Below are 57671 nucleotides of genomic sequence, written 5' to 3'. Positions count from 1 at the left end.
GGCGACGCCGAAGTCGGTCAGGAGGGCGGGGTGCGCGCCGCCGGGGCCGAGCGGCCCCTGCATGTCCAGCAGCACGTTCTCCGGCTTCACGTCCCGGTGCACGACCCCGGCCGCGTGCGCCGCGGCGAGCCCGTCCGCCACGTCCGCGACGATCGCCACCGCCGCCTCGGGCGACAGGCGCCGCTCCCGCTCCAGCCGGGTGCGCAGGTCCGTGCCGCGGACCAGGTCCATGACGAGCGCGAGGTCGTTGCCGTCCACGACCAGGTCGCGCACCGACACGATGTGCGGGTGCTCCAGGCCGAGCAGGGCCGTGCGCTCCTGCACGAAGCGTCCGACGAGCTCCTGGTCGGACGCGAGATCCTCGCGCAGCAGCTTGATGGCGACGGGCCCGTCCGGCCCCTCGCCCAGCCACACCGTGCCGGCGCTGCCCCGCCCCAGGATCTGGTTGGCGGTGTACCGGCTGCCGATCTTCCGTGCCAAGACTGCTCCTACCAGACGCGTGTTGCCGCTAAAAGTACGCGTCCGACGAGCCAACCTTCACCACGGAGGCGGAAATCACCCGCCAGATATCGACAAATCAACAGGCCAATCGTCAGTTACTGCCGGTAGCGTTCCCGAGCTCCTTGACCCAGTCGCTCACGGTGCCGGCCCAGTGGGTCAGCTCCTGCCAGTAACTGCGGCCCGTTCCGAGCCAGTGCTGCAGCGGACTGAACTCCCAGATCAGCCATCCCGCCACGAACAGGATGACGATCGTGAACAGACAGCCCTTCAGGCAGCCGAGCCCGGGGATCTTCATCGGGTTGGCGCTGCGCTGCCTCGGCTGCCGGGGCTCGCGCACCGGCCGCTGGGGCTCCGGCGGGGCGGCGGGCGGCGCGTACCGCTGCGGCTGCTGACGCTGCGGGGCGTACTGCTGCGGCTGCTGCTGTTGCGGATAGCCGTAGCCGGGCGGCGGGCCCTGCTGCTGCCGGCGCGGCTGCTGTTGCTGCTGCGGCCGGGCCACCTGCCGCTGCGGGCGGCGGCGCAGCGGGTCCTGGTCGGGGTCGAGGTACTGGATCTGCGTCTGCTCGTTGCGGTCGCGGGCCGCGGCCAGCTGGTTCTGCCAGGGGTGCGGCTGGTCGGGCCGCTGTCCCTGCGGCAGCACGGCGGTGGGGTCCGCCGCGCCGGTGTTCGGCAGGACGGCGGTCGGGTCGGCCGCGCCGGCGGGACCGCCGGTGTGGGGCATGACGCTGGTCGCCGCGTTCGGGTCGTACGCGCCCTGCGGCGAGCCGGTCGGCAGCACCTGGGTGGGATCGGCGGCCCCGGGCACGCCCGGTACGGCGGTCGGCGCCGGGTCGGGGGCCAGCAGGGCGCCGACGCCCTCGGCGGCGGCGATCTGCGCGGAGTTCGCGTGCACGCCGATGCCCTCGGCGACGACACGCAGGCCGCGCGCGAGGTTCTCGGCGCTGGGCCGTTCGTCGGGGTTCTTGCGCAGGCAGCGCTCTATGACCGTCCACAGCGGGTCGGGCACGGTGGAGGGGCGGCGCGGCTCGGCGCTGAGGTGCTGGTGCAGCACCTCGAGGGCGCTGCCGCCGGAGAACGGCGGGCGGCCGGTGACCAGTTCGTACAGCAGGATGCCGGCGCCGTAGATGTCGACGGCGGAGGTCTGCGGGCGGCCCTCGGCCGACTCCGGGGCGATGTACGCGGGCGTGCCCACGAACTCGTGGGTGCGGGTGAGGCCGGGGGAGTCGGCCAGGCGCGCGATGCCGAAGTCGGTGAGCAGCGGGTGCAGCTGGCCGTCGCGCTGCTGGAGCAGGACGTTGGCGGGTTTCAGGTCACGGTGCACGACGCCGTCGACGTGGCTGGCCGCGAGCGCGTCGGCGATCTGCGCCGTCATCAGCGCGGCGGCGACGGGCGTGAAGGGGCCGTTCTCGCGCAGGTAGCGGTGCAGGTCGGGGCCGTCGACGAGGTCCATGACCAGCGCCAGCAGTTCGCCCTCGACCACCAGGTCCCGGACCCGGACGATGTTCGGGTGGGTCAGCCGGAGCAGAACGGACCGTTCCCGCAGGAACCGCATCACGATGTCCGCGTCGCTCGCGAGCTCCTCCTTGAGGACCTTGATCGCGACGGTCTCACCGGGCTGCCCGGGCACGGCCGCCTCGGCGCCCGCGGTCTCACGCTGGCGGGCTCGCCAGACGGTCCCGGTGGCGCCGCGTCCGAGCGGCTCCTCCAGGAAGTACTTGCTGCCTACCGGCCGCACGTCATGTGCTCCCTGCTGCTTGCTGGTGTTCCGACCACTGTAGTGCCGCTCCCCTGGGCACTACGTACGCGTTCCCGAGCATGTTCGAAGGAAAGACGCTCGCCTTGGTCTCGTGGTTGCCGAAGCCGGACGTGACCGATCTCAAGTGATCGTCGACGCGGTACTGGTCAGGCACTTTTAGGGGCAGAGCTGACCAATCAAGATCACTTATTACCGGGTCGCGGGCGCGTTGTCAGTGACAGGTGCGAGGATGCCTGCAGTACTGGCCGACGTGCTCGTGGGGTGGGGGGTAGTCCGCGCCCGCGCAGAAGGGACCGCTGACGCCGATGCAGATCCGGCTGACCGTCGTAGACCCGCTCGGCCCGTCCCCGCAGCGGGGCCGTGCCGCGAGCCGCGACGTGCTGGTCACGGCGCCCGCGGGCACGGACCTGGCCGCGGTGACGTCGGCACTGTCCTCGGCGGTCTCCGGGGACGGGAGCGTGGGCCGGGAGGCCGGCGGCGCCCCGGTCGTCCTGTACGCGGGCGCGGAGCGACTCGACGCCCGCCGCAGCACCCTGGGCGAACCCCCGCTGGTCGACGGCGCCGTGCTGTCCCTGGGCGCGCCCGCCGATCCCGAGCCGCATCCGGAGCTCGACGACGCCCCGACCCAGCTGCACGTGGTCGCGGGCCCCGACGCGGGCGGCGTCCACCTGCTGCACGGCGGCCAGGTCACCATCGGCCGTTCCGCCGACGCCGACGTCCCGCTCGACGACCCCGACGTCTCCCGCCTGCACTGCGCGGTGACGGTCGCCGCGGACGGCCGCGTCTCGCTCGCCGACCTCGACTCCACGAACGGCACCAGCCTGGACGGCACCCGTGTGTCCGCCCGCCCCGTGCGCTTCCCCGAGGGGTCCCTGCTGCGGATCGGCGAATCCGCCCTGCGGCTTGCTCCGTCCGGGGGACCGGGCGCCCGGGTGGAGACGGTGCCGGACGGCGAAGGGTGCGTGCGGGTGGCCCTGGACGAGGCCGCCGCGGACGACGCCGCGGAGCCCCACGCGCGCGCGGCGCACACCGCGAGCGGCGCCACCCCGGCCGGAACCACGCACCACGCGTACGGCTCGGCGGGCTGGGAGGGCCCGGACGCCCAGGAGCACCTGCCGGTGGAGGCGCCCGTGGTCCCCGGTCAGGGCGGCGCACCGCGGATCGAGACCCGGGGCTCCGTGAGCGGCGGCGTGGACACCCATGCCGGCCGCTTCGGAGTCGGTGGCCCGGGCCATTCCTTCGGGGCCACGCCCCCGGGCACGACGGCCCACGGCACGGCACCGGACGACGGCCTCTCCGAATCCGACGCCCGCGCGCGCGAGGAACGCGACGAACACCGGGAAGCCGCCCCCGGCGGCCGCAAGGGCACCCCCCTGCGGGGCACCGACGTCCCCCCGGGCGTGCGCAGGCGCGGGATAGGCAAGTGGGCACGCCGACTGGCCGGCGGGCGCGGCGAACAGCCGGCGGCCGACGCGGAGGCGTACGGCGAGGAGGGCGGCGTCGAGATCGGCGCCCCCGCCGAGGGCCCGCCGCGGCTGCCCGAGACCTGGCCGGACCCGGCGGCGCTGCTGCTGACGGCGCTGGGACCCGGACCGCGGCTGTGGGAGCGCGGACCGGCCCACCCGGAGACCCTCACGGTGCGGCTGGGCACGGCCGACCGGGCGGTGCCGGGCGGCTCGGGCCTGCTGCCCGCCGTGCCGGTGACCGCGGATCTGCGCGAGGCCGGGTCGCTGGGCCTGGCCGGGCCGCGCGCGCGGCTGTCGGGGCTGGCCCGCGCCGTGCTGGCCCAGCTCGCCGCGCTGCACTCCCCCGACTCCCTGGAGCTCGTCCTGCTCAGCGCGGACCGCTCGCGCACCCTGGAGGAGCGCACCGCCGAGTGGTCCTGGCTCGGCTGGCTCCCCCATGTCCGTCCGGGCCACGGCCAGGACTGCCGCCTTCTGCTCGCCTACGACCGCGAACAGGCCGCGGCCCGCACCGAGGAACTCCTGCGCCGGCTCGAGGAGCACCTGGCCGACGGGACGGCGGCGCCGCACCCGTCCCCCGCGGCGCACGGCGATGCCGCCGACGGCGAGCGGCGAGCCGCCCGCCGGCCCTCCTGGGCCCGGGACGAAGCGGGCGGGACGGACGGCTTCGCGGGGCCGTACACGGTGGTCGTCGTGGACGGCGACCCGGGCGGCGCCGGTCTGCGCGAGTCGGTGGCCCGGCTGGCCCTGGAGGGGCCGCGGGCCGGGATACACGTCGTGTGCCTCGCCGAGACGGCACCCGCGTCGCCCACCTCTCCGGTGACCGAGACGTACGAGGCCGCGTGCGCGGTCGCGCCGACGTTCCGCGCCTGCGGGGCCGTGGCGCTGCTCGGCGGTGACGTCGCCACGGCGCTGCACCTGGTGCGCGTCGCGCGCGCGGACGCCCACGGCGCCGCGGGGCACCCCGTCGGCCCCGGCACCGTCGCCGCCGTCGACGCCGTCTCCCCCGCCTGGGCCGAGCGGTTCGCGCGGGCGCTGGCGCCGCTGCGCACGGACGGCCCGGCCGGCGAGCGGCACACGCGCGTGGCCGCACCGCTGCCCCAGTCGGCGCGGCTCCTGGACGAGCTGGGCCTCGCCCGGGCCACCCCGGCGTCGCTGATGGCGCGCTGGGCGGACGCCGCCGACGACACACAGTCGCTCGGCGGGCGGGCCTGGGCCGTGCTGGGCGCCGGCCCGCGCGGCCCGCTCAGCGCCGACCTGGTGGCCGACGGACCGCACCTGCTGATCGAGGGACCGCCCGGCAGCGGCCGTACGGAGTTGCTGCGGGCGGTCGTCGCCTCGCTCACCGCCGCCGAGCGCCCCGACCGGCTGGGCGTGGTCCTGATCGACGGCCGGGACGGCGTCGGCACGGGCGCCGGGCACGGCGAGGGCCTGCGCGTCTGCACGGACATACCGCATGTCACGACCCACCTCACCGCCAACGACCCGGTCCGGATGCGGGAGTTCGCGCAGTCCCTGAGCGCTGAACTGAAGCGGCGGGCCGAACTGCTCGGCCGGTCCGACTTCGCCGACTGGCACGCCCACCGCGAGGTGTCGGGCCGCATGGTCCCGCAGCGGACGGCCACCGCGCGGCCGGCCGCGTCCGGGAACGGGGACATAGAGGCGCCGCCCAGTTCGACGCTGCGGCTGCGGCCCTCGGCGACGGCCCGTCAGCGGACCGAGGCCGCACCGCCGTTGCCCCGGCTCGCGGTGGTCGTGGACGACCTGGACGCGCTGGTCTCCCCCGCGCTCGGTTCGCCCGGCCGGCCCGCCGCGGGGTCCGTCATACGCGCGCTGGAGGCGGTGGCCAAGGAGGGCGAGCGGCTCGGCGTCCACCTGGTGGTGGCGGCCGGCACCGGCGGCCGTACGGCGGAGACGGAACCGGCACGCCGGGCCACCCTGCGGGTGACGCTGGAGGCCCCGACCGCCGGACCGGACGAACCGGCACCGGGGCGCGGGCGTCTGGCGTCGGCGGACGGACGCGTCACCGCCTTCCAGGGGGGCCGCGTGACGGGCCGTATCCCCCGCACCGCGACCCAGCGCCCCACGGTCGTGCCCGTGGAGTGGCACCGCATGGGCGACCCGCCGGCCCGCCGTCCCGTGCGCGAACTGGGCAACGGGCCGACCGACCTGGCGCTCCTGGCGAGCGCGGTGGAGCGGGCGGCGCGGGAGGTGGGCGCGGCGGAGGTTCCCTCGCTGCTGTAAGCCCCTCATCGCCCCGCATACACCCCTGGTCACGAGCCGGTCACGATCACCCGGTTGACAGCGCGGGTGCTCTTGCCGCCTTCGAGGCGCCGGGCGTAGACCGGACCGCACGGGACAGCGCTCGGACGTTCAACGGAGAACGAAGAACGGGGCAGTGATGCGCAGCAGCAGCAACACCATCCGGACAAACAGGGCCGTCACGACACTCGCCACCCTGCTCGCGGGAGCGCTCGCGCTCACCGCTTGCTCAAGCAACGACGACAAGGACGGCACCGAGAGCCACAGCACCACCGCGACCGGTTCCGGCCTCAGCCTTCCCAAGCTGGACGGCACGAGCCTGGAGGTCGCCGCCGTCTGGACCGGTCAGGAGCAGAAGAACTTCAAGCAGGTCCTCGCGGAGTTCGAGAAGCGCACGGGGGCCAAGGTCACCTTCGTGCCCGCCCAGGACCCGATCATCAACTTCCTCGGTTCGAAGATCGCCGGCGGTCAGCCGCCGGACGTCGCCCTGCTTCCGCAGCCGGGCGCCATCAAACAGGCCGTGCAGAAGAAGTGGGCCAAACCCCTCGGCGCCGAGGCGCAGGCCGAGCTCGCCAAGAACTACTCGCAGGGCTGGCAGGACATCGGCAAGGTCGACGGCAAGCAGTACGGCGTCTACTACAAGGCCGCCAACAAGTCGCTGATCTGGTACAACGCCAAGGCCTTCGAGAACGCGGGCGCCAAGGAGCCGAAGACCTGGCCGGAGCTGCTGACGGCGGCGCAGGCGGTCTACGACTCGGGGGTCACCCCGTTCTCCGTCGGCGGGGCCGACGGCTGGACCCTGACCGACTGGTTCGAGAACGTCTACCTCTCGCAGGCGGGCCCGGAGAAGTACGACCAGCTCGCCCAGCACAAGATCAAGTGGACGGACCCCTCCGTGAAGGCGGCGCTCACCACGCTCGCCCAGGTCTGGGGCAAGAAGAACTACGTGGCGGGCGGCGCGGACGGCGCGCTGCAGACGGAGTTCCCGGCCTCGGTCACCCAGACCTTCACCGGCGGCGACCAGCCGAAGGCGGCCATGGTCTACGAGGGCGACTTCGCCCAGGTCAACATCGGTGAGACCAAGGCGAAGGTGGGCACGGACGCGAAGGTGTTCCCGTTCCCGGCGGTGGGCTCCACCGCGCCCGTGGTCTCCGGCGGCGACGCGGCCGTCATCCTGAAGGACTCCAAGGGGGCCCAGGCGCTGGCCACCTTCCTGGCCTCGCCGGAGGCGGCGACGATCCAGGCGAAGCTCGGCGGCTATCTCTCCCCGAACAAGAACGTGCCGGTCTCGGCGTACCCGAACACGGTGCAGCAGACGATCGCCAAGGCCCTGATCGCCTCGGGCGACGACTTCCGCTTCGACATGTCCGACCAGGCCCCGCAGGCCTTCGGCGGCACACCCGGCAAGGGCGAGTGGAAGGACCTCCAGGACTTCCTGAAGAACCCGAAGGACGTCGCCGGCACCCAGGCGAAGCTGGAGAAGGACGCGGCGGCGGCGTACGGCAGCGGGAGCTGATCCGGCAATGACGTCGGCAGCGGCGGCAGGGGTCCCACCGGCCCCTGCCGCACCGAAGCGCCGCAAGAGCGTGACCGGCACCCGCAGGACCGTGGCAGCGCTCTTCCTGCTGCCCGCCCTGGTGTTGCTCGGCGCGCTCGTGGTCTACCCGATCGGGTACTCGATCATCCGCAGCTTCTACAACGCCTCGGGCGACGGTTTCGCCGGGGTCGACAACTACAAGGCGCTGTTCACGGACGACGGCATCCGCACCGCCCTGAAGAACAACATCATCTGGGTGGTGTTCGCGCCCACGGTCTCCACCGCCCTCGGCCTGATCTTCGCGGTACTGACCGAACGGGTCAGCTGGGGAACGGCGTTCAAGCTGGTCGTCTTCATGCCGATGGCGATCTCGATGCTGGCCGCCGGGATCATCTTCCGGCTGGTGTACGACCAGGACCCGGACAAGGGTGTCGCCAACGCCGTGTGGGTCGGCGTCCACGACACCTTCGCCCAGTCGTCCGCGTTCCCCAAGGCCCACCCGGGCCGCGAGTCGCCGCTGGTCGCGCGGGACGGCGGGTTCATCACCAAGGCGCCCGTGCACACCGGCGAGGTCGTCGCCCTCCCCCTCGTCGGCGTGGCCCCCGACCAGATGCCCGACGGCGCGCAGAAGGCCGCGGCGGCGAAGCCGGACCCCGCCGGGATCACCGGCACCACCTGGCAGGACTTCACACGGGGCAAGGGCGTCGGACGGCTGGGCGCCCCCGACCCCACCGAACTCGGCTACTCCGGGATGAAGATCGAGGCGGTCCTGGACGGCAAGGTGGTGGCCACGACGAAGGCGGCCTCCGACGGCACCTTCACCCTGCCGGCCAAGGCCGACGGCGCGCTGCTGCGGCTTCCGGCGGGCAACTTCAAGGAGCCGTACAACGGCGTCGAGTGGCTCGGCCCCTCGCTGGTCACCCCGGCCATCATCGGCTCGTACGTGTGGATGTGGGCGGGCTTCGCGATGGTGCTGATCGCGGCCGGGCTCGCCGGCATCCCCCGGGAGTTGCTGGAGGCGGCGCGCGTCGACGGGGCGAACGAGTGGCAGGTGTTCCGGCGGGTCACGGTCCCGCTGCTCGCGCCGGTCCTCGCGGTGGTCGCCGTCACGCTGATGATCAATGTGCTGAAGGTCTTCGACCTGGTGTTCATCATCGCGCCGGGCTCGTCCCAGGACGACGCGAACGTGCTCGCCCTGGAGCTGTACCGAAAGGGCTTCGCGGAGGACCAGCCGGGCATCGCGAGCGCCATCGCGGTGTTCCTGCTGCTGCTCGTGATCCCGGTGATGGCGTTCAACATCCGCAGGCTCAGGCGGGAGGTCAGGCGATGACGACCCATGCCGGAAGCATCGGCAAGGTGGCTCCCGCGCAGACGGTGAAGGCCCGGCGGTCGCTCGGCTCGCGGATCGCGGAGAGGCTCAGCGGCGGGCTGGTCCGGGTGTTCCTGATCGTCGTCGGCCTGTTCTGGCTGGTGCCGACCATCGGTCTGCTCGTCTCCTCGCTGCGCACGCCCGAGGACATGAGCGCCAGCGGCTGGTGGAAGGTGTTCACCGAGCCCTCCCAGCTCACCTTCGACAGCTACCAGAAGCTGCTGGAGAACAGCGACATCACCGACTCCCTGGTGAACACGCTGCTGATCACCGTCCCGGCGACGATCCTGGTCGTCGTCATCGGCTCGCTCGCGGGCTACGCGTTCGCGTGGATGGAGTTCCCGGGCCGCGACTGGTGGTTCCTGGGCGTGGTCAGTCTGCTGGTCGTCCCGGTGCAGGTGGCGCTGATCCCGATCGCCGAACTCTTCGGCAGGATCGGGCTGTTCGGGACGATCTTCGGGGTGATCCTGTTCCATGTGGGCTACGGCCTGCCCTTCGCGGTGTTCCTGCTGCGGAACTTCTTCGCGGAGATCCCACGGGAGCTCCTGGAGGCGGCCCGTCTGGACGGCGCCGGTGAACTGCGGCTGTTCGCCCGGGTGGTGATGCCGCTGGGCGGGCCCGCCATCGCGAGCCTCGGCATCTTCCAGTTCCTGTGGGTGTGGAACGACCTGCTGGTCGCCCTGGTGTTCACCAAGTCGGGCACCCAGCCGATCACGGTCGCGCTGCAGACGCAGGTACGCCAGTTCGGCAACAACATCGACGTCCTGGCACCCGGCGCCTTCATCTCCATGGTGATCCCGCTGGCCGTGTTCTTCGCGTTCCAGCGGCAGTTCGTCTCGGGCGTCATGGCGGGTGCCGTCAAGTAGCGGGCGGACCAACACAGCAGGGGCACACGAGAAGGGCGAGTCGGCCACCGGCTCGCCCTTCGGAGTTCACCCGGCATCCCCCACATGCCGTACGAACCGTAACCAATTCACTCCATCGGCCGTTCCCGGGCAGAACGCCCGCGCCGACCGACCCATGGATGTCCCTTGCCCAGGTTCAGTGTCATTGTCCCCGCGTACAAGGTCCAGGCGTATCTGTCCGAATGCCTGGACTCGGTGCTCACGCAGTCGTATCCCGATCTCGAACTCATCGCGGTGAACGACTGCTCGCCGGACGCCTGCGGGGCGATCATCGACGAGTACGCGGCGCGCGACGCGCGGGTGCGACCGGTGCATCTGCGCGAGAACCAGGGGCTCGGCCCGGCACGCAACGTCGGCATGGAGCACGCGAGCGGCGATTACCTGCTCTTCCTGGACAGCGACGACACGCTGACCCCGGACGCGCTGCGCGCCATCGCCGACCGGATCAAGGAGACCGACGAACCGGACCTCCTGGTCTACGACTACGCGCGCACCTACTGGTCCGGCGAGGCCGTCCGCAACCAGGTCTCGCTCGCGCTGACCGAGCAGGGCCCGGCCCCGTTCCGGCTGGCGGACCGCCCCGGGCTGCTGCGGGTGCTGATGGTGGCCTGGAACAAGGCGTACCGGCGGGAGTTCGTCGAGCGCGAGGGGTTCGTGTTCCCGCCGGGCTACTACGAGGACACCCCGTGGACCTACCCGGTCCTGATGACGGCGGAGTCGATCGCGACGCTGGACCGGGTCTGCGTGCACTACCGCCAGCGCCGGCAGGGCAACATCCTGTCCACCACCAGCCGCAAGCACTTCGACATCTTCGAGCAGTACGACCGTGTCTTCGCGTTCGTCGAGGAGCGGCCCGAACTCGCCCCGTGGCGGCCGGTGTTGTTCCGCCGCATGATCGACCACTTCTCGACCGTGTTCACCCGGCGCGACCGGCTGCCGCGCGGCACCCGCGCCGAGTTCCTGCGCCGGGCCCGCGCCCACTACCGCCGCCACCACGCCCCCGGCGCCCCGGTCCCGCTGCGCTCCCGGCTGCGCCACACCCTGGTCCGTCTGGGCCTGCACCGCACCTACCGCATGCTCCAGCTGGCCATGTCCGCGCGCCGCCGCGCCCGCAAGCTCGCCGCGAAGCTCGCCCGCGCCACCCGGGCGGCCGCCCTCCAGCTGCACTACCGCGTCCAGCTGCGCCTCCCGCTGCGCCCCGACCGCGCCGTCTTCGCCGCCTCCTGGGGACGCGGTCACTCCTGCAATCCGGGCGCCCTGGAGGCCGCGTTCCGCAGCCACGCCCCGCACATCCGCACTGCGTGGATCGCCCGCCCCGAGCATCACCACACGCTCCCGCCGGGCCCGCGCCGGCTGCGCGCCGGCACGGCCGCCTACTGGACGGCGCTGGCCCGCTCCAAGTACCTCGTCAACAACGTCAACTTCGACCGCCGGCTGGTCAAACGTCCGGGCCAGGTCTTCGTCCAGACCCAGCACGGCACCCCCCTCAAGCACATGGGCCTCGACCTCCAGGAACGCCCGGCGGCCGCCCGGAACACGGACTTCGCGGCCCTGCTGAGGGGCGTCGACAAGTGGGACTACCTGCTGTCCGCCAACCGGCACACCACCCTGACCTGGGAGCGCGTCTACCCGGGCCGCTACACCACGCTGGAGTACGGCTACCCGCGCAACGACGTGTTCCAGAAGGCCACTTCGGCGGACGTGTCCCGGCTGCGCGAGGAACTCGGCGTCCCGGAGGGCTCGGTGGCGCTCCTGTACGCGCCCACCCACCGCGACTACCGCCGCACCCAGTGCGCCGCCCTCGACCTGGAGCGCGTGGCGCGCCGCCTCGGCCCGCGCTTCGTGATCCTCGCCCGCGCCCACCTGTGGCACGCGGGCCCCCTCGCGCAGGGCCAGGGCCCGCGGATCATCGACGTGAGCGACCACCCGAGCGTCGAGTCCCTCTGCCTCGCCTCGGACGCGCTGATCACCGACTACTCGTCGATCATGTTCGACTACGCCAACCTGGACCGGCCGATCGTCATCCACGCCGACGACTGGGAGGCGTACGAGGCCGCCCGTGGCGCCTACTTCGACCTGCGCTCCTTCCCGCCGGGCGCGGTCGCGCGCGGCGAGGACGAGCTGATCGACATCTTCGCGACCGACCACTGGCGCGGCTCGCGCTCCAGCCAGCTGCGGGCCGCGTTCCGGGAGCGGTTCTGCCCGTACGACGACGGGCGCGCCGCCGAACGGGTCGTACGGCACGTCGTGCTGGGCGAGACGGCGGGGCTGCCGGCGTTCATCCCGCTCGCCGAGCGCCACCCCGTGCCGTCGGCGGCCTCGGCCCTCACCCGACCCCCGCTCGCAACCCTGTCGCAACCTTCTGTCCCTCTCCCCGTCACCGAGAGCCACTGAACGCCGTTTGGCCTATCGGGAGTTCCGATGCCCCCCAGCACCTCGCGGCCCACCCCGACCCGGCCCTCCACCTGGCGGCCGGCCGGGCGGCCCGGCCGCCTCCGTACGGCCTGAGCCCCAGGACGACAGGGCCTGGACGTCAGGACAGACACAAGAAAGAGCAGAATGCCCCGCTTCAGCATCATCGTCCCGTCCCATGGGGTCGCCGGGCGGCTGTCCCAGGCGCTGGACTCGGTCCTCGCGCAGTCCTTCGGTGACCTGGAGCTGATCCCGGTCTGCGACGCGCCGGACTCACCGGCCGCGGACGTCGCCGCCGGCCGTGCCGAGCGGGACTCCCGGGTGACCGTCGTGTACTCGCCGCCCTCCGCCGGGCCGGGCGGGGCGCGCAACACCGGGATGCGGGCGGCGACCGGCGCGTATCTGCTGTTCCTCGACGGCGACGACCTGCTGCTGCCAGGGGCGCTCGCGGCCCTGGACACCCGGCTCGCCGGGACCGGTGACGTCGACGTGCTCTACTTCGAGCACGAGCGGACGCCGTGGTGGGAGGGCGAGCCCACCAACCCCGCGGCGCCCCTGCTGGCCGGGGCGCCGAAGGGCGCGTTCCCCCCGGCCCGGGCGCCGCGGCTGACCGGCGTCCCGCTCCCGGCGTGGAGCGCCGCCTACCGCCGCTCCTTCGTCGCCGCACAGCACATCACCTTCCCCGAAGGACACTTCACGGACCTCGGCTGGGGCGGGCTGACCACGATCGCCGCCGAGCGGATCGCCGTCCTCGGCTCGGTGCTCGTCCGGCACCGGCTGCGGCGCGAGGGCAGCCGGCTCAACCTGCCGGGCGCGCACCAGCACCAACTCCTGGACCAGGTGGACCTGGTGCTGACCCGGGCCGCCGAACAGCGGCTCGACGCGGAGCGGTCGCGGCCGCTGTTCGAGCAGCTGTTCGCGGTCGTCCTGAAGACCGCCTCCCGCCCCGAGCGGCTGCCCTCCGGGCACCGGGCCTTCTTCCGCCGCGCCCGCCGTCTCTACCGCCACCACCGCCCGGCCGGCTTCCGGGTGCCGGGCGGGAGCGTGGGCGTACAGCACCGGCTGCTGGCGGCGGGGGCGTACACGGCGTTCCGCGCGCTGCGGGCCGCCAACCAGGTGGCGGCGAAGGCGGTCGAGCGCCTGCCGCGTCCCCGCATGCTGCGGACTCGGCTGCTCTACCGCGGTCAGCTGCGCCGCCCCCTCGACCCGCGGCTCGCCGTGTACTGCGCGTACTGGGGCCGCGGCTACGCCTGCAGTCCGGCCGCGATCCACGCCAAGGCCCGCGAACTCGCCCCGCACATCCGCTCGGTGTTCCTGGTCGAGGCCGACCAGGCGCACACGATGCCGCGGGACGTCGACCACGTGGTGATCGGCAGCCGCCGCTACTGGGAGGTGCTGGCCCGCGCGAAGTACCTGATCAACAACGCCAACTTCGCCGAGGGCGTGGTCAAGCGGCCGGGCAGCGTCCATCTGCAGACCCAGCACGGCACCCCGCTGAAGAAGATGGGCGTGGACCAGTCGACGTACCCGGTGGTGGCCGCCCAGACCGGCAGTTTCGCCAAGCTGCTCGGCCGGGTCGACCGCTGGGACTTCAACCTGTCCTCCAACCCCCACTCGACCCAGATGTGGGAGCGCGCCTTCCCCGGCTCGTACGAGGCGCTGGAGTACGGCTATCCGCGCAACGACGTCTTCTACACGGCGACCGCGGACGACGTCGCCCGGATCCGGCGCGAACTCGGCGTCCCGGAGGGCAGCACCGCCGTCCTGTACGCGCCCACCCACCGCGACCACCACACCGGCTTCGAGACCGGCCTCGACCTGGAGGCCTTCTGCGAGGCGGCCGGCGAGGACGTGGTCGTACTGCTGCGCGCCCACTACTTCTACGACCGGGGTCCGGGCCGCCACAGCGGCCGGATCATCGACGTCACCGGGCACCGCTCCTCCGAGGACGTCTGCCTGGCCGCGGACGCGCTGGTCACCGACTACTCGTCGATCATGTTCGACTACGCCAACCTGGACCGGCCGATCGTCGTGTACGCCGACGACTGGGAGGTCTACCGGGAGACGCGCGGCGTCTACTTCGACCTCATGGCCGAGCCGCCGGGCCCGGTGACCCGCACACCCGGGGAGCTGGCGCGCGTCTTCCACGACGGCTCGTACCGGGGACCGGAGTCCAGGGCGCTGCGGGCCGCGTTCCGGGAGCGGTTCTGCCCGTTCGACGACGGGCGGGCCGCCGAGCGCGTCGTACGGCGGGTGCTGCTCGGCGAGCCGCCGGAGGCGATCCCGCCCGTGATCCCGCTCGCGGAGCGCATCCCCGCCCCCGCCGCCGCGACCCTCGTCAGGAGCTGACCCGCCGTGCCCCGCTTCAGCGTCATCGTCCCCTGTTTCAAGGTGCAGGGCTTCCTGCGCGAGTGCCTCGACTCGGTCCTGGAGCAGTGCTTCCACGACATCGAGCTGATCGCCGTGAACGACTGCTCGCCGGACGGCTGCGCCGCGATCCTCGACGAGTACGCGGCCCGTGACCCGCGCGTGAAGGTGCTGCACCTGCCGGAGAACGTGGGCCTCGGCCGCGCCCGCAACGCCGGACTCCCCGAGGCCACCGGCGACTTCCTCTTCTTCCTGGACAGCGACGACACCCTCACGCCCGGCGCGCTGCGCGCGATCGCCGACCGCCTGGACGAGGCCGGCGACCCGGACGTGCTGGTCTTCGACTACGCGCGCACCTACTGGTGGGGCGGGACGCGCCGCAACGTCCTCGCCCATGTGCTGGCCGAGGCGGGCGACGGCACCTTCACCGCGGCCGACCATCCGGAGATCCTCGATCTGCTGATGGTGGTGTGGAACAAGGTCTACCGGCGCGACTTCGTCGAGGAGAACGGGTTCCGCTTCCCGCCCGGCTACTACGAGGACACGCCCTGGACGTTCCCGGTGCTGCTCAGCGCCGGGCGGATCGCGGCCCTGGACCGGATCTGCCTGAACTACCGGCAGCGCCGCCAGGGCAACATCCTGTCCACCACCAGCCGCAAGCACTTCGACGTGCACGCCCAGTACGAGCGGGTCTTCGCGTTCGTCGACTCCCGTGCCGAGCTGTGGAAGTGGCGGCCCTATCTGCACCGCAAGATGGGCGAGCACTGCCTCGACATCCTCGCCAAACCGGACCGGCTGCCGCCGGGCGACAAGGCCGAGTTCTTCCGGCTGACGGCGGAGCTGTTCCGCCGGCACAAGCCCGAGGACGCCCTGGTCGACGGAGAAGTGGCCCTGCTGGAAGGGCCGTACGCGGTGTACCGGGCGCGGCGGCAGGCCGGGCGGGCCGGCCGGGAGCTCGGGCGGCGGGGGCTCCAGGCCCGCGACGCCTTGGGCGGGCGGCTCGGGCGGGGCTGGTCCGGGCTGCACGGCCTGCGCCCCCTCGACCCCGAACTCGCCGTGTACTCGGCGTTCTCGCACCGGGGCGTGCTCGGCGATCCGGCAGCCGTCTACCGCAAGGCGCGGGAGATCGCGCCGCACATCCGGGGCGTGTGGGTGGTCCGGGACCGGGAACAGGCCGAGCAGCTGCCGCCGGGCGTCGAGCACGTGCTCCTCGGCTCCGCGGCGTACCACCGGCTCACCGCGCGGGCGACGTTCTTCGTCAACAACGTCAACTGGCCCGGCGGCCTGGTCAAGCGGCCGGGCAACGTGCACATCCACACCCACCAGGGCACCCCGGTCAAGTACATGGGCGCCGACCTGCTGGACAAGCCCGGCGCCCGGTACGGCTTCGACGTACCGCAGATGCTGCGCCGCGCCGACCGCTGGGACTACAGCCTGGTCGCCAACCGCCACTCCGAACTGGCCTGGGAGCGGGCCTACCCCTGCCACTTCACCTCGGCGCGCACCGGCAGCCCGCGCAACGACGCGCTGGTCGACCCGCCGCAGGACGCCGGGTGCCAGTTCCGCTTCCGCTACGGCATCCCGGAGGACCACCGGGTCGTGCTGTACGCGCCGACCCGCCGCGACTACCACCGCGGCGGCCATGTGGAGCGCGTGGACCTGGCGCGGTTCGCCGCGGACCTGGGCGCGGGCCACACCCTCGTCGTCCGTCTGCACCCCGCGCTCGCGACGGGTCCCGCGCGCGGGCTGGGCCTCGCCGAACTGCACCGGCGCGGTGTGCTGGTGGACGCGACGGACGAGCCGCACGTCGAGGAGGTGATGCTCGCCTCCGACGTCCTGGTCACCGACTATTCGGCTCTGATGTTCGACTACGCCAACCTCGACCGGCCGATCGTCGTCCACGCCGACGACTGGCCGGCGTACACGGCGAGCCGGGGCGCCTACCTCGACGTCACGGCCGAGGCGCCGGGCCATGTGTCGTGCTCCCACCGGGAGTTGGCGTGGCTGTTCGCCTCAGGGAGCTGGCGGGACGAGGAGTCGGCGCGGCTGCGCGCCGCGTTCCGGGAGCGGTTCTGCGAGTTCGACGACGGACGGGCCGCCGAGCGGGTCGTACGGAACCTGATGCTGGGCGAGTCGATGCCGCGCCCGTCCTCGGCCGCCGCCGAGGTGCCCTCCCCGGTCACCGGCCGCGACGTGCTGACCTCGTCGTGATGCGGGCGCGCACCTGGGTCCTGGTCCTGGCCTCCGTCTTCGCGCTGCTCCAGTTCGCCACGGTCACCGGCCGGGACACCCCCGACTCCAAGAACTACGTCTCGTACGCGCTGAGCCTGAGCGGCGAGGACAAGCGGGCGGCGGCCGCCGCGACCATCGACTGGGTCTGCGCGGGCCAAGCTTCCCTCGCCCGGCGGACCCAGAGCGTGGACGTGGTGCGCTTCCACCGGCCGGACCCCACCCGGCAGGTGGAGAGCGAGTGCCGGGACGACGAGTGGCAGCGGGTGGACCGGCGGCTGCGGGCCGGACAGACCGAGGGGCACATCGTGCCGTTCGTGTCGCCGCGGCTGAAGCGGATCTTCGAGGTGCGGCCCGGCTATCCGGTGTTCCTGGTGCCGTTCGTGACGGTGCTGGGCGTGACCTGGGGCGTGTGGCTGGCGAGTGTCCTCGTCACCGTCGCGGGCGGGGTGCTCGCCTTCCTGATCCTGCGCACCCTGTCCGTGTCGGTGCCGTTCGCGCTGACCGGCCAGGCCCTGTTCTACGTGCTGCCGTGCGGGGCGACCGCCATGCGTCCGATGACGGAGGGCCTGATGCTGGCGCTGACCCTGGCGGCGGTGTGGGGCTGCGCGCTGGCCCTGAACGGCCGTCCCCGGGCCGGTACGGCGCTGGTCGGCACCTCGCTCCTGGCGCTGTTCGCGGTCAAGCACTCGCAGTCGCTGTTCCTCGGGCTGTGCCTGGCCGTGGCAGGGGCGGCGGTCGCCGTCCGGCGCCGGCGGCGAGGGCGGGCCGTGGGACGCGGGGTCCCCGCGATCGCCGCCGTGGCCTGCTGTGCCGCCCTGGGGACGCTGCTGCTGGCGCGGCTGCTGCACTACCCGTCCGAGTCCGAGAGCCTCCAGGACCTGCTGACGAACCACTTCGCCCGGCCCGACCGCGCGCGTCCGTGGCCGGAGCTGCTGCAGCTGGAGGGCAACTTCTGGCGGGAGTGGGCACGGCGGCAGCTGGGGCAGCCACTGTTCCCGGTCGCGCTGGCGGCCGGCGTCTGGGGCGCGGTGCGGCGGCCCGCGCTCGGCTGCTTCCTGGCGGCGGCCGCGTTCACCGGGATCCTGACCCAGGCCGGGCACCCCGACATCGGCATCTGGGGCGACCGGCTGATCGTGCCGGCCTGGCTGCTCCCCGTGGTCGGGCTGCCGCTGCTGCTGGAGCCGTTCGTGCGCCGGCCGCTGCCGCTGCCCGCGCAGGGGCACGGCGAGCGGCACGCTCACTCGTTGAGGTGAGCGGAGGCAAAGCCGCCGGTCAGGGCGGGAAGGATCTGGGGATGTCCCGCCTCGTCCCCTCCTCTCCCATCCCTCCCTTCCCTGCCGTCCCGGCCGTCCGGTGACCTCCGGTGTCCTGACCCGGCGTGCCGTGCGCGGAGCGACCGCCCTGCGCGGCGGCCGCGTCTGGCGGCCCACCCCGTACCAGGTCTTCGGTTTCCTGTTCTGGCTGCTGATGACCCTGGCCTTCTGGAGGGTGCCGCCGTGCTGCGACGCCGGGCAGCACGCGGGAGTGGTGGAGCGGCTGCGGGCGGGCCTGCCGGACACCGGCTTCCACTCGCCGTACGTGCTCGCGCAGTCCGCGTTCGCCCGGCTGACGGGGCTGTCGGGCTGGGAGGCGCTCCGGGTCTTCGGCCCGCTGAACCTGCTGGTGCTGCTGACGGGCCTCGGCCGTTTCGTCCGCGTCCTGACGCCCCGCCCGTGGGCGCCGGTGCTCGCGCTGGCCTTCCTGACCCTGCTGTGGGGCACCGAACCGACGGCGGGCGGCGCCCATCTGGCCCTGCTGCCGATGACCGGCAACCTCGCCTATCCGTCCACCTTCGCGACCGGCCTCGCCCTGCGGGCCTGGGCCCTGACGGGGGCGCGGGCGCGTGACGTACGGCCGGTGCGGTACGTGGGCCCGCGCGGGCTGCGCAGCTTCTCGGGGTTCGCGGCGCTCGGGGTGCTGTACGGGGTCGTCGCCCTGGTCGACCCGGTCGTCGGGCTGGGTGCGGCGCTCGGCGCGGTGGCCCTCGTGGCGGGCCGGCAGCGTGGCCGGTGCGCCGCGGTGGGCGGGCGGTGGGCGCTGACCTGCGCGGTGGCGGCGCTGGTGGCCTGGTACCGCCCGTACTCCGGCACGAGCGCCCTCGCCCGGGGCATCGACAGCGGGCTGCCCGGGCAGTGCTGGCTGGGGCTGCTCGGCGTGCCGGCGCTGTGGCTGCGGGCGCGGCGGGGCGGGTGGCGGGATCCGCTCGTGGTGTTGTTCGCGCTGGAGTGGCCGGTGCTGGTGTACGGCCGGTTCGGCGGGCTGCTCGGGCTCGCGCTGGCGGCGCCGCAGTGCGCGCTCGCGGTGGAGCTGGCGGCGGCACGGCCCTGGCCGGTGTGGCGGCGGGCGCTGGGCTGGGCGGCGGCGGGCGGGACCTGCCTCGGCTTCCTCACCGTGCACGCCGGCGCGGTGGTGCCGCGCTCGCTGGACCCGGTCGGCTTCGCACAGCCGCCGCGCTGGCCGTCGTACGACTGGGCGGCGGTGCACATGAGAGCGGGCGACGTGGTGATCACCGACGATCCCCACGCCGCCCGGAGCCTCCCGGGGTACGGCGCCGTTCTCACCGACCCGGGCGGCTATCTCTCACCGGGTGCGACCCGCGCCGAGCGCTTCGCGTACGTCCGCCGCCACCAGGTGCGCTGGCTGCTGCTCACGCGCCGGCGCAAGGTGCCCGAGGAGGCGGTGGTGGTGTCCTGGAGCCGGCGGACGGGGGAAGTGCTGGCACGGGTCGTTCAGGGGCCCGGTACCGGTCGGTGACCGGGCGTCGCCCGAGGGCGGGTGTTACTCGATGACGAGGTTGACCTCGATGTTGCCGCGCGTGGCGTTGGAGTACGGGCAGACCTGGTGGGCCTGCTCGACCAGCTTGCGGCCGGTCTCCTCGTCCACGGTGTCGGGCAGCTCGACGCGCAGCGTCACCTTCAGGCCGAAGCCCTCGCCCTGCTTGCCGATGCCGACCTCGGCGGTGACGGCGGCGTCGCTGACGTTCACCTTGGCGGCGCGGCCGACGAGGCCCAGGGCGCTGCCGAAGCACGCGGCGTAACCGGCGGCGAAGAGCTGCTCCGGGTTGGTGCCCTGGCCGTTGCCGCCCATCTCCACCGGCAGGCCGAGGGCGAGGTCGATCTTGCCGTCGGAGGAGACGGCGCGGCCCTCACGGCCGTGGGTGGCAGTGGCGACAGCGGTGTAGAGCGCGTCCATGGAAATCCATCCCTCTCAAGACTGAGGTTCACGTTCCGGCGGCCCGGTCCGGCCGCCCTCACGACCACAAGTAGAGCACACAATTCAATTGCACACAACTAACTGCCTCGCGGGGCTACTCTTGGAGCCATGACCGCCACGCCGACTCCCACCACGCCGACTCCGGCCGTCCCCGCTCCCGCCGCCACCGCTCCGGCCGCCCCCGCTCCGGCCGCCGAAGAGGACTGGCTCCGTCTGGACCACCAGATCTGCTTCTCCCTGCACGCCGCGTCCCGTGCCTTCAACGGCGTCTACCGCGTGGTCCTCAAGGACCTCGGGCTCACCTACCCGCAGTACCTGGTGATGCTGGTGCTCTGGGAACACGGCGACCAGCCCGTCAAGAAGCTCGGCGAGCATCTGCGTCTGGACTCCGGGACGCTGTCGCCGCTGGTCAAGCGGCTGGAGGCGGCCGGTCTGGTGCGGCGGGAGCGCAGCACCCGCGACGAGCGGTCGGTCGACGTCCGACTGACCGAGGAGGGTGCGGCGCTGCGCGGGCGGGCGGTTCAGGTGCCGCGGCGGATCGTCGCCTCGACCGGGTTCGCACTCGACGAGATCGACGCGCTGCGCCAGCGGCTCGACGAACTCACCACCGCTCTGGACGCGGCCGCGCTGCGGGAGACACCGGGCTGCGCATAGCGAGCGGGCCGTGGGCGGCGAGCGGGTTGTCGGCGGCGAGCGTGCGGCGGACGTAGAGCCGTACCGTCGACCGGTTGCGCACGGTCTCCTCGGCGAGCGCGAACTCCTGGTTCAGCACGGTCAGTTTGAGCCGCTCGGTGGGGCTGCGCGGCGGGTCGGCCCCGTTCACCATGTACCGCTCGGCGATCACCCACACCCGGTCCAGCCTGGCGAGCCTGCGCCGCAGGGCGTCCGGGCCGACCTCGGTGCCGTACAGGGTCCCCGACGCCGACGCCCCCACCGCCAGCGCCACGTCCCGCGTCCCGCGGAACCCCGCCGGATAGGTCAGCGCGGTGTTGCGCGCGTGCGAGGGCAGGAACAACACCGGGTCACCGGGCCGTAGTTGCCGCCCGGCGACCGCGGCGACGGCGCCCAGGTCGTCGGGCCGGTGGCCGGCGAGGCGGTCCTGGCGCAGGAGGGGCAGCTGGTGGCCGAGCGCGAGGGCGATCGCGACGACTCCGGCGAGGGTGAGGTGCGGGGACGGCAGCAGACGGCGCAGCGCCTCCGCCACCCGATCCGCCCCGACGGCCACCAACAGCGGTGCTCCGGCGAGCGCGTACAGCACGTACCGGTCGACGTACAGCGGCGAGAGCTGCGAGACGAGCATCAGCACCACCGGCGGCAGCACCGCCAACGGCAGTGCCACCCCCGCGCACGTCACCTCTCCGCGCCGCCCCACCAGGCGGGTCGTCCCCACCACGGCGAACGCCAGGCACGTCCAGTACACCCCGGGCGTCGGCCCCAGGAACGCCCGCAGCAGTCCCTCCGCGCGCTCCGGCGTCGGCGCCCTGAGCCAGGCGACCTGTGCCGACTGGGCGTGCGAGACGGCCACCATCGGCAGCAGCGTCAACACCACGACGACCGCCGCGCGCCCCCACCCCCGCCACACACTCCCGCTCACCCGCGCGAGCGCCAGCGTGGCCGCGTGGGCGACGAGGAGCAGCACCGCGAGTTCGTGCAGCCAGCAGGTGACGCCGAGGACCGTGCCGTACGTCCACCAGAGCCGGCCGCCGGCCGCGACGGCCCGGACGAGCAGCAGGGTCGCCCCCGTCGCGCCGGCCGCGACCAGGGCGTACGAGCGGCCCTCCTGCGCGTAGTGACCGGCCATCGGCGTGACCGCGTACAGCAGCCCGGCCCACAGTCCGACGCGCGGCCGCACGAGCCGGGCGCCGAGCGCGCCGATCAGGCCCGCGGTCACCGCCGCCGCGCACACCGAGGGGAGCCGGAGCAGGACCTCGCCGGGGTGGGGGACGAGGAGGACGTGCATGAGCAGGTAGTACAGGCCGTGCACCGCGTCCACGCCGTGCAGCAGCCGCCAGATCTCCGGCACCGTGCGCCGCGCCACCTGGAAGGTGACGGCCTCGTCGCGCCACATACCGCCGCGGTCCAGCCCCCACAGCCCGAGGACGAACAGCACGGCTGCCGGGACGGCGATTGCGGCGGCTGTCGCACGACGACGGACAGGGCTCGTCGACGGTCTCAGCGGCGCCCGCGCAGGCGGCCTCGACGGCGCTCTCAGCGGCGGTTTCAGCATGGGCCCGATGTTCACCACGGCCTGATCTTTTGTGATTAGCCAACCTTTGCCGGGTATTGACGGCGTATCAGCACGTATACACCATCCGGGCGGCTTACGCTCCTGAATGATGAATCGCCGTCAGTTCCCCCTCGTACCCCTCGTGTCCCTCGCCTTCCTCTGGTTCACCTCCCGCGCCCTGATGCTGTGGCTCCTCGCCCACAACAACGAGCCGTCCCTCGGCAAGGGAGCGGTCGCGCGTGAAGTGTGGCGGTTGTACTACCACTGGTACGGCGTCCTGTCGCACGGCACCTTTCCGGCGCACGACACGCTGTGGCAGTACCCGCCGGGCGCGGGCGCGGTGCTGCTCGCGCCGGGGCTGCTGCCGGGGCTCACGTACTTTCAGGCGTTCGTGGCCCTGACGCTCGCCACCGACGCGCTGATCACGGCCGTGCTCGTCCGCGCGGGCACGCGGCCGGGCCGCAGCCTGCTCGGCGCGACGCTGTGGACCGGCTGTCTGCCGCTGCTGCTGCACATCCCGCTCGCCCGGTACGACGTGGAGGTCACCGCGCTCGCCGTCATCTCCCTGTTGACGATGACGCGCTCCACGCGCGCGTGCGGCGCGTTCGCGGCCCTGGGCGCCCTGGTGAAGGTGTGGCCGGCGCTGGCGCTGCTCGGGACGCCGAAGGGGCGGGAGACCCGGTCGGCGTGGACATGGGCGACCGCGGCCGGGGCCGCGGCCCTGGGGATCTTCGCGGCATCGTTCAACAATCCTCTGGCCTTCCTGCGGCAGCAGGGCGGCCGGGGCGTGCAGATCGAATCCCTGGGCGGTACGGCGCTGAGCCTGGCGCGGCACGCCGGCTGGCGGGGAAGCGTGCGCTACCAGTACGGCGCGATGGAACTCGTCGGCCCGTACGTCTCCGCCGTCGCGACCGCCTCCCTCGCGCTCACGGCGGCCGCCTGCGCGCTCCTGCTGCTGTGGCGGGTGCGGGCGCGGCGCTGGAGCGAGGCGACGCCCTACGACGCCGCGTTCTGCGCGGTGCTGCTGTTCACCGTCACCAGCCGGGTCATCAGCCCCCAGTACATGATCTGGCTGCTCGGCCTCGCCGCCGTGTGCCTGACCTCACGGCGCACCACCCAACGCACGGTCGCCGCGCTGGTGGTGGCGGCCACGGCGATCAGCGCGGTCGCCTACCCCGGGCTGTACGGCGAGGTCGTGGGCTGCACCTGGACGGGCTGCCTGCTGATGCTCACCCGCAACGGCCTGCTGGCGACCGCCGCTGTCCTGTCCTTCACCCGGCTGTGGCGCTCGACGCGGCCCGTGGCCACGCGGCCCGTACCGCTCACGGAACCGCGCCCCGGCGCAGCCGCCCGCTCCCGCGCCCCGCAGGTGGCCGCCCCGCAGGTGGGCGCCGCCCTCCCCCGCTGATCGCCGCCTGCTCGACCGGAAGCCGCCTGCTTCACTGGAAGTGGACCGAACGTACTGAGGGGACGGCCGCACATGACCTGGCTGATCACCGGCGGTGCCGGTTACATCGGGGCGCACGTCGTACGGGCGATGACCGAGGCCGGCGAGCAGGCCGTGGTGTACGACGACCTGTCCAGCGGCCTCGGCGATCGCGTACCGGACGGGGTACCCCTGGTGATGGGCTCGACGCTGGACGGCGAGCTGCTCGCCCGCACCCTCGCCGAGCACGCCGTGACCGGCGTCGTGCACCTGGCGGCGAAGAAGCAGGTGGGCGAGTCGGTGGACCGTCCGCTGCTCTACTACCGCGAGAACGTGGAGGGCCTGCGCGTCCTGCTGGCGGCGGTGACGGCGGCGGGGGTGCCCTCCTTCGTCTTCTCCTCGTCCGCCGCCGTGTACGGCATGCCGGACGTCGAACTGGTGACGGAGGAGACGCCGTGCGCGCCGATGTCGCCGTACGGCGAGACGAAGCTGGCGGGCGAGTGGCTGGTCCGGGCCACCGGCCGGGCGACGGGCCTGGCCACGGCCTCGCTGCGCTACTTCAACGTGGCGGGCGCGGCGCGTCCGGACCTGGCGGACGTGGGCGTCCACAACCTCGTCCCCATGGTCTTCGAGAAGCTCACGGAGAACGCGCCCCCGCGCATCTTCGGCGACGACTACGCGACCCCGGACGGCACCTGTGTGCGCGACTACATCCACGTGGTGGACCTGGCCGACGCGCACGTGGCCACGGCCCGCGCCCTCCAGTCCTCGCCCGGCCTCGCACTGACGCTCAACATCGGCCGGGGCGAGGGCGTCTCGGTGCGCGAGATGATCAACCTCATCAACGCCGTCACCGGCTACGACCGTCCCCCGACCGTCACCCCACGGCGCCCCGGCGACCCCGCCCGCGTCGTCGCCTCCGCCGACCGCATCGCCATCGAACTCGGCTGGAAGGCCAAGCACGACGTCCAGGACATGATCACGTCGGCCTGGGAGGGCTGGGTGCACCTCCACCCGGAGGCGGCCCGCTCCTGAGGAACGCTGCTCCCGGCGGCGACACCGGCATCGGCGGCGGGACCGGGGGGAAACCGCGGGACCGAACGGGGAACCGGCGGGGGCACCACTCGTCCTCGTAGGCTGCCCGGATGACCGGTCCCCACCGCCCTTCCCGCATGGAGCGCGCCCTCGGCGCCGTCATCGGCTCCGCCGTCGGTGACGCCCTCGGCGCGCCCTTCGAGTTCGGGCCCGAGGGTGCCTTCTCCGCGCGCTTCCCGGAGCCCGGCCAGGGCGGGGAGATGTGCGGGGGCGGCGGCTGGGATCCGGGCGAGGCGACCGACGACACGCAGCTGGCCGTGCTGGTCGCCCAGTCGCTGCTGGAGCGCGGCGGGCTGGACCTGCCGGACGTGTTCCGGCGCTTCCAGCGGTGGGCGGCGGCCGACCCGAAGGACATCGGTCTGCAGACCGAGGAGGTGCTGGGCAGCGGAGCCCCCTGGGACCTGGCCGCCGCGCTGCATTTCCAGGCCAGTCAGCGGGGCGCGGGGAACGGGGCGCTGATGCGGGCCGCGCCCTCGGCCGTGCGGTTCGCGGACCTGGGCCGGGAGGGCACCATGGACGCCGCCCGCCGCATCGCCGCGCTCACTCACGGGGACCGGGCGGCGTGGGAGGGGACGGCGGTGTTCCACGAACTGGTCCGGGTCGCCCTGGACGGCGCCGACCCGCTCGCCGCCGTACCGGACGCCCTGGAGGCGGTGCACGCCGACCACCGGGAGCGGTACGCCGTCGTCCTGGCCCCCGACTGGCATCCGGACCTGGCCACCGAGTTCAACGGCGCCGTCTGGCCCTGCCTCGGCTCCGCCGTCTGGGCGCTGCGGACCACCTCCACCTACGAGGGGGCCGTCCGCGCGGCCGTCGACCTGGGCGGCGACACCGACACCGTGGCGGCCGTCACCGGCGGGCTCGCGGGTGCCGTGTACGGCGTCGACGCCGTGCCGGAGCGCTGGGTGGACGCGCTGCACGTGCCGCTGCCGGGGTTCGGTGACCGGGCGCTGCGGGCGGAGGAACTGGCGGGGCTGGCGCTGCGGCTGGCCGGGGGCTCCTCCCCGGGTGGGCTCTCAGGCGTCCGGGGATCCGGGTAGCGCCTTCAGGGCCTCGGCGGTGGCCCGGGTCAGTGCCTCCAGGTAGCCCTTGGGGAGCTTGGGGCTGCGGATGACGACCGAGCGCCAGTAGAGGGGGCCGGAGATCAGGTCGAGGGCGAGTTCGTCGTCGACGCCGTGGCGGAGTTCGCCGCGCCGCTCGGCCGCAGCGATGATCTTGATGGCGACGCCCTCCTGGCCGTCGCGCAGGGCCTTCTGCATGGCCTCGGCGATCTCGGGATTGCGGGCCGCCTCGGCCTGGAGGTCCGGGATGATCTGCGAGGCGACGGGGTGGCGCAGGGCGCGGGACGTCACCTCGTACAACAGGCGGAGGTCGCTCTCCAGGGAGCCCGTGTCCGGGACGGGCAGGCCCAGGACCGCGAGGGCCGAGACGACGTCGAGGACCAGGTGCAGCTTGGACTTCCACCGGCGGTAGACGGCCGTCTTGCCGACCCCCGCGCGGCGCGCGATGCCCTCGATGGACATCCGCGCATACCCGACGGACGCGAGCTCCTCGAAGACGGCGGCCCGGATGGCCTCGGTCACGTCCTCCCGGAGCACGGCGGCCCCGGCGGGAGCCCGTCGGCGCGGGCGCGTCTGGGGCTCGTCGGCGTTGGTCGTCATGCGGACAGCATAGGGGCGTTACGACGAAACGGTTGCGTTCCGACGTCAGATAGCTCTACGCTCCCGTTGCGACGATACGGTCCCGTCCCGACGTAAGAAAACGTGAAGAGAAGCGTAAGGAAACGCCGGGCGTCGGACCCGACAGCCGCCGGACGCACGAACCCCTCCCCCCGAGCGAAAGCAGCGGATGTGAGCCAGGTCCTCCACACACCGCCCCCGACACCGGCCCCCGCCCCGGCCGACGACGACCTCGCGGCGCTCGCCGCACGCCACGGTCTCTCGGTCAGCGGTGCGCGCCCCACCCTGGGCGAGTACATCGGCCAGCTGTGGGCGCGCCGGCACTTCATCACCGCCTTCGCCACCGCCAAGCTGACCGCGCAGTACAGCCAGGCGAAGCTCGGCCAGGTCTGGCAGGTCATGACCCCGCTGCTGAACGCGGCGGTCTACTACTTCATCTTCGGCGTCCTGCTGGGCACCAAGCAGCACGTGCCGGACTACATCCCGTTCCTGGTCACGGGCGTGTTCATCTGGACCTTCACGCAGAGCTCGATCATGGCCGGCACCCGGGCGATCTCCGGCAACCTCGGCCTCGTCCGGGCGCTGCACTTCCCGCGGGCCGCGCTGCCGATCTCGTTCGCGATCCAGCAGCTCCAGCAGCTGCTGTTCTCGATGGCCGCCCTGGTCGTCATCCTGCTCTGCTTCGGTGTCCCGCTCGCCCCGTCCTGGCTGCTGGCGATCCCGGTCCTGGTGCTGCAGTTCACGTTCAACGCCGGCGTCTCGATGGTCATGGCCCGGCTGGGCGCCAAGACCCCGGACATCGCCCAGCTGATGCCGTTCGTGCTGCGCACTTGGATGTACGTCTCCGGCGTCATGTGGAGCATCGACAAGCTGACCAAGAAGGACCACCTGCCGCACCTGGTGACGATCGCGCTGGAGACCAACCCGGCCGCCGTCTACATCGACCTCATGCGGTACGCGCTGATCGACAGCTTCCACGCGAGCCAGCTCCCCCCGCACGTGTGGGCGGCGGCGGCCGGCTGGGCGCTGATCACCGGTGTCGGCGGCTTCATCTACTTCTGGAAGGCTGAGGAGACGTACGGCCGTGGCTGAGAACCTGAACGACAAGTCCCCCGCCGGGATCCCCACCGTCATCGCCGACAGCGTCGACATCGTCTACCGGGTCAACGGCACCGGCGCCGGACGCGGCACCGCGACGGCCGCCCTCAACCGCATGCTGCGCGGCAAGAAGGTCGAGAAGGCGGCGGGCGTGCGCAAGGTGCACGCGGTCAAGAAGGTCTCCTTCGTCGCCTACAAGGGCGAGGCGATCGGGCTCATCGGCACCAACGGCTCGGGCAAGTCGACGCTGCTGAAGGCGGTCGCCGGCCTGCTCCCGGTGGAGAACGGCCACATCTACACCGACGGCCAGCCCTCCCTCCTCGGCGTCAACGCGGCCCTGATGGGCGACCTCACCGGCGAGCGCAACGTCTACCTGGGCGGCCTGGCCATGGGCATGTCCCGGGAGGAGATCAAGGAGCGCTACGAGGACATCGTCGACTTCTCCGGCATCAACGAGAAGGGCGACTTCATCACCCTCCCCATGCGCACGTACTCCTCCGGCATGGGCGCCCGGCTGCGCTTCTCCATCGCCGCCGCCAAGGACCACGACGTCCTGCTGATCGACGAGGCGCTGGCGACCGGCGACCGTTCCTTCCAGAGGCGGTCCGAGGAGCGCATCCGCGAGCTGCGCAAGCACGCGGGCACGGTGTTCCTGGTCAGCCACAACAACAAGTCGATCCGCGACACCTGCGACCGGGTGCTGTGGCTGGAGCGCGGCGAGCTGCGCATGGACGGGCCGACGGAGGACGTCCTCAAGGAGTACGAGGCGTTCACCGGCGACAAGAAGCCGAAGCCCGCGGCCAAGCCCCCGGCGCCGGCCCGGACGGCCGAGCAGCCGAAGGCCGCCGTTTCCTCTTGACCCCGGACTCCCCCGAGCCCCGGCCCGGGACGCGCTCCGCCTACGTGGTGCGGTGCGCGTCCCGCTGGAAGACCCAGGTGCGGTAGACGAGGAAACGGAACGCCGAGGCGAGGACGATCGACAGCGCCTTCACGGCATTCGATTCGAGCGGACTGTTCATACCGAGGACGCGATATCCGACGTAGAACAGTCCGCTTTCCATGACCACGCCCAGACCGCTGAAAACGAAAAACAGTACGATCTGGCGTCGGGTGCGCGAGGCCCGGTCCCGATAGGCGAAATAGCGGAAGCCCAGGTAATTCGTGGCCATGGCGATACAGCTGGCCAGCACCGTGGCGACCATGGCCGACCAGGCCAGGCCGTGCAGCAGCACGTTGAACACCAGGAAATTGACGAGGACTCCGCTTCCGCCGACGACCCCGAATTTCACGACTTCGAGGACGACGCGCCCGACCGGCCTGGCCGGTGCGGCGGTGGCGGCGGCGGTCACCACCGGGCGGGTCTCGGATACGTTCGCTGTCACGCGGCGACCCTATCCGAAACATCCGGATTAGCAGGAAACGGTAAATTCGCCGCCGGATTTTCCCTAAGCGACGGCAAGAACAGCGTTCGACCACGTACAGAAACACGCAAAGAAAACGGGGGCGCCCCGGACCGTCACGGCCCGGGGCGCCCCCGTCTGTGTACCGCTTACACGTGCGTCCGCAGCAGCGTCCGCATCGTGCGCATCGCCACCGACAGGTTGGCGAGGTCGAAGGAGTCCGAGTTGCGGATCTCCTCCAGGGTGGCGCGGGCCCGGCTCAGGATCGGCGCGTTCTTCTGCTCCCAGGCCGCGAAGCGCTGCTCGGGAGTCGAGGTGCCGTTGCCGACGGCGAGCACGTCCGCGGTGACGGCCGCGTGCGCCGCGTACAGGTCCTCACGGATGGCCGCGCGGGCCATGGACTGCCAGCGGTCGGAGCGGGGCAGCTCGATGATGCGGTCCATGAGCTGGGTGAAGCTGAGGCGGTCGGCGAGGTCGTAGTAGACCTCGGCGACGTCCAGCGGCTCCTTGCCCATGCGGTCGGCCACCGAGACGATGTCCAGCGCCGGGAAGGCCGAGGAGAACCCGGCCACACGCGTCGCCAGCTCGTCCGGCACGCCCGCGCCGGACAGCTCGTCGTACACGTGCTCGTACCACTCCACGTCCGCGCCGCGCAGCAGCTTCGGCAGCTGCTGCCAGACCTGCTCGACCCGCTCCGCGAAGAAGTCGACGGTCTCGGCGAGCTGCAGCGGCTGCGGCCGGTTGTTGAGCAGCCAGCGCGTGCCGCGCTCGACCAGCCGGCGCGAGTGCAGCCGGATCCGGGTCTGGACGGCGGCCTCGACCTTGTTGTCCAGCTCCTCGACGGCGTCCCACACCGGGGCCGAGCGGAAGATCGCCCGGGCCGCGGTCTGCGCCCGCACGATCTCCTCCAGCGAGGCACCGGTCTCCTCGCGCAGACGGTGCAGGTAGGTCGTACCGCCCGTGTTGACCGTGTCGTTGACCAGGACGGTCGTGGTGATCTCGCGGCGCAGCGGGTGGTTGTCGATGCCCTCGGGGAACCGCTCGCGCAGCGCCGTCGGGAAGTAGGTGTCCAGCAGGCTGCGCAGGTACGGGTCGTCCGGCAGCGAGGTCTGCAGCAGCTCGTCGGCGACCGTGATCTTCGTGTACGCCAGCAGGACGGCCGTCTCCGGGCTGGTCAGACCCTGACCCTGGTTGAGCCGCTCGCGGATCTGGCGGTCCGCGGGCAGGAACTCCAGGGCCCGGTCGAGGTGACCCTCACGGACCAGGTGGCGGATGAACCGCTGTTGGGCGTGGAGCATGTCCTTGGACTGGGCCAGCGCGTTGGCGAGCGCGGTGTTCTGCGCGTAGTTGTTGCGCAGCACCAGGGCGCCGACCTCGTCGGTCATCTCGGCGAGCAGCTTGTTGCGCTGCTTGACGGTCATGTCGCCGTCCGTGACCAGGCCGTTCAGCAGGATCTTGATGTTCACCTCGTGGTCGGAGGTGTCCACGCCGGCGCTGTTGTCGATCGCGTCGCTGTTGATCCCGCCGCCGTGCAGCGCGAACTCGATGCGGCCGAGCTGGGTCAGACCCAGGTTGCCGCCCTCGCCGACGACCTTGACCCTCAGGTCGCCGCCGTCGACGCGGATGGCGTCGTTGGCCTTGTCGCCGACGTCGGCGTTGGACTCGGCCGACGACTTCACGTACGTACCGATGCCGCCGTTCCACAGCAGGTCCACCGGCGCCTTGAGGATCGCCTTCATCAGGTCGGCCGGGGTCACCTTGGCGACGCCCGACTCGATGCCGAGGGCCTCGCGGATGTGCGAGTTGACCGGGATCGCCTTGGCGCTGCGGGGGAAGATCCCGCCGCCCGCCGAGAGGAGCTCGGTGTTGTAGTCGGCCCAGCTGGAGCGGGGCAGTTCGAACAGGCGGCGGCGCTCGGCGTAGGAGGTGGCCGCGTCCGGGTTCGGGTCGATGAAGATGTGCCGGTGGTCGAAGGCGGCGACCAGGCGGATGTGCTCGGAGAGCAGCATGCCGTTGCCGAACACGTCACCGGACATGTCGCCGATGCCGACGACGGTGAAGTCCTCGGTCTGCGTGTCGACGTCGAGCTCACGGAAGTGCCGCTTCACGGACTCCCAGGCGCCGCGGGCCGTGATGCCCATGCCCTTGTGGTCGTAGCCCGCCGAGCCGCCGGAGGCGAAGGCGTCGCCGAGCCAGAAGTTGTACGACATCGCGACGTCGTTGGCGATGTCCGAGAACGTCGCCGTGCCCTTGTCGGCCGCGACCACCAGGTAGGTGTCGTCCTCGTCGTGCCGCACGACGTCCTGCGGCGGCACGACCTCGCCGGCCACCATGTTGTCGGTGATGTCGAGCAGCGCCGAGATGAACGTCTTGTAGCTGGCGATGCCCTCGGCCAGCCACGCGTCCCGGTCCACGCTCGGGTCCGGCAGCTGCTTGGCGACGAAGCCGCCCTTGGCGCCGACCGGCACGATGACGGTGTTCTTCACCATCTGCGCCTTGACCAGGCCGAGGATCTCGGTGCGGAAGTCCTCACGCCGGTCGGACCAGCGCAGACCGCCGCGCGCGACCTTGCCGAAGCGCAGGTGCACGCCCTCGACACGCGGCGAGTACACCCAGATCTCGTACGCCGGGCGGGGCGCCGGCAGGTCGGGGATCGCCTGCGGGTCGAACTTCATCGAGACGTACTCGTGCGGCTGGCCGCCGAGCGTCTCCTGGAAGAAGTTCGTGCGCAGCGTCGCCTTGATGACGGTGAGGAAGGAGCGCAGGATGCGGTCCTCGTCCAGGCTCGCCACCTGGTCGAGGGCGGCGTCGAGCTCTTCGAGGAGGGCGTCGACGATCTCCAGCCCGGCACGCTGGCGCTCCGGCGACTGCCGCGCCTCGAAGAGGGAGACCAGCAGCCGCGTGGTGTGGACGTTCGTGCGGAGGGTGTCCTCCATGTAGTCCTGGCTGAAGGTGGAGCCGGCCTGCCGCAGGTACTTGGCGTACGCGCGCAGCACCATGGCCTGCCGCCAGCTCAGCCCGGCACCCAGCACGAGGGCGTTGAAGCCGTCGTTCTCGGCCTTGCCGGTCCAGGTCGCGGCGAAGGCGTCCTGGAAGCGGTCGCGGGCGTCGTCGGCCAGGATGTGGTCGCCGTTGCCGCCGCCCAGGGAGCGCGGGATGCGCATGCCGAAGTCGTAGATCCAGGCGGTCGTCCGGTCCGCGCAGCGCAGCTCGTACGGCCGCTCGTCGATCACCTCGACGCCGAGCCGGTTGAGGACCGGCAGCACGGCGGACAGGGAGATCGCGGCGCCCTTGCGGTAGATCTTGAAGCGGCGCTCGTCGGGGGCGGCGCCCACCGGCTCGTACAGGCTGAGGGCGAAGTCGTGGCCCTCCTCCTCGCTGAGCCGCTCCAGGTGCACCAGGTCGGCGACCGCGGCACGCGGGGTGTGGTCGGCCTTGTAGCCCTCGGGGAAGGCGTTGGTGTAGCGGCGCAGCAGCTCGGCGGCGCGCTCCTCGCCCAGCTCGGCGTTGAGCGCCTCGGCGAACCCGTCGACCCAGGAGCGGGCCGCCTCGACGAGCCGCGCCTCGATGCGCTCCTTGTCCGAGTCGGACAGCTCGGGCAGCTCGGTGCCCTGCGGGACACGGATGACGAAGTGCAGCCGGGAGAGGATCGACTCGGTGTTCCAGGCGGTGAAGTCGACGCTGATGCCGCCGAGCTCCTCCTTCAGGATGTCGATGATCCGCAGCCGGACGCCGGTGGTGTAGCGGTCGCGGGGCAGGTAGACCAGCGCGGAGTAGTAGCGGCCGTACTCGTCCTGGCGCAGGTAGAGGCGCAGTCGGCGCCGCTCCTGCAGGTACAGGACGGAGGTGGCGATCGAGCGCAGCTCGTCGGGGGGCGTCTGGAAGAGCTCGTCGCGCGGGTAGGTCTCCAGGATCTGCAGCAGGTCGCGCCCGTCGTGGCTGTTGGGCGAGAACCCGGCGCCCTTGAGCACCTCGTCCACCTTGCGCCGGATGACGGGCACGCGGCGCACGGACTCGGTGTAGGCGGCGGAGGAGAACAGACCGAGGAAGCGGCGCTCGCCGACGACGTTGCCCTGCTCGTCGAACTTCTTCACGCCCACGTAGTCGAGGTACGACGGGCGGTGCACGGTGGCGCGGCTGTTGGCCTTGGTCAGCACGAGCAGCTTGTGCTCGCGGGCCTTGGCGCGGGCGTCGGCCGGGAGCCGCTCGAAGGAGGGGCTGACCGGGTGGCTCTCGTCGGTGGCGTGGTGCGGGTCCGAGCGCAGTATGCCGAGCCCGGTGCCGGGGACGGCGGCGAGGGAGTCGTCCTCGCGCAGCTGGTACTCGCGGTAGCCGAGGAAGGTGAAGTGGTCGGTGGACAGCCAGCGCAGCAGTTCGCGGGCCTCCTCGACCTCGGGGCCGGTGAGGTCTGCGGGGCGGGGCTCGGCTGCGAGATCCTCGGCCATGCGCAGGGCCGTGTCCCGCATCTTCTCCCAGTCCTCGACGGCCTCGCGGACGTCGGACAGGACGCGCAGCAGGTCGGCGGTGATCTGCTTCAGGTCCGCGCGGTCGGTCTCACGGTCGATCTCGACGTGGATCCAGGACTCGATGTGCGCGTCGTGCGGGAGGTCGGCGGCGTTGGGCGGCGTGGGCAGGACCTCGATGAGCTTGCCGGTGAGGTCGCGCCGGACGACGAACTGCGGGTGGATGACCACGTGGATGCCGCGGCCCTGGCGGGTCAGCTCATTGGTGACGGAGTCGACCAGGAACGGCATGTCGTCGGTGACGACCTCGACGACGGTGTGGCTGCAGGTCCACCCGTTCTCCTCGACGGTCGGGGTGTGCACCCGCACGTTGGCCGTGCCCTGCGGCCGGGTCTCGGCCAGCCGGTAGTGCGACACTGCGGCTCCGAAGACGTCGACCGGGTCGCGGTCGCCGAGGTCCTCCGGGGCGGTGTGCAGGTAGTAGCGCTGGAGGAACGCGAGCACGGATTCCTGGTCCGGGGTGCCCGGAGTGCCCTCGCCCGTCGTCCCAGTCGGTAGGTGCCCCCCGACCGGGCTGTTCTCAGCTACCCGAGCGGCCCTCTCCAGCAGCTCGGCCTTTGCTTCGTCCAGCTTGGTCTGCATTGTCCTCTGGCTCCTGTCGCGCGCCGTTGCGTGACGTAGAAAGAAGTACGGTCTCTTCCCCTTCGACGTAACGCCACGGCCCGGGGTGTCCGGTCCGTTCCGACGCTATGCCGCAAGGCGAGATGAGCGGGGGGTATTCAGCCATTCTCGACGCGCCCGACGGGTGTGACGCTGCTCTCCGCGACGCCGGTACCCGGGGGATGCGCGGCGCCTCGGGGGCCCATGCGCCCCCGTCCCGCCCGCGAAGACCAGCGACCGCCGCCCGGTCACGGATGTGGTCCGTGCTCACCGGGCGCAGGGCAGGGGCGACATTGCCCCCGCGACATATCGCGCTGATCACGCCACCAAGGCTATCGCTCTCCACCCGGGGCCCGTCATGAGCCGTATGTGTACAAAACCGGGGGTGGAAGTTTGACGTTCTGCACAGGGGCGGTGGAGGCGCTGAGGGCGTATCCGGGGGCGCGACCGCCCGCCGCCCCGGCGTGCACCCGTAAACCGGCGGGTCCTCTTGGCAACCGGACCTGATCGGAGGCACGTTTGCCCAGACAGGTCATGTCCTCCCGAGAGGAGCCGCACGAGATGACCGCCAAGATCCTCATCGTCACCGGCGACGCAGCCGAGTCGCTGGAGGTCCTCTACCCCTACCAGCGCCTTCGCGAGGAGGGGTACGAGGTCCACATCGCCGCCCCCACCCGCAAGAAGCTCCAGTTCGTCGTCCACGACTTCGAACCCGGCTTCGACACGTACACCGAGAAGCCCGGCTACACCTGGCCTGCCGACCTCGCCTTCTCCGAGGTGGATCCCGGACAGTACGTCGCCGTCGTGATCCCCGGGGGCCGCGCCCCCGAGTATCTGCGCAACGACCCCGAACTCCGCAAGATCCTCAAGGCGTTCTTCGACACCGACAAGCCGGTCGCCCAGATCTGCCACGGTCCCCTGTTGACGGCCGCGACCGACAGCCTGCGCGGCCGCCGGGTGACCGCCTACCCCGCCCTCGAACTCGACATGCAGGCCGCAGGCGCCACCTTCCAGGACGCCGAGGCGGTCGTGGACGGCACCCTCGTCTCCTCGCGGGCCTGGCCGGACCACCCCGGCTGGATGCGCGAGTTCCTGACCGTCCTGCGCGCGAAGGCGCCGGTGACCTGATCCCCGCCGGCAGGCGGACGGCTCCCTCGGGCCGGGCAGCCGGGCGGCCTCCTCAGGCCGCCAGGCGCTCCGCCTCCGCCACGGCCTCCGCCAGCGTGTCCACCACCGGCACGCCGGTGGACTCCAGGCTGGCCCGGCTGTGCGAGCCCCCGGTGTACAGCACGGCCCGCGCCCCCACGTACTGTGCCGCCACCGCGTCGTCGGCGGCGTCGCCGATCACCACCGTGCGCGCGGGCTCCACACCGGTCAGCGCCCGCAGGTGGCGCACCATGTGCTCGGCCTTGCTGCCCCCGGACGGTCCGACCCGTCCCTCGACCCGTATGAAGTGCGTCTCGATCCCGAACCCCCGCACCAGCGGCACGAGTTCGTCGTGCACGTACATGCTGAGCAGTGACTGGCTGTGCCCCGCCGAGAGCCAGCCCCGCAGCAGCTCGGCCGCGCCGTCGGTGAGCGAGCACCGGACTCGGTGCTCCGCGTAGTACCGGTGGAAGATCTCGTCCATGATCTCCCACTCGGTCTGCGTGGGCAGCCGCCCCATCAGCCGCTCGTAGAACTTCGGCACCGGCACGCAGTACAGCGCCCGGTACTGGTCCAGCGTGATCGGTTCAAGACCCAGCTCGGCCGACGCCGCGTTCGTCGCCCCGATGATCGCGTCGTTGTCGTGGAACAGCGTCCCGTTCCAGTCCCAGACGATGTGCGCGCCTTTGTGCATCCCCATGCTCCACAACGTACCCGCCGCCACTGACAGTCATGGATGACAGCGGGTCGAGAAGGATCACCGCGGCCGTCCGGCCGTTTTGCCAGCCCAGGACTACTCCAGCCCGACCAGGTTGGGGATCTCCTGCGTGGCGTACCAGAGCAGTTCGTGGTCGTCGGCCCCGTCCACGACGAACTGCGCGTCATCGTCCCCGCCGTCCGCCGCCTCCAGCGCCTGCGCCGCCGCGGACACGTCCGCCTCCGCGTCGTCCGCGTCGACGTGCACCGCGGCCGCCTTGGCCAGCCGGACCGCTCCGGCCACCCGCACCTCGCCGAGCGCCACCGGGTCGAGCCCGCGGTCCGGGTCGGCGGTCGCCGCGCCGTCGGCCACGTCGACGGCGACCACGACCCGGCGGCGCGCCGCGCCGGGGTCGGCCGCGAGGAGCCGCAGCGAGGCCAGTCCGGCCCGGCTCAGCGCCGCGTATTCCAGTTCCTCGATGTCGTCGGAGAGGTACCACTCGCGCAGCGCGGGCGTGACGGCGTAGGCGACGAAGGGTCCGGCCCCCAGCTCACCCGTCTTGTACGCCTCGGCGAGACCGGAGAGGGTCAGGGGGACGTAGACGCGCATGGCTCGCCGCTCTTTCGTGGTCGAAGGCTCCGCTGGGGCTCCGGGAAGGGCGGTGCCGCGTCTCCCGGAGGGCCTTCAGGATACGTGCGGGCGTCCCCTTTCGGGTCCCCGACCGCACCCCCGGAGGCGTCCACCCGACGCCCCGCGACTCACCCGGTGCCGCCCCTTCCCCTCGGGCTTTCCGACCCTCCGGGCCACTCGGATAGGTGAACTTTCCCGGCCCCGCGACGCGCGCCGAGCTTCCTTGCCGCCGCCGTCCGCACCCCCGTACAAGATCCCCAACCGCAAGTTACCGCCCGGTACCCGCCGGGCCCGCCGAACGGGGATTCCCATGAACAAGGTCATGAACAGGACATCCCAGCGCCGCCCGGGCACCCGCCCGCCGGGCCGACGCGACACTCGCCGCCCCGGCGGCGCCGCGCCCCGGACGCCCACGACGAGCGGGGCGGTCACCGCACCCCGCCCCACCGACCTCTTCGCCGACCGTCTGCTCGCCGTGCTGAGCGGCCAGCGCCCCGTCCACTGGATGCTGCGGCACACCGCCGGCCGCGCCTACGACGAACTGGCCCACCTCGCCGAACGCGGCCCCCTGCGCGCCCGCGGCACCCGTCCCGTCGTGCGCGACATCGGCTACTACGTCCCGCGCGAGGGCGCCATCGAGGCCTTCGCCCGCATCGGCGCCGGCGACCAGTTGCGCGCCATGGCGTTCCGCCTGGAACAGGGCCCCGACCTCCGCTGGCGCTGCACGGCAGTGGAACTGGGCGGCCCGCGTGAGCCACGGACGGCGGACGAGGACTGACGCGGCGGGCCGCGGATCGACGGCGAGGGAGCGTTGTGCTCGTCGGGGTGGGTGCGCGGAGGAGTGGTCGGGCTCGGGGCCGGTGACGAGGGCCTGCGCACGTCGGGCGCGGGGGCACGGAGCAGTGATCGGCCTCGGGGCCGGTGACGGGGGCCTGCCACGTCGGGCGCGGGGGCACGGAGGACTGATCGGCCTCAGGACCAATGACGAGGGCCCGTGCACGTCGGGCGCGGGGGCACGGAGCAGTGGTCCGCCTCGGGACCGGTGACGAGAGCCTGCGCGGCTCCTCCGCGTCGCCCCGGCCCCGACGCCCCCGCTCCTCCGCGGCCTCCTCCTCGACGCTCCGGCGCGGCTCCGCCCGCCTCGGTGCCGCGCCCTCAGTGTTGCCGTCGCGGTCCGCGTACGGGCCGCGCACCGCGCCACGCACGCCGAAGGGCCGGGCACACCTCGGTGGCCCGGCCCTTCGTTCCGCTACGGCGCCTCAGGCGCCGGCACGGTCACTTCTTGCGGCGACGGCCGCCCTTGGCCTGCTTGCGGCGCTCCGCGCGCGTGAGGCCGTCGGACTCGGAGCGCACGGGCTCGTCGTCGTCATAGGTGAAGTCGCCCTCGACGATGCCGCCCTCACCGTCCACGGTGGCCGCGGAGAAGTGCAGGCCCCGCCGCTGCGGCGCGTCGAGCCCCTTGGCACGGATCTCGGGACGGGGGCCCGCCTGAGCCGGCACCGCGTCCTGGACGCCCTCGGCCACCGGCGCGATGTCCTCGACCGGAACCTCCTCGACCTGCTGCTCGACCTGAACCTCCAGGTTGAACAGGTAGCCGACGGACTCCTCCTTGATGCCGTCCATCATGGCGGTGAACATGTCGAAGCCCTCGCGCTGGTACTCGACCAGCGGGTCCTTCTGGGCCATCGCGCGCAGGCCGATGCCCTCCTGGAGGTAGTCCATCTCGTAGAGGTGCTCGCGCCACTTGCGGTCCAGGACCGACAGCACGACCCGGCGCTCCAGTTCACGCATGATCTCGGAGCCGAGCTGGGCCTCGCGGGACTCGTACTGCTCGTGGATGTCGTCCTTGATGGACTCGGAGATGAACTCGGCGGTCAGACCGGCCCGGTCACCCGCCGCGTCCTCCAGCTCGTCGACGGTGATCTTCACCGGGTAGAGCTGCTTGAACGCGCCCCACAGCCGGTCCAGGTCCCAGTCCTCGGGGAAGCCGTCGGCGGTCTCCGCGGCGACGTAGGCGTCGATCGTGTCGTCCATGAAGTGCACGACCTGCTCCTGCAGGTCCTCGCCCTCCAGGACGCGGCGGCGCTCGCCGTAGATGACCTCGCGCTGGCGGTTGAGGACCTCGTCGTACTTCAGGACGTTCTTACGGGTCTCGAAGTTCTGCTGCTCGACCTGCGACTGCGCGGACGCGATCGCGCGCGTGACCATCTTGTTCTCGATCGGCACGTCGTCCGGCACGTTCGCCATGGACATCACGCGCTCGACCATCTGGGCCTTGAACAGGCGCATCAAGTCGTCACCGAGCGAGAGGTAGAAGCGGGACTCGCCGGGGTCGCCCTGACGGCCGGAACGACCGCGCAGCTGGTTGTCGATCCGGCGCGACTCGTGCCGCTCGGTGCCCAGCACGTAGAGGCCGCCGCTCTCCTCGACCTCGTCCTTCTCGGCCTTGACCGCGAGCTCCGCACGCTCCAGGGCGGCGGGCAGGGCATGGGCCCACTCCTCGATGTGCTCCTCGGGGTCGAGGCCGCGCTGGCGCAGCTCCGCCTCGGCGAGGTCCTCGGGATTGCCGCCGAGCTTGATGTCCGTACCACGGCCGGCCATGTTGGTGGCCACCGTGACGGCGCCCTTGCGGCCGGCCTGGGCGACGATCTGCGCCTCGCGCTCGTGGTGCTTGGCGTTGAGCACCTCGTGCTGGATGCCGCGCTTGCTGAGCTGCTGCGAGAGGTACTCGGACTTCTCGACCGAGGTGGTGCCGACCAGGATCGGCTGGCCCTTCTCGTGCTTCTCGGCGATGTCGTCGACGACCGCCTCGAACTTGGCGACCTCGGTGCGGTAGATCAGGTCCGACTGGTCCTTGCGGACCATCGGCTTGTTGGTCGGGATCGGGACCACGCCGAGCTTGTAGATCTGGTGGAACTCGGCGGCCTCGGTCATCGCCGTACCGGTCATGCCGGAGAGCTTCTTGTAGAGGCGGAAGAAGTTCTGCAGGGTGATCGTCGCGAGCGTCTGGTTCTCGTCCTTGATGTCCACCCCTTCCTTCGCCTCGATCGCCTGGTGCATGCCCTCGTTGTAGCGGCGGCCGGCGAGGATACGGCCGGTGTGCTCGTCGACGATCATGACTTCGCCGTCGATGACGACGTAGTCCTTGTCCTTCTTGAAGAGCTCCTTGGCCTTGATGGCGTTGTTCAGGTAGCCCACCAGCGGGGTGTTCACCGACTCGTAGAGGTTGTCGATGCCCAGCCAGTCCTCGACCTTGGCCACGCCGTTCTCGTGGATGGCGACGGTGCGCTTCTTCTCGTCGACGTCGTAGTCGCCGGTCTCCTCGAGGCCCTTGAGCGGATTGCCCGCCTCGCCCTTCTTCAGGCGGGTGACCAGCTTGGCGAAGTCGCCGTACCACTTGGTGGCCTGGTCGGCCGGGCCGGAGATGATCAGCGGCGTACGGGCCTCGTCGACCAGGATGGAGTCGACCTCGTCGACGATGGCGAAGTTGTGGCCGCGCTGGACGAGCTCGTCCTTGGACCAGGCCATGTTGTCGCGGAGGTAGTCGAAGCCGAACTCGTTGTTCGTGCCGTACGTGATGTCGCACTCGTACTGCTCGCGGCGCTGGGCCGGCGTCATGTTGGCCAGGATGCAGCCGACGCTCAGGCCCAGGAACTTGTGGACGCGGCCCATCATCTCGGAGTCGCGCTCGGCCAGGTAGTCGTTGACCGTGATGAGGTGGACGCCGTCGCCGGAGAGGGCGTTCAGATAAGCAGGCAGGGTGCCGACGAGGGTCTTGCCCTCACCGGTCTTCATCTCGGCCACGTAGCCGAGATGGAGGGCGGCGCCGCCCATCATCTGGACGTCGTAGTGCCGCTGCCCGAGGGCGCGCTTGGCGGCCTCGCGGACGGTGGCGAACGCCTCGGGGAGCAGGTCGTCGAGGGACTCGCCGTCGGCGTAACGCTGCTTGTACTCATCGGTGAGGGCCCGCAGCTCGGCGTCGGAGAGGTCGACGAAGTCCTCTTCGATGGAGTTGACCTGGTCCGCGATGCGGTGCAGCTTGCGCAGGATTTTGCCTTCGCCTGCACGCATGATCTTCGAGAGGACGGACACGGGGGTTGGTCTCCTTGCCGGTCGGGCCTGGGACGGTCGGTTTCCATTGACGTACTGAGCAACGGCCATCGTATGCGAGGACCCGGCCACGCCGGGAGGGCTGGGCTGGCCGACGGCCTTCCTGCGCTCTTTTACCACTCGCTTCAATGGGGACAACGGACGGGAAGCGCGGATAGTGCCGCCCCGTTCCGAGGAATTGCGCGAATTGTGATCACGCGCTCACGCTCGGCGCCGAGCCGCGTCCCGCACCGATCGGAGGACGTACTCGGCGCATGCTTGGCGACCGCTGTGCCACCCGAGCAGAATCGGGCCGATGGAACCCGTCACTCTCACCACCGCCCGTCTCCTCCTGCGCGCACCCGGCCCGCAGGACACCGACGCCGTGCACGCGGCCGCCCAGGATCCGGATCTGCAGCGCTGGATCTCCCAGTTCCCCTCCCCTTACCTGTACGAGCACGCCCAGAGCTTCACCGAGCAGATGGTGCCCGACGGCTGGGCCGCCGACTCGATGTTCACCTTCGGCCTCTTCCTTCCCGAGGGGGAGCTGGCGGGCATGCTCGGCATCACGATGCGCGCCCTCGGCGTCGGCGAGATCGGCTTCTGGGCCACCAAGGAGCACCGCGGCCACGGCTACGTCACCGAGGCCACCCTGGCCGTCGCCCGCTGGGCCTTCACCAGCCTGTCCATGGACCGCGTGGAATGGCGCGCCGAGGTGGGCAACCGGGCGTCCCGCGCGGTCGCGGAACGCGCGGGTTTCACCATCGAGGGCACGCTGCGCTCCGCGACGAACAACAAGGGGGTCCGCCGCGACTGCTGGGTGGGTTCCCTGCTCCCGTCCGACCTGGGCCTGCCGTCGGCGGCGCCCTACCTGCCGGCCCCGGACCGCAAGGCACCCTAGCTCCGACCGGCGCCCCACCGACCCCACGAGCCCCACGAACCCCACGAGCTCCGGCCGCAGCTCATCGACCCTGCCGTAAATCCCCAGCTCATCCCCCACTGTCAGTCCGACCGCCTACCCTCCGAACCCATGACGACCCTTCCGCGTCCGAGCACCACCCTCTCGGCAGACGACGCCCGCCGCATCGCCCTGCGCGCCCAGGGCTTCCTCGGCGCCCCCGACCGCCGGGCCGGTGTCCGCGGCGTCCTCCGCCACCTCGGCGCGGTCCAGCTCGACACGATCTCGGTGCTCGCCCGCTCCCACGAACTCATCCCGTACGCCCGCCTCGGCGCGGTCGGCCGCAAGACGGTCGACAACGCGTACTGGACCGACACGCACGCCTTCGAGTACTGGTCCCACGCCGCCTGCATCCTCCCCGTCGAGGAGTGGCCCCATTTCGCGTTCCGCCGCCGCGCCTACCGCGACCGCCCGCACTGGTCCCATGAACTCCCCGACGGCGCCTACGACCAGGTCATCAAGCAGCTGCGCGCCGAAGGCCCGCTCACCGCGACGGAGTTGGGCGGCGCGAAGCGCACCAGCGAGTGGTGGGACTGGTCCGGCACGAAGGTCGCGGTCGAACGCGCGCTGATGTACGGGGAGGTGGTGTGCGTGGAGCGCCGCGGCTGGAAGCGGGTGTACGACCTCGCCGAGCGCGCCGTCCCGGACGCGCTGTTGCACGACGACCTGGACGACGCCGAGTGCCTGCGCCGCCTGGTCCGCCTGGCGGGCCAGTCCCTGGGCGTCGGCACGCGCGCGGACATCGCCGACTACCACAGGCTCAAGGGCGAGCAGGTAGACGCGGTGATCGCGGACTCAGGTCTGGTCCCGGTCACCGTGGAGGGCTGGGGCAAGCCGGCCTGGGCCGACCCCGCGGCCCTGGAGACGCCGCCGCGCGGTCGTCATCGCACGACGCTGCTGTCCCCGTTCGACTCGCTGATCTGGGAACGCGCCCGTACGGAACGGATCTTCGGCTTCACCCACCGCCTGGAGGCCTACGTCCCCAAGCCGAAGCGGGTGTACGGCTACTTCGCGATGCCCGTCCTGTCCGGCGGCCACCTCGTCGGCCGCGTCGACCCGGCGCGCGAGGGCCGCACCCTGGTGGCCAAGCAGGTCACCCTGGACGGCGCGAAGGCGGTCCCGGCCGTGGCCCAGGCCCTCGTCGAGGCGGCGAGCTGGGTCGACTGCACGGACGTACGCGTGGAACGTGTCGACGCGCCCGAGCTGCGCGAGCCCCTTACCAGGGAACTCGCCCGCGCTCTCGCGTGACCCGACCCCGACCCGCTACCGGATCTCCAGGATCTTCTCGCGCATCGCGTAGACCACCGCCTCCATCCTGGAGTGCAGCTGCAGCTTCTCCAGGATGTTGCGGACGTGGTTCTTCACGGTGTTCTCGGAGATGAACAACTCCTTCGCGATATCGCGGTTGTTCATGCCCGTGGCCACGAGTTTGAGCACTTCGAGCTCGCGGTCGGTGAGCCGCGGCGCCGGCACCAGCCGACGTTCGTCGGTCCGCTGGATCATCGACTTGAACTCGGTGAGCAGTTTCGACGCCATGGACGGGCTGATCTGCGACTGCCCGTCGGCGACCGCGCGAATGGCGGTGGCCACCTCGTCCGTGGAGATCTCCTTGAGGAGATAGCCGGTCGCGCCCGCCTTGATCGCGTCGTAGAGATCGGCCTCTTCGTCGCTGATCGTCAGCATGATGATCTTGGCGCTGGGGGCCACTTCCTTGATGGAGGTGCAGGCCTCGATCCCGCCGCGCTTGGGCATCCGCACGTCCATCAGCACGATGTCGGGCAGGAGATCCGCGGCCTTGTCCACGGCCTCGGCGCCGTCCCCCGCCTCGCCGACGACCTGGATGTCCTCCTCGGCCGCGAGCACGATCTCCAGGCCGCGGCGGAAAAGGGCATGGTCGTCCACGACAAGGACTCTGATCGGCTCCTTGCGTGGTGAGCCCGCGTCCGGGCCCATGCCGACGACGCCGTCGTCGACGTCACCCTCCTGCATCGGTCCGAAGCTGTCCGCCATCGTTCCTCCCCCTGAAGGCTGCGGCTGGTCCTGTGCCATCGCCAACCCAAGGCAGCGGCCCACCGGTTGGGCCGGTGCGGCCATGATTTCATGCCCGGCCGACACTGGGGTGACGGAGAGGGGCGCGAAGTGGTCGCACGTAGGTGCCCCTGGGGGCGCACACGCGCGCTCCAGGGGCACCTGCTCAGTCGTCAGCCGGGCGAGTCAGCCGCCCAGCGTGCCGCCTGCCGCGGGGGAATGCGCCTGGGCAACCATCGGGTCCGTGCTGAGGTGGATGACACCGTAGTCGTAGGCGTGCCGGCGGTAGACGACGCTCGGTTCCTTGGTCTCGGAGTCGACGAACAGATAGAAGTCGTGTCCGACCAGTTCCATCTCGTAGAGAGCCTGGTCGAGGGTCATCGGGGAGGCGACGTGGGTCTTCTCGCGGACGATGAGGGGGCCTTCGCCCTGCACTTCCAGCGAGCCCATCTTCTTTGTGGGTACCGAACCCGCGTCTTCGTCGTGAACGGGGATGCCGTTCCCGTTGAGCGTCGCCGCGCCCGGAACGTGGTCGGGGACCTCGGCCGCCGAGATCCGGCGCGCACCACGGCGCGAGAACCGCTTGTCGTGCTGCTTGCGCAGCCGGGCGTCCAGCTTCTCCGCGGCCAGGTCGAGTGCCGCGTACGGGTCGCTGGCCGCTGCCTCCGCCCTGATCACCGGACCGCGGGAGCGGAGCGTGATCTCCACTCGGTCGCAACGGTCGGCCTGTCGGGGGTTGGGCTCCTTGGACACCTCGACGTCGAGGCTGATCACCTTGCCATCGAGCTTCTGGATCTTCTCCAGCTTCAGCTTCTCGGCCACGTGCTTGCGGAACCGCTCGGGCACCTCGGTCTTGCGGCCTTTGACGACGATGTCCACGCAGAACTCCGTTCCCGGATCGCTCCGCTCCAGCGGCGGAGCATCTCCCTTTTGCACCAGGTTCCGGGGAGCCCCGGAACCTCGGACTCGGTGACTTCCACCTCCTCCTCCCCCATGGGCAAGATCTGCACCCCAGCGCCGCGGGTGATTGCGGAAAACCAGCGGCACGGCATTCGGATATGAGAGGGATGGCCTGCGCCTTTCCCTCACACCGAACATATCTCGCCCGGACGGATGTCGTCACCCTCTACTGCGGCGTACCTCCATTCAGGCGAATAGGCCCTCTCACTACCTGCAACGATGCAAGTTCGCAGTCAGTTCCGGTTTATTTCGAAGGAATCCGGCGGTGCCGCGACCACGGCCGCACACCGCACCCCGTTGTCCCTCTCTCCCGTTGATCCGGCTGTCGGTTCCTCTCTTCCTTCCCGAGTTGCGCGCGCGTACACGGCCGTTGTCCCGCCATCCGGCCCGGCCGCCTCCCGCAAGGCCCGCGCCGCCTCCGTCAGGGAGGCGCCGGTGGTCATCAGGTCGTCGACCAGCACGACGCTCCCGCCGCACAGCAGCCGGACACCACCGGACACCACCTCCAGCGCACCCGTGAGGTTGGCCAGCCGCTGCCGGGAGTCGAGTCCCGACTGGTCGGCCACGACACGCCGCTGGCGCAGTACGGCAACCACCCGGGCGGGCGTACCGGTCCGCCGCAACTCACCGGCGGCCGCCAGCGCGATGCGCCGCACCGGGTCGTGCCCACGGGCCCGCACGGCCCGTCGCGCGGAGGGCACCGGAACGAGCAGCACGGGCGCGTCCCCGATGCCACCCCGCACGCCGTCGTCCCGCGACGACACGCACCGCGCGCGCCGGTCGCCGAGCGCGACCACACGAGCCCCGGCCACCACTGCTGCCCCGACGACCCCGGCAGCCCCGGCAGACGCGATCGGCGCCGCGATTCCCTGCACGTACCGACCGGCCGGTCCCGTCGCCGTACCGTGCTCGCGCCGACCGACTCCTCCACCACATCCACCAGGATCCTGGAGCCCCGCCCGCACCGCCCCCGCCAGAGCCGTGCCCAAGGGCCCGGCGAGTGCCAGCGCCCCGCGTTCCTTGTGGGCGAGGAGGATCGCCCGTACCTCGTCCACGTACGGAGCCGCCGCCTGGACCATCGGCAGTCCGGGCGGCTCCGGCACCGGTCGCACCCGGCCCGGTGCGGCCCCGCTCAGGGCGGCACGGCACTCCGGACAGAGCACCGTGCGAGGCCTCCCACAGCCTCCGCACTCGGCCGGCAGCACCAGGTCGGTGAGGTCCTGCCACCACCCCCGCATGCCCACCACTGTGCCCATGTCCGAGCGGACCGGCCACCCCTGTGGACAACTGCCTGTGGACAACTCCGCGCGACGGGCAAACCCGTTCACCCACTTGAGTGAACGGGCAGGTCGGCGGCCTCGGAGGATGTCCTCCGGATCCGCCACGTCACCCCGGATAGACCGGTGCGGATCCTTCCTTGGCGATCTTCTGCCACTGCGCGCCGGAGGGCAGCCGCACGATGCCGTCGTCCTCCGAGTAGGCCGCGAGCGGGACCCGGTCGTTCTCGGACGCCGCGACGGCCTTGACACCCGTGAGCGCCGCGGGCGCCGGGCCCTCCGGAGTGGAGCCGTCGACCTGGACGAACCGCATCTGCTGCACGCCGTCCTGCTCGCGCCCGACCACCACGAGCCGGCTGTCCCCGGACCACGACATGGCGGTGACCTGTTCCAACCCGGGCGTGGCGGAACGCAGTTCGAGGACGGAGACCACCGGCTGCTCGCCGGACTTCTCCTCGCGTTCGATCCGCCCGACGAGCAGCGACTGCTTGTCGCCCTGCTCCACGATGAGCGCTATCCGCACGCCGTCGGCAGCCACCCGCACGTCCTTGATGCGGCCGGACAGCGCCGGGGTCCGCACCTCGACCGGCCGGCCCCCGCCCTGTTCCAGCAGGAGCAGCCGCGGGTCGCGCCGGTCGCGGTCTGCCACCCACAGGTCGCCGCGGGCGTCCCAGCTGGGCGTCGTCAGCCGGTCGTCCGAAGTGGCGCCCTGGCTGTGCACGACGGGATCCCCGAGCGAACCGCCCGACGCGAGCGAGGTGACGTACAAGGACTTGCCGTCGTAGCTGACCCCGGCCGCGTCGTGCTCGTCGCGTGAGACCGCCACCGAGCGCAGCGGCTTGTCACCCTCGCCCAGCGCACCCGGCACCGGAACGACGCTGGTACTCGAACTGGCGTCGGCCATCCGCACCAGGCGGTGCTTGTCGTCCAGGAAGTAGAGGTATTCGGGGCCCTTCGCGGAGCCCCGTTCGCGGGTGAAGTCGCACAACCTCTTGCCGTTGGCGCCCTGGAGCTCGACCGCGTCCAGCGTGGGCGTCAGATCCTGCAGTGTGAGCAGCATCTGGGTCGCCATCTCGGTGCACTTGGCCGTCCCGACGCGGGAGGCGCGGGCGTTCAACGGCACCGTCAGCTTGTTCTGGTCGTCGGGCGCCAGCGAGTCGACGCCCTTCTTCAGCTCCGTACCGGTCGGGAAGCTGGACCTGACCACGGGCCCGAGCCAGCTCGTCGGCCCCTTGAGCAGCGAGCGCACCAGCTGGGTCATCGGGTCCACGCGTTCACGCACGAAGACCGGATCGGCGACGGTCACCGGCTGCCCGGTCGTCCCGGCCGAGGTGTCCGAGGCGAGGTAGTACTTGTTGACGGACGTGTAGTTGCGCTGGAAGTCCGACTTGCCCATGACGACACCCTCGGGCGGCGCGTCGATGCGCCACTGCCCGCTCTTGGGGTCCCTGGTCAGATGCACATTCCTGTTGTACGGCCCGTGGTCGGGCGAGTACGCCTGCTGTACGTCGACCGTGGCGACCCTGCTGCCGACCAGCGTGTAGGTGAGGTTGCCCGAGTCCTCCCGGCCGCCCGCCTTGGGGTCGGGCTGGGTGCTCGGACCGTCGGCGAGCACGGTGGTGGACCGCTCGGGTCTCCACTTCTGCGCGGCAGCGGCCGTCAGATACTTGCGCGCCGTGTCGTAGTTCGGATCGTCGCTGGTCAGGGCCTCCAGGAAGCCCTGCACGATCTCCCCGGGCGCGGCGTCGTCCCGGGGCGGCATCGCGAAGACCCGCACCTGGGTGTCCTGCCTCGGGGTGGACTCGACGTCCCGCAGGTCGCCGCTGTCCGGCATCGACGCACACCCCGCCAGCAGTACGACACCGCAGGCGCCGTATGCCACCGCGCGCCCCGGCCTGCGCCGGACGCCCCCCTCGCGGTCAACGCCCACGAAATGCCTCCCCTGGCTTGTTCGAGTCCCCCTCGCCGGAGGCCGCCCCGCCCGGCCCGTCTCCGGTCTCGTCGCGCGCCGCGTCGGCGGCGGGCGCGTCGTCCTGGCGTCGTGCGCTTCCGGTGGGCCGGGGCACCACGCGCGCGCCGTTGCCCGGCAGCGCCGTCGGGTCGGCGGCGGGAACGGCGGCCGTCAGCCGCTGTGCGATCGGGGCACGGGGCGGCAGCGGCGCATGACCGCCCGTCTGCTGCACCGGCACGGTGGCGCGCTTGTCCTCGCCTCCGCGCGGCAGACCGGCGTCGGTCAGCCCACGGTTGCGACGCGAGTCCTTCGGCTCCAGCGGTATCGGCGAGCCCCGCAGCGGCTCGTCGGCCGTGCGCGGCAGCGTGAGCCGGAACTGCGAGCCGCCGCCCGGCTCACCCCACGCCTGCAGCCAGCCGCCGTGCAGCCGGGCGTCCTCCAGGGCGATGGACAGCCCCAGGCCCGTACCGCCGGTGGTACGCGCGCGTGCCGGGTCGGCCCGCCAGAAGCGGCTGAAGACCCGGGTCGCCTCGCCGGGCTTGAGCCCGACGCCGTAGTCGCGCACCGCGACGGCGACCGCGCCGCCCGCGGAGGCGAGCTTGACGACGACGTCCTTGCCCTCGCCGTGCTCGACGGCGTTGACGACGAGATTGCGCAGCACCCGCTCCACGCGCCGGGCGTCCGCCTCGGCCACGACCGGCTGCTGGTCACCGACCACGCGTATGTGCGTGCCCTTGCGCTCCGCGAGCGGCTCGGCGCCGCTGACGACCCGCCGCACGACGTCCCTGAGGTCGATCGGCTCGGCCTCCAGCGCCGCCGCGCCCGCGTCGAACCGGCTGATCTCCAGCAGGTCCGCGAGCAGCGACTCGAACCGGTCCAGCTGGTCGGCGAGCAGCTCGGCCGACCGCGCGGTCACCGGGTCGAAGTCCTCCCGGGCCTCGTGGATGACGTCGGCGGCCATACGTACGGTCGTCAGCGGGGTGCGCAGCTCGTGCGACACGTCCGACACGAACCGCCGCTGCATTCGCGACAGGTCCTCCAGCTGCTGGATCTTCAGCTGAAGGTTCTGCGCCATCTTGTTGAAGGCCTCGCCGAGCCGCGCGATGTCGTCCTCGCCGGTGACCTTCATCCGCTCCTGCAGGCGTCCGGCGGACAACCGCTCGGCGATCCCGGCCGCCATCCGCACGGGCGTGACGACCTGGCGCACCACGAGCCACGCGATGGCCCCGAGGAGTACGACGACGAAGAGCCCTGCGGTCGCGAGCGTGCCCTTGACCAGGCTCAGCGACTTCTCCTCCTGCGTGAGCGGGAAGAGGTAGTACAGCTCGTACGGGTCACCGTTCGGGTCGTTGACCTGCTTGCCGATGACCAGCGCGGGCTGGGAGTCCTTGCCGTTCTTGTAGAGGATGCGGGTGTAGCTCTGGGCCGCCGTCGGGCTGCTGTTGACCCGGTCCCGCAGGGCCTCGGGCACGCTGGCGGACGGGTCGACGTCCCCGGAACCGCGCGGGCTGCGCCCGCCACCGCTGTCGTCGCCGGCCGGGAGGGTGACCACGTCGAAGGCGCCCTGGCCACCGCTGGAGAGCGACTCGACCAGGTCGCTCATCCACTGGATGACGTTCTGGGACTGCCGTCCGTCCACCGCCGACGCGTCGTCACCGCCGCCGCTCGCCGCCTCGTCGGCCTGCTGCTTGGCCACCGCGAATCCACCGGTGGCCTGGCTCTGCGAGGCCTTCACCTTGGCGTCGAGCAGGCCGTTGCGCACCTGCCCGATCACGACGAAGCCCAGCAGCAGAACGACGCCCAGCGACATCAGCAGCGTCGTGGCGACGACCTTGAGCTGGATGTTGCGCCGCCACAGCCGCATGACGGGCAGCAGCGGCCGACGCACCAAGCGCATGAACAACCGGAGGACCGGGCTGCCCTGGACTCCGCCCTGCAGCAGCCCGCCCTCGAAGAACCGTCCCCAGCGCGAACCCGCCGCCTTCCGGCCGACAGGCCGCTCCGGACGGGCCCCGGACCGTCCGGGAACCGAAGCGGCACTGTCCCCGGACATATCAGCTCGGTCCGGCCTTGTAACCGACACCACGGACGGTCACCACGATCTCCGGCCGCTCCGGGTCCTTCTCGACCTTGGAGCGCAGCCGCTGCACATGCACGTTGACCAGACGGGTGTCGGCCGCGTGCCGGTAGCCCCACACCTGCTCCAGGAGCACCTCGCGCGTGAACACCTGCCACGGCTTACGGGCCAGCGCGACCAGCAGGTCGAACTCCAGCGGCGTCAGCGCGATCGACTGACCGTCCCGCTTCACGGAGTGGCCGGCCACGTCGATGACGAGGTCACCTATGGCGAGCTGTTCGGGCGCCGGCTCCTCGGACCTCCGCAGCCGCGCCCGGATCCGGGCGACGAGCTCCTTCGGCTTGAACGGCTTCACGATGTAGTCGTCCGCGCCCGACTCCAGGCCCACGACGACATCCACGGTGTCGCTCTTGGCCGTGAGCATCACGATCGGCACCCCGGACTCCGCCCTGATCAGGCGGCACACCTCGATGCCGTCCCGGCCGGGCAGCATCAGGTCGAGGAGCACCAGATCCGGTTTGGTCTCACGAAATGCGGCCAGCGCCTTGTCGCCGTCGGCTACGAAAGACGGCTCAAAACCTTCACCACGCAGCACGATGCCGAGCATCTCGGCCAGTGCGGTGTCGTCGTCGACGACAAGGACTCGTCCCTTCATAAACGACATCATCCCATTCTCGTAACAGTGACAGGCGTGCTGGTGAGGAGGGTCACTGGCCCGTGACGATAGTCGTACCCGGCCGTCACTGTCTGCCCTCGTCCGCCGCGCGGCTGTCAGCCCCGGGACTCGCGCACCGGCGCGCGGTCCAGCATCCCCGCAAGAGCCTGTGCCGTCACGGGCGAGGCGACGCCCTCCTCGGTGACGATCGCCGTCACCAGCTCGGGCGGCGTCACGTCGAACGCCGGGTTGTACGCCTGTGTCCCCAGGGGAGCCACCGGTATACCGCCTCCCGCGCCCGCGGCGGCCGCCTGCGGGGCTGTGACCTCGGTCACCTCGTACCCGGGGCGCTGCTCGACCTCGATGGCCGCCCCGTCCGCCGTGCCCGCGTCCACCGTCGTCACCGGCGCCACCACGATGAACGGCACATGGTGGTAGCGGGCCAACACCGCGAGCGGGTAGCTCCCCACCTTGTTCGCCACCGAACCGTCCGCGGCGATGCGGTCCGCCCCTATCAGCACCGCGTCCACCTCTCCCGCCGCGAACAGCGAGCCGGCGGCGTTGTCGGTGAGCAGCGTGTACGCCATCCCGCTGCGGGCCGCCTCGTACCCCGTCAGGCGGGCCCCCTGCAGCAGCGGACGCGTCTCGTCCACCCACAGGCGCCGAAGCCGCCCGGCCCGGTGCGCCGCGAGGGCCACCGCGAACGCCGTGCCCTCACCGCCCGACACCAGCGATCCGGTGTTGCAGTGGGTGAGGATGCGGTGCCCGCCGCCGGGCAGCAGCTCGTCGAGCAGCGCCAGACCGTGCCCGGCCATCCGTGCGCTGGCCTCGGCGTCCTCCCGGTGCAGCACACGCGCCGCGGCCAGCGCCGCCGCGGCCGCCTGCCGGGACTCCCCGGACTGGGCGAGCGCGGCGCGGTAGGCGGACCGCGCCCTGTCCACGCCGACGGAGAGGTTCACCGCCGTGGGCCGGGCGCTCTCCAGCGCCTGCGCGGCCTCGTCCACGTCGAAGCCCCGCGCGGCGGCGAGCGCGACACCGTACGCCCCGGCGATGCCGAGCAGCGGCGCCCCGCGCACGGCGAGCGTACGGATCGCCTCGACCAGGGCCGGGGCGTCCGTGCACACCAACTCGACCTCCTCGGCCGGCAACCGCGTCTGGTCCAGAAGGACCAGGACGGGACCTTCGGGCGGCTCCTCCCATCGGATCACCGGTATCTCAGTCGGCCTCTTGCCCTCGCCGGTTTGCGCGTACTGATCAGCCATGCGGTCAGTCTGCCCGCTATCCGGCGGACAATTGAAGGTGTGCAGCCCATACCGCGGCCGGTCGCTCGATGACCACCCCATGGCACGATGGCTGCCAACCTGCCACCGCGACCGCGGACGGGCACCGTGAAGGAGCTTCGATGAACGACACTCCGGGCTGGGCCTCGCCCGGATCCGCCCTGTCCAACGGGCAGGAACCCGGTGCGTCCGGACCTGCCGAGCCCGCCGACCGCCCCGGCCCCGCACAGCCCGCCGAACAGCCGGGCACGGGCCCGCAGGACGGCGATTCGAAGTGGTCGAAGGAGCAGCCGCCACCCGCCCAGTGGTCCGCGCCCACCGGCGCCCCGGCCCCCGGCCAGGCACCGCCGCCACCACCGCCCGGCCCGGGCTGGGGCGGCGGACATCCCGGCGGTGGTTACGGAGGTCCGGGCGGATACGGCGGCCCCGATGGTTACGGGGGTCCAGGTGGCTACGGCGGTCCCGGCGGATACGGGGCCTGGGGCGGCGGTTGGGGCGGACCTCCGCCCGCCGCCAAGCCCGGCGTGATCCCGCTGCGCCCGCTCGGCGTCGGTGAGATCCTCGACGGTGCCGTCTCCACCATGCGCACCTACTGGCGCACGGTCCTCGGTATCTCGCTGACCGTCGCCGTCCTCACGGAGGTCTTCGTCATCCTCCTGCAGGGGCTCGTCCTGAACGACAGCGCCAGCACGAAGACCCTCAGCGACCCGCACGCCTCGCTCGACGAGGTCACCCACGCCCTGGGTGAGGTCATGCTCAGCACCGGCGCGGTCGTCCTGATCTCCATGATCGGCACCATCATCGCGACCGCCCTGCTGACGACGGTCACCAGCCGAGCCGTACTCGGCAAACCGGTGAGCATCGGCGAGGCCTGGCGCGACGCCCGCCCCCAGGTCCTCAAGCTGTTCGGCCTGATCTTCCTGCTGCTGCTCATCGCCATCGGCATCCTGCTCTGCGGCGCGCTGCCCGGCATCCTCGTGGCGGTTGGCGGCGGAAGCGGCGGCGGCGCTGCGGCACTTGCCATCTTCGGACTCCTCGGAGCCGGCATCGTCACCCTGTGGCTCATGATCCGCTTCTCCCTGGCCTCGCCGGCGCTGATGCTGGAGAAGCAGGGCATCCTCAAGTCCATGAGCCGCTCCGCGAAGCTGGTGCGCGGCTCCTGGTGGCGGGTCTTCGGCATCCAGCTGCTCGCCACGATCATCGCGAACATCGTCGCGTCGATCGTCGTCATCCCCTTCGCCGCGATCGCGGCCGCCGTCAGCGGCGACGGCGTCTCCAACCTCTTCAGCGGCAACGCCGGCGACCTCGGCTGGACGTACCTCGTCATCAGCGGGATCGGGTCGGTGATCGGCTCCATGATCACGTTCCCGATCACGGCGGGCGTGACCGTGCTCCTCTACATCGACCAGCGCATCCGGCGCGAGGCCCTCGACCTCGAACTGGCCCGCGCCGCCGGTGTCCAGGGCTACGGCGCCACCCCCGGGAGCTGACACGGTGACTCTGGCGGGGGGAGTTCTCACCACGGCGTCGGCCGTGCTGTCACTGGCGCGCTCGGGCGACGAGCCACCGGTGACCATCCCGCGCGATCCCGCGCGGGAGGCGGCCCGGCGTGAGCTGGCCAAGCGGATGTACCACGAAAACGATCCCGGCCTGCTCCAGCGGGCCCTGGACGCCTTCTGGAACTGGCTCGACAGGCTGCTCAACACGGCCGCGGCCGCGACACCCGGAGGAACGATCGGCCTCCTCGTCGTGATCCTGGCCGTGATCGCGGTACTGGCCGCCCTCTGGTGGCGCCTGGGCACCCCGCACCGCCAAGCCGCCTCCGCCCCCGCGCTGTTCGACGACCGCCCCCGCAGCGCCGCCGAACACCGCGCGGCCGCCGAGGCACACGCGGCCCAGGGCCACTGGAACCAGGCCCTCCAAGAACGCATGCGGGCCATCGTCCGCTCCCTCGAAGAGCGCGCCCTGCTCGACGTCCGCCCCGGCCGCACCGCCGACGAGGCGGCGGCGGAGGCCGGTCGCGCACTGCCCTCGCACACCGACCGGCTGCGCACCGCCGCCCGGGAGTTCGACGACGTGACGTACGGCGGACGCCGGTCGAGCGAGCAGTCGTACCACCGCATCGCCGAACTCGACCGCGACCTGGAGCGCAGCAAGCCGGTCCTGGCGAGCAGCACGAACAGCGCGGCCCACACCACCCACAAGGGGGCCGCCGAATGACCACCGGGGCCACCACGCTCCCGTCCACCTCGGCCTCGCCCACCGCCCGCCAGGTGTGGACCCGTTCGCGCGGCGTCGTACTCGCCCTCGTACTGCTCCTGGTCGGTGCCGTCGCCATCGCCGTCGTCCGCTCCGACGTCCACCACGGCAGCCTCGACCCGCGCTCCGTCGACCCCTACGGCAGCCGTGCCGTGTCCGCACTCCTCGCCGAGCGCGGCGTGTCCACCCGCGTGGTCACTACCCTCGACGAGGCCCGCGCCGCGGCCGGCCCGGACACCACCCTCCTGGTGGCCGTCCCCGACCTGCTGACCCACCGTCAGCAGAGCCAACTGCACTACGCGACCGCCCACTCCGGAGGGCGCACCGTCCTGGTCGCGCCCGGCAGCTGGTCCGTCGAACGGCTCGCCCCCGGAGTCACCGCGGACCCGGCCACCAGCCTCGACTCCACGCTGTCCCCCGACTGCGCCCTGCCGGCCGCCCGGCGCGCGGGCAGCGCCGACACCGGCGGTATCCGCTACACCACGAGCCATCTCGACGCCGACTCGTGCTACCCGAGCGAGCGCCTGGCCACCCTGGTACGCGTCCCCGCGGCATCGGGAGGCGGCGACACCGTCGTCCTCGGCGCGCCCGACATCCTCTACAACGACCGCCTCGACGAGCAGGGCAACGCCTCGCTCGCCCTTCAACTCCTCGGCTCCCGCCCCCATCTGGTCTGGTACCTCCCCTCGCTCTCCGACGCCACGGCCACCGGCACGGGCGAGCAGAAGGGCTTCTTCGACCTGCTCCCGTCCGGATGGCTGTGGGCCACGCTGCAGCTGTTCTTCGCCGCGGCCCTCGCCGCTCTCTGGAGGGCACGCCGACTCGGCCCTCTGGTGCCCGAAAGACTCCCCGTGGCGATCCGCGCCTCCGAAACCGTCGAAGGCCGCGCCCGCCTCTACCGCAAGGCCAACGCCCGCGACCGCGCGGCCGCCGCCCTACGCTCCGCCACCCGCACCCGACTGGCTCCCCTCGTCGGCGTCCCCGCGGCCCAGGCGCACACCACCGAGGCCCTGCTCCCCGCTCTGTCCGCCCACCTCCACGGCAACGGACAAGCCCTGCATTCCCTCCTGTTCGGCCCGCCGCCAGGCGACGACACCGCCCTTATCGCACTGTCCGACCAACTCGACGCCCTCGAAAGAGAGGTACGCCGTTCATGATGGCCCCGACCACTGACAACGCCGGGTACTCCGGGGATCCGGGCAGCGCCCGCGCCTCCCTGGAAGCCCTGCGCGCCGAGATCGCCAAAGCCGTGGTCGGCCAGGACCCTGCCGTGACCGGCCTTGTCGTCGCCCTCCTCTGCCGCGGACACGTTCTCCTTGAAGGAGTCCCCGGAGTCGCCAAAACGTTGCTCGTCCGCGCGCTCGCGTCCGCACTCGAACTCGACACCAAGCGCGTCCAGTTCACCCCGGACCTCATGCCGAGCGACGTGACCGGCTCGCTGGTCTACGACACCCGCACCGCCGAGTTCTCCTTCCAGCAGGGCCCGGTCTTCACCAACCTCCTCCTCGCCGACGAGATCAACCGCACCCCGCCCAAGACCCAGTCCTCCCTCCTGGAGGCCATGGAGGAGCGTCAGGTCACGGTCGACGGCACGCCCCGCCTGCTCCCCGAGCCGTTCCTGGTCGCCGCGACCCAGAACCCGGTCGAGTACGAAGGCACCTACCCCCTCCCGGAAGCCCAACTGGACCGCTTCCTGCTCAAACTGACGATCCCTCTCCCCTCCCGCCAGGACGAGATCGACGTCCTCACCCGCCACGCCGAGGGCTTCAACCCACGCGATCTGCGCGCCGCCGGCGTGCGCCCCGTCGCCGGGCCCGCCGACCTGGAGGCCGCCCGCGCCGCGGTCGCCAAGACCGCCGTGTCCCCCGAGATCACCGCCTACGTCGTCGACATCTGCCGGGCCACCCGCGAGTCGCCCTCCCTCACGCTCGGTGTGTCACCGCGTGGAGCCACCGCCCTGCTCGCGACCTCCCGCGCCTGGGCCTGGCTGACCGGCCGCGACTACGTGATCCCCGACGACGTGAAGGCCCTGGCCCTGCCCACCCTCCGCCACCGTGTACAGCTGCGGCCCGAGGCCGAGATGGAGGGCGTGACGGCCGACGCGGTCATCAACGCGATCCTCTCCCACGTCCCGGTCCCCCGCTGATGGCCCTCACCGGTCGCGCCGCCCTCCTGGCGGCCCTCGGCTCGATCCCTGTCGGCATCTGGGAGCCCAGCCTGACGGGCTTCCTCGCTGTCAACGGTCCGCTGGCGCTGGCTTGCGCCTGCGACTTCGCCCTCGCGGCGCCTGTACGACGCCTGGTGCTGACCCGCTCGGGCGACACCTCCGTGCGCCTGGGCGAGGCAGCCGACGTGACGCTCACCGTCACCAACCCGTCCCGCCGTCCGCTCCGGGCTCGGATGCGGGATGCCTGGCCACCCAGCAGCTGGCAGCCCGGCACGGAGGTCGCCGCCTCGCGCCACCGTCTCACGGTGCCCGCCGGCGAACGCCGCCGCGTGACGACCCATCTGCGACCCACCCGCCGCGGCGACCGCCAGGCCGACCGTGTGACCATCCGCTCCTACGGCCCACTCGGCCTGTTCTCCAGGCAGGGCGCCCACCGAGTCCCCTGGACTGTACGGGTTCTGCCCCCGTTCACCAGCCGCAAGCACCTGCCGTCGAAACTCGCCCGTTTGCGTGAACTCGACGGCCGCACCAGCGTGCTGACCCGCGGCGAAGGCACGGAATTCGACAGCCTGCGCGAGTACGTTCCCGGCGACGACACCCGCTCCATCGACTGGCGTGCCACGGCCCGCCAGACCACGGTCGCCGTACGCACCTGGCGTCCCGAACGCGACCGGCACATCCTCGTCGTCCTCGACACCGGCCGTACCTCGGCGGGCCGTGTGGGTGACGCCCCGCGCCTGGACGCCTCCATGGACGCGGCTCTGCTGCTCGCGGCGCTCGCGTCCCGGGCCGGCGACCGGGTCGACCTGCTCGCGTACGACCGCCGGGTCCGCGCCCTGGTACAGGGCCGTGCGGCCGGCGATGTCCTCCCGGCCCTGGTCAACGCCATGGCGACGCTCGAACCGGAACTCGTCGAGACCGACGCCCGCGGACTCACCGCAACCGCGCTGCGTACGGCTCCGCGCCGCTCCCTGATCGTCCTGCTCACGACCCTCGACGCGGCCCCGGTCGAGGTAGGTCTGCTGCCGGTGCTCACGCAACTCACCCACCGGCACACGGTTCTGCTTGCCTCAGTGGCCGATCCACACATCAGCCAAATGGCCGCAGCTCGTGGGAACGTCGACGCAGTGTACGAAGCAGCGGCAGCCGCACAGGCTCAGGCGGAACGGCATCGCACGGCCGAACAGCTCCGTCGGCACGGTGTGACGGTTGTCGATGCGACGCCGGATGATCTGGCGCCGGCCTTGGCGGACGCGTATCTGGCGTTGAAGGCGGCCGGCCGCCTCTGATACCGAGACCGAAATCCGATGCTCAGAGGAAGCCAAAGGGGAAAGGAGCATCGGAATACCCCCGGAACACAGAAAACCCCCGCATCTTTCGATGCGGGGGTTTT

41 protein-coding genes (1 of these 41 running past the window's edge) are annotated in these 57671 nt (G+C 72.0%); 24 read left to right on the top strand and 17 right to left on the bottom strand.

The window, feature by feature from the left end:
• A protein-coding gene (locus IPZ69_RS05235) for a serine/threonine-protein kinase (protein ID WP_235452631.1) crosses the window boundary here: on the bottom strand, nucleotides 1–480 show its 5' end (the start). The gene continues 759 nt to the left of window position 1, outside the view; the window shows 480 of its 1239 coding nt (coding positions 1–480); its start codon is at nucleotides 478–480; its stop codon lies beyond the left edge, outside the window.
• Between the two features lie 112 nt (nucleotides 481–592).
• Nucleotides 593–2236, bottom strand: a complete 1644-nt coding sequence (locus IPZ69_RS05230; protein ID WP_235452630.1) for a serine/threonine-protein kinase — start codon at nucleotides 2234–2236, stop codon at nucleotides 593–595.
• Between the two features lie 326 nt (nucleotides 2237–2562).
• Between IPZ69_RS05230 and IPZ69_RS05225 the strand changes: the two genes are divergently transcribed.
• The 9 genes from IPZ69_RS05225 (at nucleotide 2563) to IPZ69_RS05185 (ending at nucleotide 19597) form a co-directional block, all read left to right on the top strand.
• Nucleotides 2563–5964: an FHA domain-containing protein gene (locus IPZ69_RS05225; protein ID WP_235452628.1), complete on the top strand. Its 3402-nt coding sequence runs from the start codon at nucleotides 2563–2565 to the stop codon at nucleotides 5962–5964.
• A gap of 157 nt (nucleotides 5965–6121) precedes the next feature.
• Nucleotides 6122–7498, top strand: a complete 1377-nt coding sequence (locus IPZ69_RS05220; RefSeq protein WP_235452627.1) for an ABC transporter substrate-binding protein — start codon at nucleotides 6122–6124, stop codon at nucleotides 7496–7498.
• Between the two features lie 70 nt (nucleotides 7499–7568).
• Entirely contained in the window at nucleotides 7569–8849 is a 1281-nt protein-coding gene (locus IPZ69_RS05215) for a carbohydrate ABC transporter permease (RefSeq protein ID WP_235452825.1), read from the top strand.
• Nucleotides 8846–9754, top strand: coding sequence for a carbohydrate ABC transporter permease (locus IPZ69_RS05210; protein ID WP_235452625.1), 909 nt, complete (start codon nucleotides 8846–8848; stop codon nucleotides 9752–9754). Before IPZ69_RS05215 ends, IPZ69_RS05210 begins: the two co-directional genes overlap by 4 nt.
• Nucleotides 9755–9919: 165 nt before the next feature.
• Nucleotides 9920–12187 (top strand): bifunctional glycosyltransferase/CDP-glycerol:glycerophosphate glycerophosphotransferase, encoded by a 2268-nt coding sequence (locus IPZ69_RS05205; protein WP_235452623.1) that lies wholly within the window; start codon nucleotides 9920–9922, stop codon nucleotides 12185–12187.
• 165 nt (nucleotides 12188–12352) lie between these two features.
• A complete protein-coding gene (locus IPZ69_RS05200; RefSeq protein ID WP_235452621.1) occupies nucleotides 12353–14554 on the top strand; it encodes a bifunctional glycosyltransferase/CDP-glycerol:glycerophosphate glycerophosphotransferase in 2202 nt (733 codons plus the stop codon).
• Nucleotides 14555–14560: 6 nt separating this feature from the next.
• On the top strand, nucleotides 14561–16783 hold the full coding sequence (locus IPZ69_RS05195) for a bifunctional glycosyltransferase/CDP-glycerol:glycerophosphate glycerophosphotransferase (protein ID WP_235452619.1): 2223 nt from the start codon (nucleotides 14561–14563) through the stop codon (nucleotides 16781–16783).
• A complete protein-coding gene (locus IPZ69_RS05190) occupies nucleotides 16783–18057 on the top strand; it encodes a hypothetical protein (RefSeq protein ID WP_235452617.1) in 1275 nt (424 codons plus the stop codon). The genes IPZ69_RS05195 and IPZ69_RS05190 overlap by 1 nt, the downstream gene beginning before the upstream one ends.
• A gap of 100 nt (nucleotides 18058–18157) precedes the next feature.
• Complete coding sequence (locus IPZ69_RS05185) at nucleotides 18158–19597, top strand: hypothetical protein (RefSeq protein ID WP_235452614.1); 1440 nt, start codon at nucleotides 18158–18160, stop codon at nucleotides 19595–19597.
• 24 nt (nucleotides 19598–19621) lie between these two features.
• On the opposite strand, the gene IPZ69_RS05180 is transcribed toward IPZ69_RS05185, so the two are convergent.
• Nucleotides 19622–20035 carry an organic hydroperoxide resistance protein gene (locus tag IPZ69_RS05180; protein WP_235452611.1) on the bottom strand — a complete coding sequence of 138 codons (414 nt, stop codon included), beginning with the start codon at nucleotides 20033–20035 and terminating at the stop codon, nucleotides 19622–19624.
• A 129-nt stretch (nucleotides 20036–20164) separates the two neighbouring features.
• On the opposite strand from IPZ69_RS05180, the gene IPZ69_RS05175 reads away from it, so the two are divergent.
• Complete coding sequence (locus IPZ69_RS05175; RefSeq protein ID WP_235452609.1) at nucleotides 20165–20710, top strand: MarR family winged helix-turn-helix transcriptional regulator; 546 nt, start codon at nucleotides 20165–20167, stop codon at nucleotides 20708–20710.
• On the opposite strand, the gene IPZ69_RS05170 is transcribed toward IPZ69_RS05175, so the two are convergent.
• Nucleotides 20658–22166 (bottom strand): glycosyltransferase family 39 protein, encoded by a 1509-nt coding sequence (locus IPZ69_RS05170; RefSeq protein ID WP_308407425.1) that lies wholly within the window; start codon nucleotides 22164–22166, stop codon nucleotides 20658–20660. The two genes, IPZ69_RS05175 and IPZ69_RS05170, sit on opposite strands and share 53 nt — an antisense overlap.
• 223 nt (nucleotides 22167–22389) lie before the next feature.
• Between IPZ69_RS05170 and IPZ69_RS05165 the strand changes: the two genes are divergently transcribed.
• The 3 genes from IPZ69_RS05165 to IPZ69_RS05155 all read left to right on the top strand — a co-directional run bounded on the left by IPZ69_RS05165 (nucleotide 22390) and on the right by IPZ69_RS05155 (nucleotide 25844).
• Nucleotides 22390–23691, top strand: coding sequence for a glycosyltransferase 87 family protein (locus tag IPZ69_RS05165; RefSeq protein WP_235452608.1), 1302 nt, complete (start codon nucleotides 22390–22392; stop codon nucleotides 23689–23691).
• Nucleotides 23692–23763: 72 nt separating this feature from the next.
• Nucleotides 23764–24744, top strand: a complete 981-nt coding sequence (galE, locus tag IPZ69_RS05160; protein ID WP_235452607.1) for a UDP-glucose 4-epimerase GalE — start codon at nucleotides 23764–23766, stop codon at nucleotides 24742–24744.
• Nucleotides 24745–24854: 110 nt separating this feature from the next.
• Nucleotides 24855–25844, top strand: a complete 990-nt coding sequence (locus tag IPZ69_RS05155) for an ADP-ribosylglycohydrolase family protein (protein WP_235452605.1) — start codon at nucleotides 24855–24857, stop codon at nucleotides 25842–25844.
• Here IPZ69_RS05155 and IPZ69_RS05150 read toward each other — a convergent pair.
• Nucleotides 25821–26465 carry a TetR/AcrR family transcriptional regulator gene (locus IPZ69_RS05150; protein WP_235452603.1) on the bottom strand — a complete coding sequence of 215 codons (645 nt, stop codon included), beginning with the start codon at nucleotides 26463–26465 and terminating at the stop codon, nucleotides 25821–25823. The two genes, IPZ69_RS05155 and IPZ69_RS05150, sit on opposite strands and share 24 nt — an antisense overlap.
• Before the next feature lie 189 nt (nucleotides 26466–26654).
• Here IPZ69_RS05150 and IPZ69_RS05145 point away from each other — a divergent pair, with 189 nt between their 5' ends.
• Together IPZ69_RS05145 and IPZ69_RS05140 are read left to right on the top strand one after the other, a co-directional pair.
• Complete coding sequence (locus IPZ69_RS05145) at nucleotides 26655–27575, top strand: ABC transporter permease (protein WP_235452602.1); 921 nt, start codon at nucleotides 26655–26657, stop codon at nucleotides 27573–27575.
• On the top strand, nucleotides 27568–28440 hold the full coding sequence (locus IPZ69_RS05140) for an ABC transporter ATP-binding protein (protein WP_235452601.1): 873 nt from the start codon (nucleotides 27568–27570) through the stop codon (nucleotides 28438–28440). The genes IPZ69_RS05145 and IPZ69_RS05140 overlap by 8 nt, the downstream gene beginning before the upstream one ends.
• A gap of 40 nt (nucleotides 28441–28480) precedes the next feature.
• Here IPZ69_RS05140 and IPZ69_RS05135 read toward each other — a convergent pair whose 3' ends face one another.
• Together IPZ69_RS05135 and IPZ69_RS05130 are read right to left on the bottom strand one after the other, a co-directional pair.
• Nucleotides 28481–28963, bottom strand: a complete 483-nt coding sequence (locus tag IPZ69_RS05135) for a GtrA family protein (RefSeq protein ID WP_235452599.1) — start codon at nucleotides 28961–28963, stop codon at nucleotides 28481–28483.
• Between the two features lie 167 nt (nucleotides 28964–29130).
• Nucleotides 29131–34086: an NAD-glutamate dehydrogenase gene (locus IPZ69_RS05130; protein WP_235452596.1), complete on the bottom strand. Its 4956-nt coding sequence runs from the start codon at nucleotides 34084–34086 to the stop codon at nucleotides 29131–29133.
• 579 nt (nucleotides 34087–34665) lie between these two features.
• Here IPZ69_RS05130 and IPZ69_RS05125 point away from each other — a divergent pair.
• A complete protein-coding gene (locus IPZ69_RS05125; protein ID WP_235452593.1) occupies nucleotides 34666–35232 on the top strand; it encodes a DJ-1/PfpI family protein in 567 nt (188 codons plus the stop codon).
• Nucleotides 35233–35284: 52 nt separating this feature from the next.
• Here IPZ69_RS05125 and IPZ69_RS05120 read toward each other — a convergent pair whose 3' ends face one another.
• Nucleotides 35285–35950 carry an HAD family hydrolase gene (locus tag IPZ69_RS05120; protein WP_235452590.1) on the bottom strand — a complete coding sequence of 222 codons (666 nt, stop codon included), beginning with the start codon at nucleotides 35948–35950 and terminating at the stop codon, nucleotides 35285–35287.
• Nucleotides 35951–36043: 93 nt separating this feature from the next.
• A complete protein-coding gene (locus IPZ69_RS05115) occupies nucleotides 36044–36556 on the bottom strand; it encodes a DUF6912 family protein (protein ID WP_235452589.1) in 513 nt (170 codons plus the stop codon).
• A gap of 331 nt (nucleotides 36557–36887) precedes the next feature.
• Between IPZ69_RS05115 and IPZ69_RS05110 the strand changes: the two genes are divergently transcribed.
• A complete protein-coding gene (locus IPZ69_RS05110) occupies nucleotides 36888–37355 on the top strand; it encodes an Rv3235 family protein (protein WP_235452586.1) in 468 nt (155 codons plus the stop codon).
• Between the two features lie 497 nt (nucleotides 37356–37852).
• Here the strand turns inward: IPZ69_RS05110 and secA are convergent, their stop codons facing one another.
• Nucleotides 37853–40669, bottom strand: coding sequence for a preprotein translocase subunit SecA (gene secA, locus IPZ69_RS05105; RefSeq protein WP_235452583.1), 2817 nt, complete (start codon nucleotides 40667–40669; stop codon nucleotides 37853–37855).
• 313 nt (nucleotides 40670–40982) lie between these two features.
• On the opposite strand from secA, the gene IPZ69_RS05100 reads away from it, so the two are divergent.
• Together IPZ69_RS05100 and IPZ69_RS05095 are read left to right on the top strand one after the other, a co-directional pair.
• Complete coding sequence (locus IPZ69_RS05100) at nucleotides 40983–41567, top strand: GNAT family N-acetyltransferase (RefSeq protein WP_235452580.1); 585 nt, start codon at nucleotides 40983–40985, stop codon at nucleotides 41565–41567.
• A gap of 129 nt (nucleotides 41568–41696) precedes the next feature.
• The gene (locus IPZ69_RS05095; protein WP_235452578.1) at nucleotides 41697–42872 is read left to right on the top strand and encodes a winged helix-turn-helix domain-containing protein; all 1176 of its coding nucleotides are present in this window, start codon (nucleotides 41697–41699) and stop codon (nucleotides 42870–42872) included.
• Nucleotides 42873–42887: 15 nt separating this feature from the next.
• On the opposite strand, the gene IPZ69_RS05090 is transcribed toward IPZ69_RS05095, so the two are convergent.
• The 7 genes from IPZ69_RS05090 to mtnA form a co-directional block, all read right to left on the bottom strand.
• Nucleotides 42888–43634 carry a response regulator gene (locus IPZ69_RS05090; RefSeq protein ID WP_235452576.1) on the bottom strand — a complete coding sequence of 249 codons (747 nt, stop codon included), beginning with the start codon at nucleotides 43632–43634 and terminating at the stop codon, nucleotides 42888–42890.
• A 204-nt stretch (nucleotides 43635–43838) separates the two neighbouring features.
• A complete protein-coding gene (gene hpf, locus IPZ69_RS05085; protein WP_374292803.1) occupies nucleotides 43839–44531 on the bottom strand; it encodes a ribosome hibernation-promoting factor, HPF/YfiA family in 693 nt (230 codons plus the stop codon).
• Nucleotides 44532–44845: 314 nt separating this feature from the next.
• A complete protein-coding gene (locus IPZ69_RS05080; RefSeq protein ID WP_235452575.1) occupies nucleotides 44846–45850 on the bottom strand; it encodes a ComF family protein in 1005 nt (334 codons plus the stop codon).
• A gap of 148 nt (nucleotides 45851–45998) precedes the next feature.
• Nucleotides 45999–47819, bottom strand: a complete 1821-nt coding sequence (locus IPZ69_RS05075) for an LpqB family beta-propeller domain-containing protein (protein WP_235452574.1) — start codon at nucleotides 47817–47819, stop codon at nucleotides 45999–46001.
• Nucleotides 47809–49893, bottom strand: coding sequence for an MtrAB system histidine kinase MtrB (gene mtrB / locus IPZ69_RS05070; protein ID WP_235452573.1), 2085 nt, complete (start codon nucleotides 49891–49893; stop codon nucleotides 47809–47811). The genes IPZ69_RS05075 and mtrB overlap by 11 nt, the downstream gene beginning before the upstream one ends.
• Nucleotide 49894: 1 nt before the next feature.
• Nucleotides 49895–50584, bottom strand: a complete 690-nt coding sequence (gene mtrA / locus IPZ69_RS05065) for a two-component system response regulator MtrA (RefSeq protein ID WP_015659998.1) — start codon at nucleotides 50582–50584, stop codon at nucleotides 49895–49897.
• 104 nt (nucleotides 50585–50688) lie between these two features.
• On the bottom strand, nucleotides 50689–51834 hold the full coding sequence (gene mtnA / locus IPZ69_RS05060; protein ID WP_235452572.1) for an S-methyl-5-thioribose-1-phosphate isomerase: 1146 nt from the start codon (nucleotides 51832–51834) through the stop codon (nucleotides 50689–50691).
• A gap of 140 nt (nucleotides 51835–51974) precedes the next feature.
• On the opposite strand from mtnA, the gene IPZ69_RS05055 reads away from it, so the two are divergent.
• From IPZ69_RS05055 to IPZ69_RS05035, 5 genes are read left to right on the top strand one after another with little or no spacing between them, the layout of a single operon-like run.
• A complete protein-coding gene (locus tag IPZ69_RS05055; protein WP_235452570.1) occupies nucleotides 51975–53342 on the top strand; it encodes a DUF7544 domain-containing protein in 1368 nt (455 codons plus the stop codon).
• Nucleotides 53343–53346: 4 nt separating this feature from the next.
• Entirely contained in the window at nucleotides 53347–54072 is a 726-nt protein-coding gene (locus tag IPZ69_RS05050) for a DUF4129 domain-containing protein (RefSeq protein ID WP_235452568.1), read from the top strand.
• On the top strand, nucleotides 54069–55268 hold the full coding sequence (locus tag IPZ69_RS05045) for a DUF4350 domain-containing protein (RefSeq protein WP_235452565.1): 1200 nt from the start codon (nucleotides 54069–54071) through the stop codon (nucleotides 55266–55268). Before IPZ69_RS05050 ends, IPZ69_RS05045 begins: the two co-directional genes overlap by 4 nt.
• Nucleotides 55268–56257, top strand: coding sequence for an AAA family ATPase (locus IPZ69_RS05040; protein WP_235452563.1), 990 nt, complete (start codon nucleotides 55268–55270; stop codon nucleotides 56255–56257). The genes IPZ69_RS05045 and IPZ69_RS05040 overlap by 1 nt, the downstream gene beginning before the upstream one ends.
• Nucleotides 56257–57567 (top strand): DUF58 domain-containing protein, encoded by a 1311-nt coding sequence (locus IPZ69_RS05035; protein WP_235452562.1) that lies wholly within the window; start codon nucleotides 56257–56259, stop codon nucleotides 57565–57567. Before IPZ69_RS05040 ends, IPZ69_RS05035 begins: the two co-directional genes overlap by 1 nt.
• Nucleotides 57568–57671 lie beyond the last annotated feature (104 nt).

It is taken from the genome of Streptomyces olivochromogenes (assembly GCF_021538895.1).
GTDB classification, from domain to species: domain Bacteria; phylum Actinomycetota; class Actinomycetes; order Streptomycetales; family Streptomycetaceae; genus Streptomyces; species Streptomyces olivochromogenes_A.
Note: the sequence above shows the minus strand (reverse complement) of the source record. Positions and strands in the feature narration are given on the sequence as shown.

What these genes read in the sequence shown, in the direction of transcription:
- IPZ69_RS05165 (WP_235452608.1), top strand. Translation starts at nt 22,390, where the DNA reads ATGATGAATCGCCGTCAGTTCCCCCTCGTACCCCTCGTGTCCCTCGCC.
- IPZ69_RS05125 (WP_235452593.1), top strand. Translation starts at nt 34,666, where the DNA reads ATGACCGCCAAGATCCTCATCGTCACCGGCGACGCAGCCGAGTCGCTG.
- IPZ69_RS05210 (WP_235452625.1), top strand. Translation starts at nt 8,846, where the DNA reads ATGACGACCCATGCCGGAAGCATCGGCAAGGTGGCTCCCGCGCAGACG.
- IPZ69_RS05080 (WP_235452575.1), bottom strand. Translation starts at nt 45,850, where the DNA reads ATGCGGGGGTGGTGGCAGGACCTCACCGACCTGGTGCTGCCGGCCGAG.
- mtnA (WP_235452572.1), bottom strand. Translation starts at nt 51,834, where the DNA reads ATGGCTGATCAGTACGCGCAAACCGGCGAGGGCAAGAGGCCGACTGAG.
- IPZ69_RS05035 (WP_235452562.1), top strand. Translation starts at nt 56,257, where the DNA reads ATGGCCCTCACCGGTCGCGCCGCCCTCCTGGCGGCCCTCGGCTCGATC.
- IPZ69_RS05225 (WP_235452628.1), top strand. Translation starts at nt 2,563, where the DNA reads ATGCAGATCCGGCTGACCGTCGTAGACCCGCTCGGCCCGTCCCCGCAG.
- IPZ69_RS05155 (WP_235452605.1), top strand. Translation starts at nt 24,855, where the DNA reads ATGACCGGTCCCCACCGCCCTTCCCGCATGGAGCGCGCCCTCGGCGCC.
- IPZ69_RS05150 (WP_235452603.1), bottom strand. Translation starts at nt 26,465, where the DNA reads ATGACGACCAACGCCGACGAGCCCCAGACGCGCCCGCGCCGACGGGCT.
- mtrB (WP_235452573.1), bottom strand. Translation starts at nt 49,893, where the DNA reads ATGTCCGGGGACAGTGCCGCTTCGGTTCCCGGACGGTCCGGGGCCCGT.
- IPZ69_RS05175 (WP_235452609.1), top strand. Translation starts at nt 20,165, where the DNA reads ATGACCGCCACGCCGACTCCCACCACGCCGACTCCGGCCGTCCCCGCT.
- IPZ69_RS05115 (WP_235452589.1), bottom strand. Translation starts at nt 36,556, where the DNA reads ATGCGCGTCTACGTCCCCCTGACCCTCTCCGGTCTCGCCGAGGCGTAC.
- IPZ69_RS05200 (WP_235452621.1), top strand. Translation starts at nt 12,353, where the DNA reads ATGCCCCGCTTCAGCATCATCGTCCCGTCCCATGGGGTCGCCGGGCGG.
- IPZ69_RS05130 (WP_235452596.1), bottom strand. Translation starts at nt 34,086, where the DNA reads ATGCAGACCAAGCTGGACGAAGCAAAGGCCGAGCTGCTGGAGAGGGCC.
- IPZ69_RS05045 (WP_235452565.1), top strand. Translation starts at nt 54,069, where the DNA reads ATGACCACCGGGGCCACCACGCTCCCGTCCACCTCGGCCTCGCCCACC.
- IPZ69_RS05040 (WP_235452563.1), top strand. Translation starts at nt 55,268, where the DNA reads ATGGCCCCGACCACTGACAACGCCGGGTACTCCGGGGATCCGGGCAGC.
- IPZ69_RS05190 (WP_235452617.1), top strand. Translation starts at nt 16,783, where the DNA reads ATGCGGGCGCGCACCTGGGTCCTGGTCCTGGCCTCCGTCTTCGCGCTG.
- IPZ69_RS05090 (WP_235452576.1), bottom strand. Translation starts at nt 43,634, where the DNA reads ATGGCGGACAGCTTCGGACCGATGCAGGAGGGTGACGTCGACGACGGC.
- IPZ69_RS05180 (WP_235452611.1), bottom strand. Translation starts at nt 20,035, where the DNA reads ATGGACGCGCTCTACACCGCTGTCGCCACTGCCACCCACGGCCGTGAG.
- IPZ69_RS05055 (WP_235452570.1), top strand. Translation starts at nt 51,975, where the DNA reads ATGAACGACACTCCGGGCTGGGCCTCGCCCGGATCCGCCCTGTCCAAC.
- IPZ69_RS05095 (WP_235452578.1), top strand. Translation starts at nt 41,697, where the DNA reads ATGACGACCCTTCCGCGTCCGAGCACCACCCTCTCGGCAGACGACGCC.
- IPZ69_RS05100 (WP_235452580.1), top strand. Translation starts at nt 40,983, where the DNA reads ATGGAACCCGTCACTCTCACCACCGCCCGTCTCCTCCTGCGCGCACCC.
- IPZ69_RS05110 (WP_235452586.1), top strand. Translation starts at nt 36,888, where the DNA reads ATGAACAAGGTCATGAACAGGACATCCCAGCGCCGCCCGGGCACCCGC.
- galE (WP_235452607.1), top strand. Translation starts at nt 23,764, where the DNA reads ATGACCTGGCTGATCACCGGCGGTGCCGGTTACATCGGGGCGCACGTC.
- mtrA (WP_015659998.1), bottom strand. Translation starts at nt 50,584, where the DNA reads ATGATGTCGTTTATGAAGGGACGAGTCCTTGTCGTCGACGACGACACC.
- IPZ69_RS05220 (WP_235452627.1), top strand. Translation starts at nt 6,122, where the DNA reads ATGCGCAGCAGCAGCAACACCATCCGGACAAACAGGGCCGTCACGACA.
- IPZ69_RS05120 (WP_235452590.1), bottom strand. Translation starts at nt 35,950, where the DNA reads ATGGGGATGCACAAAGGCGCGCACATCGTCTGGGACTGGAACGGGACG.